Annotated in this window: 49 protein-coding genes and 2 tRNA genes (1 of these 51 running past the window's edge); 22 read left to right on the plus strand and 29 right to left on the minus strand. The window is 62.1% G+C overall.

The genetic code is table 11. The annotated features are described in order from the left end of the window. Nucleotides 1-785: 785 nt before the first annotated feature. The 4 genes from B5F19_RS08340 (at nucleotide 786) to B5F19_RS08355 (ending at nucleotide 6023) form a co-directional block, all read left to right on the plus strand. The gene (locus B5F19_RS08340) at nucleotides 786-1169 is read left to right on the plus strand and encodes a BlaI/MecI/CopY family transcriptional regulator (RefSeq protein ID WP_087289646.1); all 384 of its coding nucleotides are present in this window, start codon (nucleotides 786-788) and stop codon (nucleotides 1167-1169) included. Continuing rightward, nucleotides 1170-4058, plus strand: coding sequence for a M56 family metallopeptidase (locus B5F19_RS08345; protein WP_087289647.1), 2889 nt, complete (start codon nucleotides 1170-1172; stop codon nucleotides 4056-4058). A 124-nt stretch (nucleotides 4059-4182) separates the two neighbouring features. Next, nucleotides 4183-4470, plus strand: coding sequence for a DUF1294 domain-containing protein (locus B5F19_RS08350; protein ID WP_087289648.1), 288 nt, complete (start codon nucleotides 4183-4185; stop codon nucleotides 4468-4470). Between the two features lie 113 nt (nucleotides 4471-4583). Next, a complete protein-coding gene (locus B5F19_RS08355; RefSeq protein ID WP_087289649.1) occupies nucleotides 4584-6023 on the plus strand; it encodes a 4-alpha-glucanotransferase in 1440 nt (479 codons plus the stop codon). 1052 nt (nucleotides 6024-7075) lie between these two features. On the opposite strand, the gene ftsH is transcribed toward B5F19_RS08355, so the two are convergent. The 3 genes from ftsH to B5F19_RS08370 all read right to left on the minus strand — a co-directional run bounded on the left by ftsH (nucleotide 7076) and on the right by B5F19_RS08370 (nucleotide 10962). Then, nucleotides 7076-9373, minus strand: coding sequence for an ATP-dependent zinc metalloprotease FtsH (ftsH, locus tag B5F19_RS08360; protein ID WP_087289650.1), 2298 nt, complete (start codon nucleotides 9371-9373; stop codon nucleotides 7076-7078). Nucleotides 9374-9649: 276 nt separating this feature from the next. Next, the gene (locus B5F19_RS08365) at nucleotides 9650-10561 is read right to left on the minus strand and encodes a DNA/RNA non-specific endonuclease (protein ID WP_087289651.1); all 912 of its coding nucleotides are present in this window, start codon (nucleotides 10559-10561) and stop codon (nucleotides 9650-9652) included. Further along, on the minus strand, nucleotides 10558-10962 hold the full coding sequence (locus B5F19_RS08370) for a ribonuclease Z (RefSeq protein WP_140394190.1): 405 nt from the start codon (nucleotides 10960-10962) through the stop codon (nucleotides 10558-10560). Before B5F19_RS08370 ends, B5F19_RS08365 begins: the two co-directional genes overlap by 4 nt. A 206-nt stretch (nucleotides 10963-11168) precedes the next feature. On the opposite strand from B5F19_RS08370, the gene B5F19_RS08375 reads away from it, so the two are divergent. Together B5F19_RS08375 and B5F19_RS08380 are read left to right on the plus strand one after the other, a co-directional pair. Continuing rightward, on the plus strand, nucleotides 11169-11729 hold the full coding sequence (locus B5F19_RS08375) for a sigma-70 family RNA polymerase sigma factor (protein ID WP_087289653.1): 561 nt from the start codon (nucleotides 11169-11171) through the stop codon (nucleotides 11727-11729). Then, nucleotides 11710-13233: a copper amine oxidase N-terminal domain-containing protein gene (locus B5F19_RS08380; protein ID WP_087289654.1), complete on the plus strand. Its 1524-nt coding sequence runs from the start codon at nucleotides 11710-11712 to the stop codon at nucleotides 13231-13233. Before B5F19_RS08375 ends, B5F19_RS08380 begins: the two co-directional genes overlap by 20 nt. Before the next feature lie 44 nt (nucleotides 13234-13277). Here B5F19_RS08380 and B5F19_RS08385 read toward each other — a convergent pair whose 3' ends face one another. Continuing rightward, the gene (locus tag B5F19_RS08385; RefSeq protein WP_087289655.1) at nucleotides 13278-14624 is read right to left on the minus strand and encodes an MATE family efflux transporter; all 1347 of its coding nucleotides are present in this window, start codon (nucleotides 14622-14624) and stop codon (nucleotides 13278-13280) included. A gap of 7 nt (nucleotides 14625-14631) precedes the next feature. Then, the gene (locus B5F19_RS08390) at nucleotides 14632-15090 is read right to left on the minus strand and encodes a MarR family transcriptional regulator (RefSeq protein ID WP_087289656.1); all 459 of its coding nucleotides are present in this window, start codon (nucleotides 15088-15090) and stop codon (nucleotides 14632-14634) included. Nucleotides 15091-15251: 161 nt separating this feature from the next. Between B5F19_RS08390 and B5F19_RS08395 the strand changes: the two genes are divergently transcribed. Genes B5F19_RS08395 through B5F19_RS08410 form a run of 4 tightly spaced genes read left to right on the plus strand, consistent with a single transcriptional unit; the run spans nucleotide 15252 to nucleotide 17792 of the window. Beyond that, complete coding sequence (locus tag B5F19_RS08395) at nucleotides 15252-16166, plus strand: ketopantoate reductase family protein (RefSeq protein ID WP_087289657.1); 915 nt, start codon at nucleotides 15252-15254, stop codon at nucleotides 16164-16166. A 2-nt stretch (nucleotides 16167-16168) separates the two neighbouring features. Continuing rightward, nucleotides 16169-16654, plus strand: a complete 486-nt coding sequence (locus B5F19_RS08400; RefSeq protein WP_087289658.1) for an 8-oxo-dGTP diphosphatase — start codon at nucleotides 16169-16171, stop codon at nucleotides 16652-16654. Continuing rightward, a complete protein-coding gene (locus B5F19_RS08405; protein ID WP_087289659.1) occupies nucleotides 16651-17553 on the plus strand; it encodes an aldose 1-epimerase family protein in 903 nt (300 codons plus the stop codon). The genes B5F19_RS08400 and B5F19_RS08405 overlap by 4 nt, the downstream gene beginning before the upstream one ends. Next, nucleotides 17550-17792 carry a hypothetical protein gene (locus B5F19_RS08410; RefSeq protein ID WP_087289660.1) on the plus strand — a complete coding sequence of 81 codons (243 nt, stop codon included), beginning with the start codon at nucleotides 17550-17552 and terminating at the stop codon, nucleotides 17790-17792. Before B5F19_RS08405 ends, B5F19_RS08410 begins: the two co-directional genes overlap by 4 nt. A 498-nt stretch (nucleotides 17793-18290) precedes the next feature. Here B5F19_RS08410 and B5F19_RS08415 read toward each other — a convergent pair whose 3' ends face one another. Next, entirely contained in the window at nucleotides 18291-19583 is a 1293-nt protein-coding gene (locus B5F19_RS08415; protein ID WP_087289661.1) for an AAA family ATPase, read from the minus strand. Nucleotides 19584-19814: 231 nt separating this feature from the next. Here B5F19_RS08415 and B5F19_RS18310 point away from each other — a divergent pair, with 231 nt between their 5' ends. Continuing rightward, nucleotides 19815-20255, plus strand: coding sequence for a hypothetical protein (locus tag B5F19_RS18310; RefSeq protein ID WP_087289662.1), 441 nt, complete (start codon nucleotides 19815-19817; stop codon nucleotides 20253-20255). Nucleotides 20256-20286: 31 nt separating this feature from the next. Here the strand turns inward: B5F19_RS18310 and B5F19_RS08425 are convergent. Next, nucleotides 20287-20375: transfer RNA gene (locus B5F19_RS08425), tRNA-Ser, on the minus strand. A gap of 317 nt (nucleotides 20376-20692) precedes the next feature. Then, nucleotides 20693-22141: a nicotinate phosphoribosyltransferase gene (locus B5F19_RS08430; protein ID WP_087289663.1), complete on the minus strand. Its 1449-nt coding sequence runs from the start codon at nucleotides 22139-22141 to the stop codon at nucleotides 20693-20695. Nucleotides 22142-22324: 183 nt separating this feature from the next. Between B5F19_RS08430 and rbr the strand changes: the two genes are divergently transcribed. Further along, nucleotides 22325-22942, plus strand: a complete 618-nt coding sequence (gene rbr, locus B5F19_RS08435; protein WP_087289664.1) for a rubrerythrin — start codon at nucleotides 22325-22327, stop codon at nucleotides 22940-22942. Nucleotides 22943-23016: 74 nt separating this feature from the next. Here rbr and B5F19_RS08440 read toward each other — a convergent pair whose 3' ends face one another. After that, complete coding sequence (locus B5F19_RS08440) at nucleotides 23017-23943, minus strand: alpha/beta hydrolase (RefSeq protein ID WP_087289665.1); 927 nt, start codon at nucleotides 23941-23943, stop codon at nucleotides 23017-23019. A gap of 82 nt (nucleotides 23944-24025) precedes the next feature. Further along, complete coding sequence (locus B5F19_RS08445) at nucleotides 24026-24196, minus strand: 4Fe-4S binding protein (RefSeq protein ID WP_087289666.1); 171 nt, start codon at nucleotides 24194-24196, stop codon at nucleotides 24026-24028. A gap of 192 nt (nucleotides 24197-24388) precedes the next feature. On the opposite strand from B5F19_RS08445, the gene B5F19_RS08450 reads away from it, so the two are divergent. Together B5F19_RS08450 and B5F19_RS08455 are read left to right on the plus strand one after the other, a co-directional pair. Then, on the plus strand, nucleotides 24389-26836 hold the full coding sequence (locus B5F19_RS08450; RefSeq protein ID WP_087289667.1) for an ATP-dependent Clp protease ATP-binding subunit: 2448 nt from the start codon (nucleotides 24389-24391) through the stop codon (nucleotides 26834-26836). Nucleotides 26837-26987: 151 nt separating this feature from the next. Then, nucleotides 26988-27710: a hemolysin III family protein gene (locus B5F19_RS08455; RefSeq protein ID WP_087289668.1), complete on the plus strand. Its 723-nt coding sequence runs from the start codon at nucleotides 26988-26990 to the stop codon at nucleotides 27708-27710. A gap of 51 nt (nucleotides 27711-27761) precedes the next feature. On the opposite strand, the gene B5F19_RS08460 is transcribed toward B5F19_RS08455, so the two are convergent. The 8 genes from B5F19_RS08460 to hemW all read right to left on the minus strand — a co-directional run bounded on the left by B5F19_RS08460 (nucleotide 27762) and on the right by hemW (nucleotide 36090). After that, nucleotides 27762-29147 (minus strand): MATE family efflux transporter, encoded by a 1386-nt coding sequence (locus tag B5F19_RS08460; RefSeq protein ID WP_087289669.1) that lies wholly within the window; start codon nucleotides 29145-29147, stop codon nucleotides 27762-27764. 272 nt (nucleotides 29148-29419) lie between these two features. After that, nucleotides 29420-29506: transfer RNA gene (locus B5F19_RS08465), tRNA-Leu, on the minus strand. An 80-nt stretch (nucleotides 29507-29586) separates the two neighbouring features. Continuing rightward, entirely contained in the window at nucleotides 29587-29967 is a 381-nt protein-coding gene (locus B5F19_RS08470; protein WP_087289670.1) for a DUF3783 domain-containing protein, read from the minus strand. A 462-nt stretch (nucleotides 29968-30429) separates the two neighbouring features. Next, nucleotides 30430-31713 (minus strand): O-acetylhomoserine aminocarboxypropyltransferase/cysteine synthase family protein, encoded by a 1284-nt coding sequence (locus B5F19_RS08475; RefSeq protein WP_087289671.1) that lies wholly within the window; start codon nucleotides 31711-31713, stop codon nucleotides 30430-30432. A 145-nt stretch (nucleotides 31714-31858) separates the two neighbouring features. Further along, nucleotides 31859-32341 (minus strand): 23S rRNA (pseudouridine(1915)-N(3))-methyltransferase RlmH, encoded by a 483-nt coding sequence (gene rlmH / locus B5F19_RS08480; RefSeq protein ID WP_087289672.1) that lies wholly within the window; start codon nucleotides 32339-32341, stop codon nucleotides 31859-31861. Beyond that, nucleotides 32335-33177: an MBL fold metallo-hydrolase gene (locus tag B5F19_RS08485; protein ID WP_087289673.1), complete on the minus strand. Its 843-nt coding sequence runs from the start codon at nucleotides 33175-33177 to the stop codon at nucleotides 32335-32337. The genes rlmH and B5F19_RS08485 overlap by 7 nt, the downstream gene beginning before the upstream one ends. Nucleotides 33178-33308: 131 nt before the next feature. Then, the gene (locus tag B5F19_RS08490) at nucleotides 33309-34601 is read right to left on the minus strand and encodes a UDP-N-acetylglucosamine 1-carboxyvinyltransferase (RefSeq protein ID WP_087289674.1); all 1293 of its coding nucleotides are present in this window, start codon (nucleotides 34599-34601) and stop codon (nucleotides 33309-33311) included. 301 nt (nucleotides 34602-34902) lie between these two features. Next, on the minus strand, nucleotides 34903-36090 hold the full coding sequence (hemW, locus tag B5F19_RS08495) for a radical SAM family heme chaperone HemW (protein ID WP_087289675.1): 1188 nt from the start codon (nucleotides 36088-36090) through the stop codon (nucleotides 34903-34905). Nucleotides 36091-36273: 183 nt separating this feature from the next. Here hemW and B5F19_RS08500 point away from each other — a divergent pair, with 183 nt between their 5' ends. Then, nucleotides 36274-37212 (plus strand): AEC family transporter, encoded by a 939-nt coding sequence (locus B5F19_RS08500; RefSeq protein ID WP_162612548.1) that lies wholly within the window; start codon nucleotides 36274-36276, stop codon nucleotides 37210-37212. Between the two features lie 179 nt (nucleotides 37213-37391). Next, nucleotides 37392-38000 carry a helix-turn-helix domain-containing protein gene (locus B5F19_RS08505; protein ID WP_087289677.1) on the plus strand — a complete coding sequence of 203 codons (609 nt, stop codon included), beginning with the start codon at nucleotides 37392-37394 and terminating at the stop codon, nucleotides 37998-38000. A 701-nt stretch (nucleotides 38001-38701) separates the two neighbouring features. Here B5F19_RS08505 and B5F19_RS08510 read toward each other — a convergent pair. Then, entirely contained in the window at nucleotides 38702-39427 is a 726-nt protein-coding gene (locus B5F19_RS08510) for a TIGR01906 family membrane protein (RefSeq protein WP_087289678.1), read from the minus strand. A gap of 11 nt (nucleotides 39428-39438) precedes the next feature. Continuing rightward, a complete protein-coding gene (locus B5F19_RS08515) occupies nucleotides 39439-40098 on the minus strand; it encodes a lysoplasmalogenase family protein (protein WP_162612549.1) in 660 nt (219 codons plus the stop codon). A 333-nt stretch (nucleotides 40099-40431) separates the two neighbouring features. Between B5F19_RS08515 and B5F19_RS08520 the strand changes: the two genes are divergently transcribed. After that, nucleotides 40432-41721 (plus strand): O-acetylhomoserine aminocarboxypropyltransferase/cysteine synthase family protein, encoded by a 1290-nt coding sequence (locus B5F19_RS08520; RefSeq protein ID WP_242972746.1) that lies wholly within the window; start codon nucleotides 40432-40434, stop codon nucleotides 41719-41721. A gap of 205 nt (nucleotides 41722-41926) precedes the next feature. Here B5F19_RS08520 and B5F19_RS08525 read toward each other — a convergent pair whose 3' ends face one another. The 9 genes from B5F19_RS08525 to B5F19_RS08565 all read right to left on the minus strand — a co-directional run bounded on the left by B5F19_RS08525 (nucleotide 41927) and on the right by B5F19_RS08565 (nucleotide 52102). Then, the gene (locus B5F19_RS08525; RefSeq protein WP_087289681.1) at nucleotides 41927-43513 is read right to left on the minus strand and encodes an amidohydrolase; all 1587 of its coding nucleotides are present in this window, start codon (nucleotides 43511-43513) and stop codon (nucleotides 41927-41929) included. A 112-nt stretch (nucleotides 43514-43625) separates the two neighbouring features. Continuing rightward, complete coding sequence (locus tag B5F19_RS08530) at nucleotides 43626-44411, minus strand: amino acid ABC transporter ATP-binding protein (RefSeq protein ID WP_087289682.1); 786 nt, start codon at nucleotides 44409-44411, stop codon at nucleotides 43626-43628. A 13-nt stretch (nucleotides 44412-44424) separates the two neighbouring features. Then, complete coding sequence (locus B5F19_RS08535) at nucleotides 44425-45207, minus strand: amino acid ABC transporter permease (RefSeq protein ID WP_087289683.1); 783 nt, start codon at nucleotides 45205-45207, stop codon at nucleotides 44425-44427. A gap of 101 nt (nucleotides 45208-45308) precedes the next feature. Beyond that, a complete protein-coding gene (locus B5F19_RS08540; RefSeq protein ID WP_087289684.1) occupies nucleotides 45309-46193 on the minus strand; it encodes a transporter substrate-binding domain-containing protein in 885 nt (294 codons plus the stop codon). Between the two features lie 357 nt (nucleotides 46194-46550). Further along, nucleotides 46551-46757, minus strand: a complete 207-nt coding sequence (locus B5F19_RS08545) for an alpha/beta-type small acid-soluble spore protein (protein ID WP_087289685.1) — start codon at nucleotides 46755-46757, stop codon at nucleotides 46551-46553. Between the two features lie 755 nt (nucleotides 46758-47512). After that, the gene (groL, locus tag B5F19_RS08550; RefSeq protein WP_087289686.1) at nucleotides 47513-49141 is read right to left on the minus strand and encodes a chaperonin GroEL; all 1629 of its coding nucleotides are present in this window, start codon (nucleotides 49139-49141) and stop codon (nucleotides 47513-47515) included. 390 nt (nucleotides 49142-49531) lie between these two features. Next, the gene (locus tag B5F19_RS08555) at nucleotides 49532-49816 is read right to left on the minus strand and encodes a co-chaperone GroES (RefSeq protein ID WP_087289687.1); all 285 of its coding nucleotides are present in this window, start codon (nucleotides 49814-49816) and stop codon (nucleotides 49532-49534) included. Nucleotides 49817-50004: 188 nt separating this feature from the next. After that, nucleotides 50005-51057: a diacylglycerol kinase family protein gene (locus B5F19_RS08560; RefSeq protein WP_242972747.1), complete on the minus strand. Its 1053-nt coding sequence runs from the start codon at nucleotides 51055-51057 to the stop codon at nucleotides 50005-50007. Beyond that, nucleotides 50984-52102 (minus strand): class I SAM-dependent RNA methyltransferase, encoded by a 1119-nt coding sequence (locus B5F19_RS08565; RefSeq protein WP_087289688.1) that lies wholly within the window; start codon nucleotides 52100-52102, stop codon nucleotides 50984-50986. The genes B5F19_RS08560 and B5F19_RS08565 overlap by 74 nt, the downstream gene beginning before the upstream one ends. Nucleotides 52103-52476: 374 nt before the next feature. On the opposite strand from B5F19_RS08565, the gene B5F19_RS08570 reads away from it, so the two are divergent. From B5F19_RS08570 to B5F19_RS08590, 5 genes are all read left to right on the plus strand, one after another. Then, on the plus strand, nucleotides 52477-52905 hold the full coding sequence (locus B5F19_RS08570) for an NfeD family protein (protein ID WP_087289689.1): 429 nt from the start codon (nucleotides 52477-52479) through the stop codon (nucleotides 52903-52905). A gap of 76 nt (nucleotides 52906-52981) precedes the next feature. Next, complete coding sequence (locus B5F19_RS08575) at nucleotides 52982-53959, plus strand: SPFH domain-containing protein (protein WP_087289690.1); 978 nt, start codon at nucleotides 52982-52984, stop codon at nucleotides 53957-53959. A 70-nt stretch (nucleotides 53960-54029) separates the two neighbouring features. After that, complete coding sequence (locus B5F19_RS08580) at nucleotides 54030-55115, plus strand: hypothetical protein (RefSeq protein ID WP_087289691.1); 1086 nt, start codon at nucleotides 54030-54032, stop codon at nucleotides 55113-55115. Nucleotides 55116-55276: 161 nt separating this feature from the next. After that, nucleotides 55277-56698: a TraB/GumN family protein gene (locus B5F19_RS08585; protein WP_242972748.1), complete on the plus strand. Its 1422-nt coding sequence runs from the start codon at nucleotides 55277-55279 to the stop codon at nucleotides 56696-56698. Between the two features lie 146 nt (nucleotides 56699-56844). Next, nucleotides 56845-57671, plus strand: partial view of a helix-turn-helix transcriptional regulator gene (locus B5F19_RS08590; RefSeq protein ID WP_087289692.1) — the 5' portion only. Its footprint extends 235 nt past the window's final position; the window shows 827 of its 1062 coding nt (coding positions 1-827); the start codon lies at nucleotides 56845-56847; the stop codon falls past the right edge of the window.

Below are 57671 nucleotides of genomic sequence, written 5' to 3' on the forward strand. Positions count from 1 at the left end.
CTTTGTGACGACGAAGGGGCGGCGCCGGAAGGCGCGTACAAGCGTTTTCGCCGCAGGCGAAAACCTTGGCGCAGGGCGAATTCACTTCGCCCGAGCATTTTAAATAACCAGGCCCCCATTGTGTGCCATCGCACACAATGGGAGGCTGGGCGACGTGGCCGAGTATCCCGGCATGAACGCTTTCTTCAACCTGAAGTAAGTTCTCCAATTTTGCAGCACAGCCGCCCGTTGGGCGGCTGTGTTTTTTCCTGCCCCTTCACACCGTGCCGGAGGAGAAATCGGTGACGGGCGGCCCGGTGTGCCGCCCCTACGGCATACCAGGAACCCTCGTGTATTCCGTAGGGGCCGACGGCTCGGCGGCCCGCCTGTTCACGGAAGATTTCCCATTACCGGCGGGAGGGGCAAGCCCCTCCCCTACCGTATCTTCAAAAGGTTCCACATATTTTGTAGGGACCAAGCACAGCGCCGGAGGAGAAATCGGTGACGGGCGGCCCGGTGTGCCGCCCCTACGGCATACCAGAAACCCTCATGCATTTCGTAGGGGCCGACGGCTCGGCGGCCCGCCTGTTCACGGAAGATTTCCTATTACCGGCGGGAGGGGCAAGCCCCTCCCCTACCGTATCTTCAAAAGGTTCCAGATATTTCGCAGGGGTCAGGCACAGCCGCCCAACGGGCGGCTGTGTTTTTCTCCGCCGGAAAAGCATGTTTCCTCTTGACAACAAATTTCTGCAAATGTAGAATATTCTTAGGAGTTCTGCAAATGCAAAAGTTTGGAGGCGACTGCTATGAAGGACTACCCCCGTCTGCCCGAATCGGAGCTGGACATCATGCTGGTCATCTGGGACCTGGGGGACCAGGCCGCCGCTCCGGCTATTCTGGAGCGGCTGGAGCGCCCCCTCACCGCCAGCGCGCTGCACAGCTATCTGAAACGGCTGGAGGACAAGGGCTACCTCGCCTGCACCAAGGAGGGCAAGACCAACCGGTACACCCCTCTGGTGAGCCGGGAGGCGTACCAGCGCCAGGAGGGAAAGACCATCCTGGGCAAGCTGTACGAGGGCTCCCTGAAACGATTTGCCGCCGCCCTCCACGACGGGGGCGCGCTGGACAAGTCGGATGTGGAGGAGCTGCGGGCCTATCTGGAGGAGCTGGAGGGAAAGGAGGGACAGTAAATGGAGGCGCTGTTTCTGCGGGTGGGCTGGATCTCTCTGACCTGCTCGGCGGTGCTGATCCCCCTGCTGGTGGGAAAGGGCTGGCTGCGGCAGCATGTGCGGGCCAGGGCATTGTACGTGGTCTGGCTCATTCTGGCCCTGCGTCTGGTGATCCCGGTGGACCTCTCTCTGCCCGAACCGGCGGTGACGGTGGAGGCCCCCAGCTATCAGGTGTCTCTCCCAGCTCGCGCGCCATCCGCCAATCTGCCCACTGCGCTCCCAACGGAGGAATCTGCGGCTGAGGCCGGCCAGACGGCCCCTGCGGCGGTTTCGGCGGTCCGAACCATCCCCGTCACCGCTTTGCTGTCCGCCCTGTGGCTCTTTGGCGCGCTGGCGGCGGCCCTGGTGCAGGGAGGCGGGTATCTGCTGGCCCGCCGGAGGCTGCTGCGAGACGCCCGGCCCGACTTGGAGGCGGAGGAGCAGGCAGGGCAGACGGCGGCCGGTCTGGGCTTGAAGCGTGCGGTCCCGGTCCGCCGGAGCGGGCAGGTCCGCACCCCCATGGTGCTGGGCCTCATTCGCCCGGTGCTCCTGCTGCCGGAGGGCCAGGCGGTGGACGAGGTGGTGCTGTGCCACGAGCTCACCCACCTGAAACGGCTGGATCTGGCCTACAAGGCCCTGCTGGTGGCCGCCTGCTGGCTCCACTGGTTCAACCCCCTGGTGTGGTGGATGAGCCGGGCGGCCAGCGAAAACCTGGAGCTGTGCTGTGACGACGACGTGGCGGCGGGCCGGGACGCGGCCTTCCGCCGGAAATACGGGGAGCTCCTCCTGTCCACGGCGGAGGAGAAGCCCGGCCCCACCCTGTCCAGCCGTTTCGGCGGGAGCAAACAGGCCATGCGGGACCGGCTGGCAAATCTGTTTGTGAAAAAGAAGCGGGGCCGCCTGCTGGCCTGCGCCGCTTTGGCGGTGCTGGCCCTGGTGGGCGGGCTGGTGGCCTGTGAGGGGCGGCCGGCCATGACTGACCAGGAGGCGGTGGAGGCTCTGAATGAAAGTGTGGATTTCTCCCTGAACGCCGAGGGTATGAACCTCTCCTTCACACTGCCGGAGGGAGAGCGGGATTGGGACATCCGGCTGAGTCAGAATGTTTCTTCAGAAGACCCAGATGTGATCCAGTCCTTTAATGAGACCCAGTGGACTCCCGGGGAGAGTTACTCCTTTTTCCTGCCCCGTGACATTCTGTTGGAGTACCCGCTGTCCTTGGACGTATCTCTCAATGAGGGGGCGGAGGGTTTTTCCATGGGACTTTCCTTCGGCACAGTGACTCTCATTGATCCGCAGACAGCTCTGGAACAGCTGCGCTCCAGCATCATCTACGACGGGGAGCGGGTGAGCTTTACCATCCCCGAGGGGGACCGGGAGTGGAACATCCATATCGCCGGACGGGCGGAGGTGGAGTGGCTGGGGGGAATGAGCCTCCACTTTCTGGACGGCACTGACTGGACGCCTGGGGAGACCTACTCCTTTGAATTGTCCTCGCTGGCCGCCCAGGACGTGACGGAACTGACCATGCATATCTTCCAGGGGACCCAGGAGTGGGAAATCGACCTGCTTCCCTATCTTCCCTATGTGAATTCAGAGTACGGATTCACTCTGACCCTGCCCCAAAGCTGGCGGGGTCAGGTGGAAATTCGGGAGGACGATCCCAACATGCAAAACGTGACCTGTGCGGCCAGTTTTTACATGCGGGACGCAGGGGACCAGGACTACGCCGGCTGGCTGGCGGGCGTTTACCGGTGTACCTCCCAGGAGTGGGAGGAGACCGAGGCGGCAGGGAACCCCTATGGTCTGCCGGTCTTGGCGGAAACTGGAGGATATGTGTTCTATGCCGCTGGTCCTACTGATTTGCCGGTGGATGAGAGCATCCCAGGAGCACTGGAGCGCTATGAGGAATTTTACGCTCAGGTGCCCGACCTGCTGGACAGTTTTTCCCTAATCAACGCCGAAGCCTATGCCGCCGCCCAGTCCTGGCTGGAGGAACAGGTGGCGGATGGAATGCCGGGCATCGCAGATTACCCCTGTCTGGAGGGCCGGGTGGAATCGCTGTACTATGAGGGAGCCTATGGGGACTATGAGGTCTACTCCTTTGTATACAGCCTGCGGACAGACCGCCCGGACCTGGTGGAGGAGGATGTGCTGACCGATGTGGACTCTCAAGGCTGGGTATCCCGCCCGTATTATGCCGCAACAGGGGGCTATCCCTACCTGCTGATGGAAAACGGCGACATCGCGGCAGTGTATTACAGCAACTCGGTTCCCTCCATCCCGGGGTTCTGGTATACATGCAGCGCCATCCCCCAGGAGGAACAGTATCGACTTGCGGCCATAGCGGCCTTTGCTCAGGCGGATGCTCTGGAACAGCTCTACTTGGGAAACCCCGACTGGGACCAGGAGCGCACCTTTACCCGGGAGGAGCTGGAGGCAGCTGGATACCAGGCGGAGACCGTGCCCCAGACCCCTTGGCGTCGGGTGGTGATCGACCCCTGGATCACCCAGGAGGAGTATCTCCGGAACACATTCCAGTCCCGCTTCTCTGCCAGCCTGACCCAGAGGCGGCTGGACACCATGTTTTCCGGACCGGACGCCCCCTATCTCTTTTATGAAGAGGACCTGTACTTCCGGGATGATGTCCCCTGCGGACCGGAGATTGAGTCCTACTCGGTGGACTGGGACAGCTTCTCCGTCACCCGCACCATCGACCAGCCGGACCTCCAGGGATTTGAATTTACCCTCTCTGGAACACGCGCACAAGGTGGCGGGCTGGAGAACGACACATGGACCTTCCTGCTGCAGGTGGATGAGCCAACCGTTCCGCAGTATTTTATGAGTTTTCAGACCTGGTTTGACGAGACGTGAAGGACTCCCTTGCCCTCTCCCCTAAAAACTGGTACAATAACACACAGCGGAACCCCGCTCCGGCGGCCGGCCGGAGCGGGGTCTTTTTCTGTCTTGGGGCAAATGTCCCGGAGGAGGTACTGCCATGTCCAAAGAAGCGCTCCAGCTGCTGCTGGGCTATCTGCTGCTGGTGAATCTCGCCGCCTTTGTCCTCATGGGCCTGGACAAGCGCCGGGCCAGGCGGGACAAATGGCGTATCTCGGAAAAAACGCTGTTTCTCCCGGCGGTGCTGGGCGGGAGCCTTGGGGCCATTCTGGGGATGCGCCTGTTTCACCACAAGACGAAGCACTGGTACTTCCGGTACGGCCTGCCCGCCCTTTTGGCGGTCCAGATCCTCCTGGGGGTTTTTCTGGGAAGGCAGCTTCCATTTTAATAAAAGCACAAATTGATGGCCAGTTTCTCTTGCTTTTTTGGTGATTTCTGCTATACTATAACATATCGCCCGGCGAAGCCGGGTGTGTAACCCCTGAAAGGAGACTGTTTCCCATGTATGATGCCCGTTTCAGCGGCGTGCTGCTGGCCGTCTCCTCCCTGCCGGGGCCCTATGGCATCGGCTCTCTGGGAGCGCCCGCCCGCCGCTTTGTGGATTTTCTGGCCGAGGCCGGCCAGACCTACTGGCAGATCCTGCCCCTGGTCCCCCCGGGGCACGGCAACTCCCCCTACATGTCCCCCTCCGCCTTTGCGGGAAATCCCTTCCTCATCGACCTGGACGAGCTGGCGGCGGAGGGCCTGCTCACCCAGCAGGAGCTGGACTCCGCCCGCCGGGACGCCCCCGACCGGGTGGACTACGCCTTTCTCCATGAGACCCGGATGGACCTGCTGGAGCTGGCCTTCCGGCGCTCCCTCACCCTCATGGAGACCGCCCCAGAGGAGCACCACCTGCCCTGGATCGGGGAGTACGCCCAGTTCGCCGCCCTCCACGACCGGTATGAGGGCAGCCCGGACCAGTGGCCGGAGGACGCCAAGCCCGACCCGGACCGGGTGGCCTTCCACACCTTCCTCCAGGACACCTTCTACCGCCAGTGGTTCCACTTGAAGGAGTACGCCAACCAGAAGCACATCCGCATTATGGGGGACGTCCCCTTCTATCTGTCCGCCGACAGCGCCGAGGTGTACTACCACCCGGAGCTGTTTCAGCTGGATGAGGACGGCCGCCTGGCTGCGGTGGCCGGGGTCCCCCCCGACGCCTTCACCGCCGACGGCCAGTTCTGGGGCAATCCTCTCTACGACTGGGAGGGCAACCGGCCGGCGGTCTTTGCCTTCTGGAAGGAGCGCATCCAGTGGTGCGCCCGTATGTACGACGCCATCCGCATCGACCACTTCCGGGCCTTCCACACCTACTGGTCGGTGCCCGCCGGGGCGGAGAGCGCCAAGGAGGGCCACTGGGAGCCGGGTCCGGGGATGGCCCTGCTCAACCTGCTCCAGGCCGCCGCCCCCAAGCTGGAGCTCATCGCCGAGGACCTGGGCAACCTGGACCTGGACGCCCTGGAGTTTGTCCGCAGCTGCGGCATCCCCGGTATGAAGGTGATGGTTTTTGCCTTCGACCCCAACGGGGAGAGCGCCTATCTGCCCCACAACTGCCAGCCCTTCTCGGTGGTCTACACCGGCACCCACGACACCCAGACCTTTGTCCAGTTCCTCAACGAGGCCTGGCCGGAGGAGTCCGGCTTCGCCCGCCGCTACCTGCGCCTGCGGGAGGACGAGGGGCTGGGCTGGGGGGTCATCTCCGGGGCCTGGGCCTCCGGGAGCTACCTGGCCATCGCCCCCCTCCAGGACGTGCTGGGCCTGGGCGGAGACGCCCGGATGAACACCCCCGGCACTGTGGGGGATCACAACTGGTCCTGGCGGGTGCGCGCCGATGCCCTGAACCCCTATGTGTCCGGCAAGCTGCGGGAAATCACCCGCACCTACCGCCGCTGCCTGTAACCTACTTTCTTTGAAAAAGAAAGTAGGCAAAGAAATTTTCTGCGAAACTTCGTTTCGCCTCTTGCAGTTCTAAAAGTCTCGCCGTTCGCCGGAGGTTTTCGCCGTCTGCACTTCTAAAGCCTTCCCCTTGAGGGCCGACTCCCCTTGTCAAGGGGGAGATAGAGGGGATAGGGCCAGGTACCCCTGAAGGGGGCAGATGAGGGGACAGTCTGAGGAGCTGGCATCGTTAGAAGAATACTGTATGGCGGGGGCTTGCCCCCGCCGCCCCCAGAGATTTTTGCCTCTTCCGTAGGGCGCGGTCTCCCAGACGCGCCACTCCTGGAGGTTCTCGCAGGGGATTTCGCCGCCCCGGCAGAGAGTTGCTGTTTTGGCGGGGAGATTTCGCCGCCTGCGGGCGGCGAGTTTCTTTCCCAGCGATGGGAAAGAAACCAAAGGATCGCCGGGGGACGGCTCAGGATGGACACTCCGTGTCCATATTCGCCCTCCCTATCCCCTCTGGCCTTCGGCCATCTCCCCTTGACAAGGGGAGTCGGCCCCCGGTCCCCCATTACGGGGGAGGCGTACCTGCAAGGTTGTGTAAAATTTCCGGCGCGCAAAATTTGAGTGGCGATTTGCGTTTCCTCCCGGGCCACTGGGCCCTGGCTTCCCCAAAATTTCAGTCTGTGCGGTTTCTGTTCCGCGCCTGGCTTTACCGAGCAAACGCTCCCAGTGCGCATACCGCCGTAGGGGCGACCCTTGCGGTCGCCCTCAGCCTTCCCCTTTAGGGGAAGGTGCCGAGCGAAGCGAGGCGGATGAGGTCCGTAGGGGCGGCACACCTGGGCCGCCCGCGGGCCGGCCGGTGTCCGCCCCCTACGAAAAAGAAGGAACCGCTTTCAGTTTCGCCGTAGGGGCGGGTGTCCTCACCCGCCCGCCCAGGGCTCAAATTCACCCCCGAAAAACTGTATGGGCGGCCCCATGTGGCCGCCCGCTGTACTTGTCCCCGCCGCGTTTGATCCGCAAAAAAACCACGCCGTGGAACTCAGAAGAGCTCCACGGCGCGGTTTTTAATTCGCTTATTCTTTACTCTCGTCCTCGTCGGAGGGCTGACTGTCCTCCGGTCTGGGGGCGTCCTCCGCTGTCGGGGGGGCGTTCTCCTCCGCAGCGTCCGGCTCCGGCTGTCCCTCGTCCGGCTGCTCCTCAGCGGCGGGCTGTCCGCCCTCCGGCTGAGAGCCGTCGGGAGCATGCTCCTCCCCCTCTCCCAGGGGAACGGGGGGCTTGATCTCCTCGCTGACGATGTGGATGTTCTTGGCGGGGGGCTCGATATCCCCGGGCAGCGGCTTCTTTTTCTCCGACTGCCGGGTGGAGGCGTAGGCGTCCTCCACCAGGGCGGGGTCCCGGCCCTCGATGATGGCCACCATCTCGCCGCCGGTGATGGTCTCCTTCTCCAGGAGGTAGGCCACCACCTTGTGCATGTCCTCCAGGTTGTCCTGGATGAGGGCCACAGCGTCCTTGTAGCACTGGTCCAGGATGACCTTGACCTCCTTGTCCATGATGGCCGCCGTCTCCTGGGCGCAGTCCAGGCCGTAGCCGCCGTCCAGATACTGGTTGCGGATGGAGCCCAGGGCCATCATGCCGAACTCGTCGCTCATGCCGAACATGGCAACCATGTTCCGGGCGATGTTGGTGGCCTCCTGGATATCCTGGGAGGCGCCGTTGGTCATGGTGTGCATGACCACCTCCTCGGCGGCCCGGCCGCCCATGGAGACGGTGATCTTGGCCATGAGCTCTTCCTTGGTGCGCAGGTTGGTCTTGTCCTCCTCGGGCATGAGCAGGGTGTAGCCCAGAGAGCCCTCGGTGTGGGGGACAATGGTGATCTTTTGCACCGGCTCGGCGTTTTTCTGCTTGTAGGCCACCATGGCGTGGCCCACCTCGTGATAGGCCACCAGCTTCTTCTCGAACTCGGTGAGCACGGAATTTTTCTTCTCGCTGCCGGCGATGACGAACTCGAAGGAGGCCAGCAGGTCCTCCTGGGTCACCAGCCTCCGGCCGTGGCGCACCGCCCGGAGGGCGGCCTCGTTCACCAGGTTGGCCAGGTCGGCGCCCACGCACCCGGCGGTGGCCAGGGCGATCTTCTTCAGGTCCACGTCCTCGGACAGCTTGATCTTCCGGGTGTGCACCTGGAGGGTGGCCAGGCGGCCGGCCAGGTTGGGCCGGTCGATGGTGATGCGCCGGTCGAAGCGGCCGGGCCGCAGCAGGGCCTTGTCCAGCACCTCGGGCCGGTTGGTGGCGCCCAGGACGATGATGCCCTTGCCGGGGTCAAAGCCGTCCAGCTCGGCCAGCAGCTGGTTCAGGGTCTGCTCCCGCTCGTCGTTGCCGCCCATGCGGTTGTCGCGGGACTTGCCGATGGTATCGATCTCGTCGATGAAGATGATGCAGGGGGCCATCTTGGCGGCCTCTTTGAACAGATCCCGGACCCGGGCCGCGCCCATGCCCACGAACATCTCCACGAAATCGGAGCCGCTGATGGAGAAGAAGGGCACTCCCGCCTCTCCGGCCACCGCCTTGGCCAGCAGGGTCTTGCCGGTGCCCGGCGGGCCCACCAGCAGAGCGCCCTTGGGCAGCTTGGCGCCGATCTCGGTGTACTTCTGGGGGTTGTGCAGGATGTCGATGATCTCCTGGAGGGACTCCTTGGCCTCGTCCTGACCGGCCACGTCCAGGAAGGTGACGCCGGTCTTTTTCTCCACGTAGACCTTGGCGTTGGACTTGCCCAGGTTGCCCATGCCGCCGATGCCGCCCTTGCCGCCCACGCCCCGGAACAGGAACCAGAACAGGCCCACCATAATGAGAACGGGCAGCACATAGGCCAGGAACAGGTTCAGCAGGTACAGCGAGCTGTCCACCGGCTGAGAATAGTAGGACTCGCCGTCCTGATAGTTCAGGTGCTCGTCCAGCAGGTCATTCAGACTATCGTCCGTGAGGCTGTCCGGGCGAATGGTCACATACTGGACGGGCTCACTGGGGTCCTGCTGGCGGGTGGGGATGAGAGACTGCATCAGCTCCTGAGTCTGGCTGCTGGTGTCGGACTGTTCACTCTGGGGCAGCTCCACCTCCACGCCCTCCTTCAGGGTAAAGGTGATCTGACTGCTTTCAATCAGTACAGTTTGAATCTTGTCCTCCACCAGCCACTCCCGAAAGGCGTTGTAAGGGACCGTGATGGTGTTGGCGTTCTCATAGGAGGACATGCAGCCCCGGAACAGCAGCGTCAGGAACAGGGCCCACAGGACAATGCTCACCAGTCCGAACGCGTTGCGCCGGTTGTTGCTGCCGCCTCCTCTGTTGGGATTGTTGTTGTTTCTTTTGTCTGGCTTCAAGGGAGAATACCTCCGTCAAATCTGCAAAACAGAAATTCCATGGACCCGGGCACGGGAAAATCCCTGTGCCGCCGCGTCTTTGCGGGCGGGTCCAAGTCTTTTATACTATAACACACTATCCCTTTAAAAACAAGAAATCGGGCTGTAAACTTTCTGTGAAAGTGAAGGGGTAAACGATTGGGCGTACCTTTGTGCAGGGACAGTGGGGCCCGGAGAGGGGCAAAACAGCTCCTCTCCGGGCCCGGTTGGCACTGATTTTGATGGGTGCTCCCCCGCTCAGGGCTTGCACGTCCCGCAGGGGGAGTACCCCTGGTCCAGGAGGGACTGGCGGGAGCCGGTGTAGTCCTGGCGGTTGGCGGGGTTCATGTTCTCCACCCCGGAGCAGTCGGGCAGGTGGAATTTTTTCGAGTTGGTATTGAGCACGTAGTGCTGCTCCGTCTCCCCGCCGGCCTGCCCGCCGGAGGAGGCGGTACCGGAGCTCTGGGGCTCCTCCCCGTCCAGCCAGCTCTCCCCGGTGGCGTAGTCGATGGCAATACCCGGCTGGTTGTTGTAGCAGTAGACATGGAAGCACACGCCCTCGCCGCCGTCCTCCACCGAGAGGGCCTCCAGTTCCACCCCACGGGCCACCAGCTCCGTGCCGGAGAACACCGGGGTCACCCGGTAGAGCACGTGGTTCCCCGTCTCCTTCACGTAGTCGGCCACCAGATTTTCAAAGGGGAGCATCCCCTCCACATTCAGGTACCGGGTGCCGGTAATCAGGTTCTCCTCGTTGGCGTTCTCCCCGGTGAGCTGGAACCCGATGAGGTGGCAGCGGTTGTAGAGGTAGCCCCCGTCCACCAGCTCGGTGTCGTACTTGGCGGTCTGCCAGCCGGAGGGTTTTACGCTGCTGATGGACTCCCGGTCCTCAGTGGGCATGGTGTCCAGCCCCACGCTGGCCCAGGCCGTGCCGCACCGGCCCAGGGCGTCCAGGGGGCTGTACTCCTCAAAGCCCTGGGCGGCCTGGTCCAGCTCCTCCTGGGTAAAGTCGGGCTGGTTGTCGCTGAGTACCACATAGGGCTCGCCGGAGAAGGCCGGCAGGTCCTCCAGAGAGAAGGAGGTCTGGGTCCCCCCGGGCGCAGCCCCGCAGGCGGACAGGAGCAGGCACAGGAGCAGAAACAGGGACAGGGAAACTTGCTGGATACGCTTCATCGCTGGTAAATCTCCTTTGTAATCACGTCGTGGGAAGATCCGGGAAATTCCGTCCGGCCGGTCAGGGTCCAGCCCTCCGGGGGCAGAGCGATCCTCCGGTCGGAGGGGTAGTGCCGGTTCCACCGGTAGAGGATGAGCCTCTCCGCCCGCTCCAGGGCGGGGCTTGGGCCGGTGAGCTCCAGAAAGCACAGGTCCTCCGGACCCGCCTGGGTCCAGGGCTCCTCCGCCGTGCGGATGTGTCCGGCCTCCTGGGGGAACAGGGGGCGGGAGTAGGGCTCCACCCAGAGGGTGCATTCCCTGGCCTGCGTCAGCAGGTCGGCGGACACCGCCCGGTCCCGGCTCTGCCGGCGGCGGTTGAAGGACAGGCCGCCCCGGTCGTCCACACAGAATGCGAGGGTCACGGTCATCCCTCCTGGTACAAATGTTTGAGTGGTATCAGTATACCATCCCCGGGGCGGATTGGCAAGGTTTTCTTGGGGCGGTCTCGTCCGCCTCCCCTTGACGGGAGGGTCCGGGACCGGTATGCTCAAAAAAACGGAATCTGTTTGCAGCACCGCCCTCCCCCGGTGCGTATATAGGGGCAGAGAGACACAAAGGAGGGATCGAGATGGACGACCAGGCGTTGATCCGGGCGCTTCAGGCCGGAGAGCGCGCCGCCCTGCGCCGGACCATGGAGGTCTACGCCGGCTACACGTCGGCGGTGCTGGGCAACACCCTGCGGGGGCAGGCCAGCCGGGAGGACCTGGAGGAGCTGCTGTCCGACGTGTTCCTGTCCCTGTGGCGGAGCCGGGAGGGGCTGGACCCGGAGAAGTCCCTGAAATCCTGGCTGGCGGCGGTGGCCCGGAACCGGGCGGTGGACTTTCTCCGCCGGAAAAGGGAGACCCACCCGGTGCCCGACGGCCTCCCCGACCCCGCCCCCGGCCCGGAGGAGCAGGCGGAGCGGCGGGAGGCGGAGGAGCGGCTGCGGGCCCTGGTGGAGGACATGGAGGAGCCCGACCGCACATTGTTTCTCCGGTACTACTATGAGGAGGAGCCGCTGGACCAGGTGTGCCGGGACCTGAAGATGCGCCCGTCCACCGCCCGGTCCCGGCTGTGCCGGGGGCGCAGGAAGCTGAAGGAGCGTCTGACCCAGGAAGGAGGGATGCTGGATGCGCAGTCACATCCATGAGCTGTGGGAGGACCTGGAGCTGTCCCCCCAGTACCCGGAGCCCGGCCTGGACCGGGTCATGGACCGGGTGATGGACCAGATTAAGGCGGAGGAGCCGGAACTCCCGGCCAGCCAGACCAGAAGGAGGAGACCCATGCACAAGAAGAAACTATTGCTGTCCCTGGCGGCCGCCCTGGTGGTGCTCACCGGGTCGGCGGTGGCGGTGGGGAACCATCTGGGTCTTCTGGATGTGTTTTTTAAAGGGGACACCAGCGGACTGGAGCCCTATGTCCAGACGGAACTGGGCAGTGCGGAAAACGAGGACTTCCGCTTTACCGTGGACAGCGCCTACTACGACGGTATGAACGTGTACGCCACCGTCACCATTGAAGGCCTGAATGAGGAAGCGGTGGACGATTTGATGCACAGCCGCTCCGACGGGGAGTTCCACCGGGAGATGTGGGGGGACGAGATGGCGGAGCACCTGATGGAGACAGGCGGCACCGGGCCGGACACCATTATGTGCAACCAGCGGGAAGTTGTCGAGACCGCCGGTGTATACAACGGCGGCAGCATGGGCGCCAATCAAATCTCCAGCACGCAGACTGCCCGCTGCTTGAAGGTGGATGTGGGCTTCCGGGAGTGGATGGGAGCCATGGATACTCCCCTGGAGCTGTGGGTGGGCTTCATGGGCCGGGAGTATTCCGTGGAAATCCCCCTGGATACCGTGGTGGGCTCCGCACATCTGGAACCAAACCAGGAATTTTTGTTCAATCCCCTTACGGATCAACGGGCCATTTTGACCGAGGTCACCCTCACCCCCACCCAGCTGTACTATGAAATCCAGACCGTGGGGGAGATGAAAACGGATACGGGCTGGGACGTGATGGATGGCCGCTTTGTGCTGAAAATGAAGGACGGCTCCCTGATTACCTCATCCCAGCTGCACGGTCTTCCTAGCGGAGGAAAAAATGGCTGGGATGACGGAGAATTTGCCTACGGAGTGGAGTTCCACAAGGTGCGGTTCTCCGACGTGAGCGAGGTGGAGGCCATCATTTTCGGGGACACAGAATTTCCCCTGGATGGCTCCGAGCCCACCCTTGCGGATGAGAGCCAACGCTTCTACCCCTTCTATGTCCCCCGGTACGACGAGAACGGGCCGTGGTGCACCGATGTGGAGGCCTTGTGCCGGGGCCTGGGGGCGGAGTATATCTGGGATGAGGACACCCAGACTGCCACCGCCACCTACCGGGACGTGACTATTCAGATGACTGTGGGCAGCAGCCAAGTCCTGGTGAACGGGAAACCCGTTGAGCTGACCGGCAGCATATGGGACGAGGAACTCCAGGATTGGATCGATGATGTTCCCCTGCCCATCGCGCGGGAGGACGGGATGCTCCTTGCCCCCACCTACTTGTTCTACAACTGGAGCGCTATCGGAGATACATGGGACGTCAGTATCAGCTATCTCCATGTGGACGGTCAAGTCAACCAAGACCCCGACCGGTTAGTGGTCCTCCCCTAACTGTATACAGACGAAGCCCCCGGGCCGCTGGCCCGGGGGCAGTTTTATGTGGCGGAGGCGGTTTTCCAGTGCTTCTTCCAGAAGCGCAGGAGCAGGAGCCCGGCCAGAATCCCCGCCAGCAGAGAGCTCCCCGCGAAGTTCAGCCAGATGCCGGTGAGCCCGAAGGGGGACAGGGCGGCCAGCAGCAGAACCGGGAAGATCAGGGCGGTGGAGATGGAGATGAGGGAGGCCTCCCCCGCCCGCTCCAGGGCGGTCATAAAGCTCTGACAGGCGAAGGAGAACCACCGGGTCACATAGGTGAAGGCAAACAGCTGGATGGCCAGCCGGGCGGTGGCCAGGAAGCCCTCGTCCATCCCGGACAGGAACAGGGCGGTGATCTGATCGGGGAACAGGAACATGACCACCGCGGACAGCAGAGAGATGACGGCGGCGGCGGAGAAGCAGTACTTCTCAATGGCCAGGATGCGGCCCTTGCTGCCCGCCCCCCAGTTGTAGCTGACGGCGGGCTGGAGGGAGTCGCAGCAGCCGTACATGAGGGGCTGAATGAGGCCGTCCACATACATGAGGATGCCGTAAATGGACACGGCGTTCTGTCCCCCCACCCGCAGCAGCACCGCGTTCATGATGATGGAGGTGACACGGCCGGAGATATTGTTCAGGAAGTTGGGGCTGCCGCAGGCCACGATCTGCTTCACCATGGGCACGGAGAATCTGGGCCGGCAGAACTTCAGCTGCAGCTTCCCCCGGGCAAAGGGGTACAGGGCGATGGCCACGCAGGCGATCATGCCCAGGGAGGAGGCCAGGGCCGCCGCCCAGATGCCCCATTTCAGCACCGCCAGCAGGAAAAACTCCAGCACGGCGGTGAGAATGGACATGAGGATGTTCAGCCACATGCTCATGCGGATCTTGCCGCAGATGCGCAGATAGTTGTCCGAGGCAAAGATAATGGTGGTAAGGGGGGAGAGCAGGGCGTACACCCGCAGGTACTGCACCGCCAGCGCGGCCAGCTCCGGCTCCGCCCCCAGCAGCTGAAAGAGGAGGGGTGCGGCGAAGAACAGCACCGCCCCGATGAGGGCCCCCGTCCCCACGATCATCAGACAGGCGCAGGTAAAAATATTGTTGGCCGCCTTCTCCTCCTTCTGACCCAGCCGCACCGAGATGGGCACGGCGGAGCCCACGCCGATGAGGTCGGCCAGGGCAAAGTTGATGATGACAAAGGGCATGGCCAGGTTGATGGCGGCGAAGGCGGTGTCCCCCAGCACCTGGCCCACCAGAATGCCGTCAATGAGCTGATAGAGGGCGGAGGCCAGCATGCCGATGGCCCCCGGCAGGGCCGCGAGCACAAAGAGTTTGCCGGGCGGGGTTTTGGCAAATAGCGTGTTGTGGTCCATATTGCGTCTATTTCAACTCCGTTCGATCAAAAATTTCCCGTTGAAATTCCTGGGTCATGTTCCGGGTCAGCACCTCAACGGCCTTTACAAATTCCGAGGAGTACTCCCCCAGGGTGCGGGATATGGCCCGCTCCTCCGCCTGATAGATGGGCCGGAGCACCTTTTGGGCATAGGCCCGCCCGGCGGCGGTGAGGGTGATGTTTTTCTCCCGGGAGTGCCCGCTGGGGACCAGAGAGAGGTAGCCCGCGTCTGTGTACTCCTTGACAATGGTGTTGATGGTGGTCTTTGGGATCAGAAGCTCCTCAGCCAGCTGCTTCTGGGAACAGGGCGGGCCGTTGTCCAGGGTGTACAGCAGCGAGAGGGCGTTCTCCTTCACCCCCAGGCGGCGGGCCGCCAGATAGTACAGGCCGTCTATCTTGTTGCAGCAGACGTAAAAGCGGTCCAAAAACGACCGGCTGGATTCCATCGCCATCCCTCCTCAGACAGATAATTCGGATTCGTACCAGTACAGGATTATAGTACGGATTCGGATTAAAGTCAAGAGGGATTTTCAAACCGGTTGCGCCCTCCCCGCCTCCCGTGCTATACTGGGAGGCAGAAACTGACATTGGCAAGGAGCGCGTATCCATGAAGTATTTGATCTATGGGGCCGGGGGCATCGGGGGCTGTCTGGCCGCCTTCCTGGCCCAGGGTGGAAAGGACGTGTCCCTCATCGCCCGGGGCGCCCACCTGGAGGCCATTCAGAAAAACGGACTGGTGCTGGAGACCGGCCACGGCGCCTTCGCCGTCCCGGTGCGGGCCTGTGAGCAGGAGCAGGTGACCGACAAGCCGGACGTGATCTTTGTGTGCGTGAAGGGCTACTCCCTGGAGGGGACCCTCCCCACCCTGAAGCGGCTCTCGGACGGGCACACCATCGTCATTCCCCTGCTGAACATCTACGGCACCGGCGCCCGGCTCCAGCCGGAGCTCTCCCCCGCCCTGGTCACCGACGGGTGCATCTACATCGCCGCCGAGATCAAGGCCCCCGGCACCGTCCACATGAGCGGAGACATCTTCCGGGTGGTGTTCGGCCCCCGCACGCCGGAGGAGTACCGCCCGGAGCTGGAGGAGGCCGCCCGGGACCTGAACGACTGCGGAATCGAGGGCATTTTGTCCCAAAACATCCAGCGGGACGCGCTGATGAAGTTCTCGGTGGTGTCCCCCATGGCGGCCTGCGGCATCTACCACAACATCCAGGTGGGGGGCATGCAGGCGCCGGGGCAGCCCCGGGAGGACTTTAAGGCGCTGGTGGCGGAGGTCGGGGCCCTGGCCCAGGCCATGGGCTTCCCCTTCCCCGAGGACCCGGTGGCCCGGAATCTGGCCATCCAGGACGCCCTGGACCCGGACGCCTCCACCTCCCTGAAGCGGGACCTGGACGCGGGAAAACCCTCCGAGGTGGACGGGCTCATCTTTGAGGTGGTCCGCCTGGGCCGGAAGTACCACGTCCCCACCCCCATGTACGACAGGGTGGCCGCCAAGCTGGGCTTCAACTTGGAGGAGTAACCATGCTCAATACAACGCTCTGTTATATCCGTCGGGGTGATGACTACCTGATGCTCCACCGGATCAAGAAGAAAAACGACCTGAATCAGGACAAGTGGATCGGCATCGGCGGCAAGTTCGAGGACAAGGAGAGCCCGGAGGACTGCCTCCTCCGGGAGGCCCGCGAGGAGACCGGCCTCACCCTCACCGACTACCGCTACCGGGGGATCGTCACCTTTGTCTCCGACCGCTGGCCCACCGAGTATATGCACCTGTTCACCGCCGACGGCTTCACCGGGGAGCTGAAGGAGTGCGCCGAGGGGGTGCTGGAGTGGATTCCCCGGGACCGCCTGCTGGAGATCCCCCACTGGGAGGGGGACGCCATCTTCCTGGACCTGATCGCCCGGGAGGACCAGCCCTTCTTCTCCCTGAAGCTGTGCTATGAGGGGGACGCCCTGGTGGAGGCGGTGCTGGACGGCAGACATATAAAAGGAGGTTCCGCGCCATGATCTATACCATTCAGAATGAATTTCTCACCGTCCGGGTGGAGGACCTGGGGGCCCAGCTCTCCTCCATCCAGGCCCCCGACGGCACCGAGTACCTGTGGCAGGGCGACCCGGACATCTGGGCCCGCCGGGCCCCCATCCTGTTCCCCTTCATCGCCCGGCTGCGGGAGAACACCTACTGTCTGGACGGACAGCCCTACGCCATCTCCACCCACGGCTTTGCCCGGGACATGGTGTTCTCCCTGGTAGAGCAGGGGGAGGACCACATCTCCCTCCAGCTCGCCGACACCCCGGAGACCCGGAAGGTCTACCCCTTCTCCTTCTCCCTGACGGTGACCTACACCCTGGAGGGGAACCGCCTGAAAAAGTGCCACCGGGTGGAGAACCGCTCGGACAAGGACATGTACTACGAGCTGGGGGCCCACGACGGCTTCCGGGCCCCGGTGGAGCCCGGCGTCCCCATGTCCAGCTGGTCCATCCGCCTGCCCGGCGTGGAGCGCGTCCAATTTTACGGCATGGATGAGAGCTGCACCCTCACCCCCAAGGGGGAGGCCATCCCCCTTGAGAACGGGAAGCTCCCCCTCACCCCCTCCACTTACGGGCTGGACACCATGGTGCTGGACCGCCCGCCTCGGGCCACGGCCCAGCTGGTGGACGGCTGGGGCCACCCCCGGGTGACGGTGGAGTTCCCCGACTTCGACTATCTGGGGCTTTGGACGGCGGATAAACCCTTCGACACGGGGTATGTGTGCATCGAGCCCTGGTCCTCCCTCCCCGACGCAACTTTCGTGGGGCGGGAGCTGTCCCAAAAGGCTGGGGTGCGCCGCTTGGCCCCCGGTGAGAACGAGGAGCTGTCCTATCTCACCACCATCAACCATCGAGACAAGGAGGAAGATGGATGAAACCGGAATATGTGAATACCTTTGCTCTGCGCAAAGTGGTCAATAAGGACGGTGAGGCGCTGGAGATCACCCTGGACGCCTCCCACAAGTATATGGAAAACAATGTCACTGTCACCTCCAACGGTCTGGAGAACGTAGCCACCCCCGCCTCCGACCAAGTGGCCTCACTGGTAATGAACCGGCAAACCGCCATCTCCCTGCGAAATCTGCTGGTCCAGACTTTGGATGGAGAGACCTGAAAAAAATTCACCACTCTCGGGTGAATGCCGGCGAGGCAGTGTCAAACGCGAATTAAACTGAACGGCTGACGAATTGGTACGGTTAAAAGAACCGGCGTGCTATTTCATTGCGAAATAACACGCCGGTTTTCCACGCACCTGTGCCAGCTTTGGATGGGACGACTAAAATCAGTCTTTGTTATTGATAGAATCGTTGCAGGAGAACTGCCCGACCGGCCTTCTGGCCGGCGGCGCTTTTGCGCCGTACGAGTGTTTTGCCGCAGGCAAAACCTCGGCGCAGGCGGAATCCACTTCCGCCGAGCATTTGAATCACCGAAGGGTGGAGGCCGCCTATAAACGCCGATATTCATACGTTTTAACCTCCGTATCTGTTTGATTGTTTCTGCTGTGTCCCGCCCAAACCGACTGAGGGACTTCACTAAAATTAGGTTACCAGGGGCTTTTTTGTGCTGTCCGTATAATCTGGGGCTGTTCAACAATGTCGTGCGGGGCTTTGCATCAAAGCAGCTCCTTCGTTTTTCTGGCGAGGTAAAGCGGTATATTCGTGATCTCGCCGTCCTTGCGATACCCCCGCTTTGAAAAGCGAATAGCGTGTTCAGGATGACGGTTAGCAATAAACCGCTTGAAAGACGGCGAGGACTTGTCTTCGCCGCCCTTCGCCTCAATTGGAATGATTTCTGTGCCGTTTTGCAATAAAAAGTCAATTTCTCCTGCTTTGTCTGAGTAATAGCGAGGCTCCACCGCAAACTGCCCGCGAAGCTGCTGCAAGACATAGTTTTCGGTCAGAGGCCCTTTGAACTGATAATCAGCTTTCAACAGAATCGCGCTGTTGTCGATACCCGCCATGTGTTTGAGAAGCCCTGTGTCAAATAGGAACAGCTTGAATTGATCGAGCTTATCAAAGGCGGAAAGAGGATGCTCCATCTTGGAGACATTGTAGATACGGTTGAGCATACCGGCTGAGACAAGCCATTCAATCGCTTCCTCAAAGTCCCGTGCTCTGCCACCCTGCCGGACAGCGCCATAGACAAACTTCTCGTTGGATTTGGCAAGCTGAGAGACAATGCTGCGGAACACCATCAGAATGCGCCCACTGTTCACCTTCCCGTTGTGCTTGGAAAAATCGTTCTCGTAGATTTCCACGAGTTCTCGCTGGATTTGGGAAACTGCCGCAGGGTCTTTGTGGTTGACCCAAGAGACAACGCATTCCGGCATCCCACCGATGATCAGATAGTTGTTGTAGGCTTCCAGCAGACGGTTATGGAAGATTTTCTCAATGTGCTGGTCCTTCTGGATGCTTTCATAGTAAGTAAAGAGAGCAGGATCAATCGCTTCCAAAAATTCATCAAAGTAAAGCGGATACAGGTCGATTAGATTGACCATGCCAACCGGGTAGGACTTCGACCGGGCATGTAGTGTACCGAGTAGACTTCCAGCAGCGATGATATGATATTCGTTCGCTTTTTCTTTGAAATATTTGAGAGTATTCAGTGCCTCCGGGCATTCCTGCACTTCGTCGAAGATTACAAGAGTCTCCCCGGGCAAGATTTTTCTCCCTGCAATCATAGACAGCAACTCAATAATCCGTTGCGGATTCTTGTTCATCCCAAAAATAGATTTCAGCTCATCTTCCTCATCGAAATTGAAGTAGACAAAGCTGTCATAGTAACTTTGCCCGAACTCCTTCATGAGCCAAGTCTTGCCCACCTGCCGAGCGCCGCGAATGATCAGTGGCTTCCGTTCTGGGGCTTCCTTCCATTTTATGAGCTGTGAGAATGCGCTTCGTTTCATGCGAATCACCACCTTTATTTCATCCGAAAACAGTTTAACACATTTTTCCGGGTTTTACAACGAATATTACGCACATTTTTCCGACATTTTTCGATTGGAGAAACACATTTTTCTGAAATCGAGGTTTTATATGATATTGTCATCTATGTGGGGCCGTATCTGTCATCGAACAGGATACGACCCCTCTTTTTTGTTTTCAAAGCAGAAAATCAACAGGAGGAGGTGCTCCGTGTGATTCCGAGGAATCTGAATAGTTATGTCGGGGTGGTCAACCAACCACCTCTGCAGTGGGGTGGTGCGGGGAAACGGCTACTTCACACTAACTTTGCCCCGGGCTATGCTCCAGAGCCGGAACAAAAGCCAGTGTGCCGGCAGTTCTCCCGCTGCGAGGATTGCCCTTACCCTTCTCACGGCTTTCTCTGCTGGAGCAGCGAGGATGACTGTATGCGAACCAGAATGAAAAAACTGAACAGAAAGGGGGCAAGGCATCTGCTTAACAGCGGAGAAAATATCACAATGAAACAGATCCAAATATGGCTGGGACATAGTACCTATTCTACTACAGCAGACATCTACGCTCACCTGGATCACAATGCGCAGCAAGCTCCTGCAAATACAATGAATGGTATGTTCACTCGCAGTGCCAAAGACCGTGCAGAGCAAGAAATATAAAAAGCTGGCAGTGTAACGTCACTGCCAGCTCTGGCGGAGACGGTGGGATTCGAACCCACGTGCGGTTGCCCGCAAACTGATTTCGAGTCAGCCCCGTTATGACCACTTCGATACGTCTCCATGCTGTATTTCCAATGCTTTCCGGTTCCACGGAACGGCGAGAGCCGTGCGTAGAAAACGTTAGAAAGTGTTAGAAAAACCGTAGATATTGAGTTGTGAAAAAGCGTAGATAAACCGGAATCCCAGTAAAATCAATGGGTTGCGGGGTCAGGCGGAGAAATGACCTACACGTTTTCGAGTCAGCCCCGTTATAACCACTTCGATACCGCTGCAGATATGAGTACGCGCATGTGCGATGTGCGCCTGATAAGGATACCAGATTTTCAGCCAAAAATCAAGCGGCAGCCGGAGATTTCCTCCGGCCGCCGCCATTTTTCTTATTTCATTTCGTGGCTGAGCAGCAGGGACTGCTTGATGTCCCACAGCTTTTGAGACAGGTCCACATAGTAGTTGTGGGGGTTCTCGAACCGCTTCACCTCGTCCCACAGGGAGTCCACCTGCCGCTGGCAGTAGGCCCGGCTGGCCTGGAGGTTGGGGACCTGATAGACCAGCTTGCCCTGCTGGAAGATGGGCACCATGAGCTCCTTGGCTTCGATGTTGGTATACACCTTCCGCTTCCAGGTGGCGTCCGGATCAAAGAGCTCCAGGGGCTGCTCAAAGTCGATCTCCTCGTCGTGGAGGCAAATCAAATCGGCCTCCGCCTTGCCCGTGGCCTTGGAGAAAATGCGGTAGATCTTCTTGAAGTGGGGGGTGGTAATCTTGGCGGCGTTCTCGCTGATTTTGATTTTGGGGATGATGTTCCCGTTGTCGTCCTCGATGGCCACCAGCTTGTACACCCCGCCGAACACCGGCTCGCTGCGGGAAGTGATCAGCCGCTCGCCCACGCCGAAGGAGTCGATGCGGGCCCCCTGGCGCACCAGGTCCCGGATAATATACTCGTCCAGGGCGTTGGAGGCGATGATCTTACAGCCGGTCAGCCCCGCCTCGTCCAGCATCTCCCGGGCCTTCCGGGACAGGTAGGCCAGGTCGCCGGAGTCCAGGCGGATGCCGCACTTGGTGATGCCCTTGGGCTCCAGCACCTCCTTGAACACCCGGATGGCGTTGGGGACGCCGGATTTTAAGACGTTGTAGGTGTCCACCAGCAGGGTGGCGTTGTTGGGGTAGAGCTCGCAGTAGGTCTTGAAGGCGGTGTACTCGTCGGGGAACATCTGGACCCAGGAGTGGGCCATGGTGCCGGTGGCGGGAGAGCCGTAGTGCTGGTCGGCCATGGTGCAGGCGGTGGCCGAACAGCCGGCGATATAGCTGGCCCGGGCGCCCAGCAGAGCGCCGTCGGGGCCGTGGGCCCGGCGGGAGCCAAATTCCGCCACCGGGCGGCCCTCGGCGGCCCGGACGATGCGGTTGGACTTGGTGGCGATCAGGCACTGGTGGTTCAGGCACAGGAGCACGAAGGTCTCAATAAACTGGGCCTGGATGGCGGGGGCCCGGACGGTGAGGATGGGCTCCCCCGGGAAGATGGGCGTTCCCTCCGGAACCGCCCAGATGTCGCCGGTGAAGGAGAAATTTTTCAGATAGTCCAGAAACTCCTCCGAAAAGCAGTCCTTGGACCGCAGATAGGCGATATCCTCCTCGTCAAAGTGCAGGTTCTCAATATACTCCACCACCTGGGCCAGGCCCGCCGCAATGGCAAAGCCGCCCTGGTCGGGGACTGAGCGGTAGAACACATCAAAATAGCAGATGCGGTCGGTCAAACCGGTTTGGAAATATCCGTTGCCCATGGTCAGCTCATAAAAATCACAGAGCATGGTCATATTTGTTTTTGCTTTCATTCCGGGGCTGCCTCCTCATTTGAAGGGTGACATGACACCCTAGGTTGGCTTTATTATACTCGTTTCCCAAGGAAAAGGCAAGGAAAAGCGGCTGCTTTTGTAAATTCCCCGTTAAGAAGGATACCCGGAACAAATTGGGGCATACTGGAAGCGGACCCAAATAATCTGAGGAGGGACTGTTCCATGCCAGAGAAAACCGAAGCCTTTGCCCACAGTCAGACCCGGGAAAACCTGATGCGGGCCTTTGCGGGGGAGAGCCAGGCCCGCAACCGCTACACTATTGCCGCCGGAATCGCCCATAAGAGCGGCCTGGAGGTCATTCAGGGGCTGTTTCTGTTCACCGCCGGCCAGGAGAAGGCCCACGCCAAACAGTTCTACCGGCAGCTCCACGACCTGGGCGGACAGACCATCCGGGTGGACGGCACCTATCCGGTGGACCTGTACGCCGACCTGCTGGACTATCTGCGGGCGGCCCAACACAACGAATACGGGGAGTGGGAGCACGACTACGCCAGCTTCGCCCGCACCGCCATGGAGGAGGGATTTCCCCTGGTGGGCAAACTCTTTGAGAATATCGCCAACGTGGAGAAGATCCACGGGGACCGGTTCGGCCGGTATGCGGACATGCTGGAGCAGGGCCAGCTGTTTGCCAGCGACACAAAGGTGGAGTGGATGTGCCTGAACTGCGGCTATGTGGTGGATGCCACCGCCGCTCCGGCCCACTGCCCGGTGTGCCGCCACCCCCAGGGCTACTTCGTCCGGGTGGAGCTGGCGCCCTACCACAGCGGGCCGGTGAAATAGACAAAACAACGGGCTGTATGTGTACAAAAACACATACAGCCCGTATCTTTATTTTAGAAAAAAACAAAAAGTTATCACTTCTCGACCGCACGGTCGAAAAAGTCCAGCATCCGCCGGTTGGTCTCCCGGCTCTCCGGCCAGTCCCACCAGCCCACCTCAAACACGTGGGTGAGCTGCTCCCCCTGCTCCCGCTTCCAGAGAATCACCTCGTGCTCCCAGGGGGAGCGGTCCAGGTAGTCTATCAGCCGCCGGCTCTGCCGGTAGTAGCGGTCGGGCTCGCTGGCAATGACCAGAATGGGGGGCAGGTCCAGACCAGGGGCGGTGTCCTCAAAGCTGGCGTGGCCGTAGAGGGGAGACAGCTTCCACCGGGGACCGAACAGCAGCTTCTGGTACTCCCGGCTCACCGCCTGGTCAAAGGGCGGACGGAGGAAGGCGAAGCGGTACACGTCGCACACCCCGTGGGCGATGGCCAGGGCGGTGAAGCCGCGCTTCAGGGGCTGAACCCCATAGAGGGCCTGGAGGGCGGGGCTCTTTTGAATGCAGGCGGCGAGGCCGGCCAGATGCCCTCCGGCGGAATCTCCCGTGAGCAGAACCCGGGACAGGTCAAAGCCGTGCTCCGCCCCGTGCTCCTCCAGCCAGCGGAGGCTGGCAAACACGTCCTGTACCTGTCCCCGGAGGTCCACCTGGGGCAGCAGGCGGTAGCTCATCCCCATCACGGCGTACCCCTGGGCGGCCAGGGCCATGCAGTAGTTCCGGTTCAGCTCCCGGTCCCCGTACATCCAGCCGCCCCCGTGGATATCCACCACCGTGGGCAGAGGGCCCTGGGCCCCCTCCGGGCGGTACAGGTTCAGGGTGTGCATGGGGTCCCCGTCCGGCAGATAGGCCAGTCCGGCCTCCGCCGCCACCCCCTCCGGGCGGGGCTGGCGGGCCAGGCGGAGGGCGTCCTTCCGGCCGTTCTCCCGCCACTTCTTCTCAATCAGCATCCGGGTCAAATATCCCATTCAAAACTCCTTCTTTCGGCCCTCCCCAAGAGGAAAAAACAGCCCCGGCTTTCGGCCGGAGCTGTTTTTCTTCCTGTGGAACTTAGCCCTCAGAGATAGCGCCCATGGGGCAGGTACCAGCGCAGGAACCGCAGTCCAGGCAGGCACCGGCGTCGATCACATAATGAGCGTCGCCCTGAGAAATGGCGCCCACGGGGCAGGCATCCGCGCAGGAACCACAGCTGATGCAAGCATCGCTAATAACATAAGCCATTGGAATACACCTCCCTTAAATGTACACCTTATTCTATCACATCTTTTTAAAATTGCAATGCTAATTTTTGCAAAAAGCGGGCATAGTTAAAAAAGAATTCCCGGTCAGGCGTCCAACATTCCGCCGGTCAGGTGTTGGGATGGTCTCTTTGGCGCCATGGCCGAATCCATGCAGACTGCGAGGCGATCCACAATGGCGGACAACCGCTTTACATCCACCGCCCTGGGGGCCATCCGGCTGGCCCAGGAAAACGCCGCCCGGCTGGGGCACAGCTATGTGGGCAGCGAACACCTCCTGCTGGGTCTGGCCAGTCAGGAGTACAGCTTGGCCGCCCGTCTCCTCCGGGAGGCGGGAGCGGACAGCCAGACCCTCCGGGCGGCCATCGCCCAGCTGGTGGGCACCGGGGTCCCCAACCGCACCCTGCACCAGGGGCTGACCCCCCAGTGCTGCCAGGTCATCCAGCGGGCGGCGGCGGAATGCCGCCGCCTCCAACAGCCCTCCGTCAGCGCAGAGCATCTGCTGCTGGGGCTGCTGCGGGAGCCAAACTGCTCGGCGGTGCGGCTGCTGGCCGACTGCCAGGTGGACAGCCAGGGCCTCTACCGGGCGGTGTGCGCCTCCCTGGGCGGGGAGGAGAACCCCCTCCGGTCCATCCGCCGGGAGCCGGAACGGGTCTCCGGGGACACCCGGCAGCTGGACCAGTGCGCCCGGGACTTGACGCGGATGGCCGCCGACGGCCGCCTGGACCCGGTGATCGGCCGGGAGGAGGAGCTCCAGCGGGTCATTCAGATCCTGTCCCGCCGCACCAAGAACAACCCCGCCCTCATCGGGGAGCCCGGCGTGGGCAAGACGGCGGTGGCGGAGGGGCTGGCTCTGGCCATCGCCGACGGCACCGCCCCCGCCCACCTGCTGGGCAGGCGGGTGTGCGCCCTGGACCTGTCCGCCATGGTGGCGGGCACCAAGTACCGGGGGGAGTTTGAGGAGAAGCTCAAGCACGTCCTTCAGGAGGTGCGCCGGGCGGGCAACATCATCCTGTTTATCGACGAGCTCCACACCATTGTGGGGGCGGGCTCCGCCGAGGGGGCCATCGACGCGGCCAACATTCTGAAACCCGCCCTCTCCCGGGGGGAGATCCAGGTCATTGGGGCCACCACCCTGGACGAGTACCGGAAGTATATCGAGAAGGACTCCGCCCTGGAGCGGCGGTTTCAGCCCATCACCGTCCGGGAGCCCACCCGGGAGCAGACCCTGGCCATTTTGAAGGGCCTCCGGGGGCGGTACGAGTCTCACCACCACCTGACCATCACCGACCGCGCCCTGGAGGCGGCGGTGGACCTGTCCATCCGCTACCTGCCCCAGCGGTTTCTGCCCGACAAGGCCATCGACCTGGTGGACGAGGCGGCCGCCCAGGCCCGGCTGTCCGCCCGGACCCTCCCGCCCGAGCTGCGGCAGCTGGAGGAGCGGGCGGTCCAGGCGGGACGGCAGCTGGCCCAGGCCATCCGCAAGCAGGACTTTGAGGAGGCGGCCATGCTCCGGGACGCGGAGGGGGACTTCCGGCGGGAGCTGGAGGCGGGCCGCCGCCGCTGGCAGAAGCAGCAGGCCCCCCGGTCCGTGGGGGAGGCGCACATCCGGGCGGTGCTGTCTCAGTGGACCGGGGTCCCGGTGTGCGACCCGGACGAGGCCGACCGGAAGGCCCTGGCCGGGCTGGAGACCGCCCTGTGCCGGGACCTGCTGGGCCAGGACCAGGCGGCCCAGACGGTGGCGAGGGCCATCCGCCGGGGGCGGCTGGGGCTGAAGGACCCCCGGCGGCCGGTGGGCTGCTTCCTCCTGCTGGGCCCCACCGGGGTGGGCAAGACCCAGCTGTGCCGCTCCCTGGCCCGCACCCTGTTCGGCAGCGAGGAGGCCCTCCTCCGCTTCGACATGTCCGAGTATATGGAGTCCCACAGCGTCTCCCGCCTCATCGGCTCCCCGCCGGGCTATGTGGGCCACGAGGAGGGGGGACAGCTCACCGAGCGGGTGCGCCGGAAGCCCTGGTCGGTGGTGCTGCTGGACGAGCTGGAGAAGGCCCACCGGGATGTGTGGTCCATCCTCCTCCAGGTGATGGAGGAGGGGGTGCTCACCGACGCCCAGGGGCGGAAAACCGACTTCCGAAATACTGTGCTGGTGATGACCTCCAACCTGGGGGCCCGTCATTTTCACCAAAAGGCCCGGCTGGGCTTCTCCCAGGGGCCGGAGGCCGACCGCTCCGCCCTGGAGCAGGCGGTGCTCCGGGAGGCCCGAAACACCTTTGCCCCGGAGTTTTTCAACCGCCTGGACGCCGCCCTGGTGTTCCACCCCCTGGACAGCCAGACCCTGGCCGCCATTACCCAGCAGATGCTCTCCCAGACGGGGGAACGGCTCTCCGCCCTGGGGATCGGCCTCCAGGTGGAGCCGGAGGCGGTGCGACTCCTGGCCCAGACCGGGGCCGGCCAGGACTACGGCGCCCGGCCCCTCCGCCGGGCCATTGCCGCCCAGGTGGAGGACCCCGCCGCCGACCTGATGCTGGAGGGGTGTCTGAAAAAGGGGGACAGCCTCCAGGTATGGGCGGAGGAGGGGCAAATCAGGGTTGGGCCAACCGGATTTCCCAATTTGCGCCAGTCTTAATATAATATTAAAAATTAGATTTGGTAGTTTTTTATATTGATATTCCCATAGGGCTGGGGTATACTGTATTTGACAAAGGAAATTTCAACCGGAACTCCCCCGCATTCCGCGGGCCTGTTCCGGCTGTCCAGAAAAGAGAGGAGTGTTCTTGATGCGTGAACCTGCTGTGGCCCTCGGCGCTGCGGTCCCCCGCGTTAAACCCCGCCGCCGGAAAGAGGTGCGGGACCCCTATGACGGCCTGCGGCCCTGGTCGGCCATCACCCACGGCATCGGCGCGGGGCTGGCGGTGATCGGCACTCTGCTGCTGGTGGGACGCTCCCTGTGGGAGGGGAACTGGTTCCACGCCGTGGTGTTTCTGATCTACGGCCTGTCCATGATCTGCCTGTACACCGCCAGCACCCTGTACCACTGCGTCAACACCTCGGTGGCCAAGCGGATCGCCCTGCGGAAGTACGACCACTGCTCCATCTATCTGCTCATCGCCGGGAGCTACACTCCCATCTGCACCACCGTCCTCCGGGAGGACGGCGGAATCCCCCTCCTGTCGGTGATCTGGGCCCTGGCTTTCGCCGGGATCATCCTCACCATCGCCAAGCTGGACATCCCCCGCTGGCTCACCAGCGTCATCTATCTGGTGATGGGCTGGCTGTCCCTGGCGGCCATCGTCCCTCTGGTGCGGCTGCTGCCCACGGCGGGGATGGTGTGGCTGGTGCTGGGCGGCGTGCTGTACACCGTGGGCGGCGTGCTGTACGCGGTGAAGTGGCCGGGCCGGAACAACCCCCGCTTCGGCTGCCACGAGATCTTCCACGTGTTCATCCTCCTGGGTTCTCTGTGCCATTTCTTCCTGATGTACCAGGTAATCGCCCACCTATGAGCCAAATAAAAACCGTCTGAGCTCCACAGGATCTCAGACGGTTTTTTGCACTTATTTTTTAGGCAGGCTCAGGGGCTTGATCTCATGCAGGTACACCCGGCGCAGGAAGATGGTGCACAGGGTCAGGGAGAACAGCTCCGCGATGGGGAAGGCCCACCACACCAGCTCCAGGTTCCCGGTGAGGGAGAGCAGGAAGCCCACCGGCAGGAGGACCACCAGCTGCCGCACCACGGACACCGTGAGGCTCAGCACCCCGTGGCCCAGGGCCTGGAACACGGAGGAGCACACGATGGCGTAACCGGCAAACAGGAAGCTCAGGGAGATGATCCGCAGGGCGGGCACGCCGATGGTGAGCATGTCGCCGCTGTCCCCCTCCGCCCGGAACAGATTCAGCATGACGCCGGGGGCAAACTGGAAGATCAGCAGGCCCACCAGCATGATGCACACCGCGTAGGTGATACTGAGCTTGATAGTCTTCATAATCCGGTCCGGGCGGCGGGCGCCGTAGTTATAGGCCACGATGGGCACCATGCCGTTGTTCAGGCCGAACACGGGCATAAAGATGAAGGACTGGAGCTTGAAGTACACTCCGAAAACCGCCGTGGCGGTGGTGGTGAAGGAGATGAGAATTTTATTCATGCCGAACACCATCACCGATCCGATGGACTGCATGATGATGGAGGGGATGCCCACGCTGTAAATGCGGGCGATGATCCGCCCGTCCGGACGGAAGCCCCGGAACTGGAACTGAATGTCGTGGTTCCGGGTCAGGTTGAAGAAAATGGACAGGCAGGCGGCCAGGATCTGGCCCAGGACGGTGGCCAGGGCGGCTCCCGCCACCTCCATCCGGGGGAAGCCGAACAGGCCAAAGATCAGGATGGGGTCCATGATGATGTTGATAATGGCGCCCACCGCCTGGGTGATCATGGTGTAGAAGGTGCGCCCGGTGGCCTGAAGCACCCGGTCAAAGGTGATCTGTACGAACAGGCCCACCGACAATCCGCAGACGATGGTCATGTACTCCGTGCCGTAATCCACAATGGCCTGCTGGCCGGTCTGCACCTGGAAAAAGAACCGGGAGCATGTCAGGCCGATGGCCATGAACACCAGGCAGCTGAGGATAGCCAGAAACAGGCCGTTCATGGCGGCGGCGTTGGCCCGGCGCTGGCGGCGCTCGCCCAGGCTCTTGGACAGCAGGGCGTTGATGCCCACGCCGGTACCCACGGCCACGGCGATCATCAGATTCTGTACCGGGAAGGCCAGGGAGACGGCATTCAGCGCGTCCTCGCTGATCTGGGCCACAAAGTAGCTGTCCACCACGTTGTAGAGGGCCTGCACCAGCATGGAGATCATCATAGGGATGGCCATGGACAACAGGAGCCGGTTCACCGGCATGGTGCCCATCTTATTTTCCGCAGGGGGCTGACGTTCGCTCATCACACACAACTCCTTTTTCTTTTCATCTCTTTTCTTGGGGGAAAGATGGAGAAAGCCAATATTTTGAGGGGCCAAGCATGTACCTGGAGACTATCCAACCGGCCTTCTGGCCGGCGGCGCTTTTGCGCCGTACAAGCGTTTTCGCCGCAGGCGAAAACCTTGGCCCAGGGCGAATTCATTTCGCCCGAGCATTTTAAATCAACGGGTGGAGCCGCCCTCCGGGCGGCAAAACCCAAAAAGAAAGACATCTGCAAAGCAGATGTCTTTCTTTTTGGTGCGGCTGACGGGAGTCGAACCCGTACGCCCGTCCGGACACAAGCACCTCAAGCTTGCCAGTCTACCAATTCCAGCACAGCCGCAGACAAGCGGTTTTCAAAAACCGCTTTATTATTATACTGTCACAGGACCGGTTTGTCAATGGTTTTTCCAGCCGAATCCCTCACTTTTTCTGCTGCCGCTGGGCCTGCATGGCCTCGTGCTCCCGGCGCAGCTCAGTCCACAGCTGTTGAGAGGTCCAGGTGCGGTTGGTGGGAGTGAGCATGGCCTTCAGGGCGATGCGGGGCAGGCCAGCCCGGCCCATGGCGGTGAGCAGGTGGTCCAGTTTCTCATGGGGGAGATTACAGAACACCAGCATGGGGTCGGAGAATTCCTCCTCCACCGGCGCCTTCTCCTCACTGCGGCCCAGCAGGTCCTCCAGCGTCAGACCGTACTGGTCCGCCTCCACCGGGCGGATGCGCACCCGGAGCATGAGGAAAATCTGGCGCAGCTTGGCCCACTGCTCGCCGCTGCAGTTGTACATCAGGACGGTTTCTACTGCCATAATGGATCTTCTCCTTTTGAGATGGGCTCGGGGGTATTTCGCCGCCCGCGGGCGAGTCTCTGTTTCTGCTTCGCAGAGGAGTTCCGCCGTCTGCGGACGGCGGGTTACTTTGCCCGCGGCGGCAAAGTAACCAAAACGCCGCCGGGGACGCGGCCGATGGACTACGGCTCCGCTCTGCTCCGCCTAGGTCCATAGGTCCGCTTTCCCCGGACCCCATTTACGGGGGTTATCCCTTGAGCCGGGCAGAATATTTCCGGCGCGCAAAATTTGAGTGGTTGGTCTGAATTCCTGCCGGGCCGCTGGGCCCTGGGTTTGCAAAAATTGATACCGGTGCGATTCCACCGCCGCGCCTGGATTTGCCGAACCATCGCTCCCGGTGCGTTTTCGCCGTAGGGGCGGTCCTGCGGTCGTCCGCGAAGGCCGCCTCTACACTCTTCACTCTTAACTCTCCACTCTAAAAGCTCAGACGTTGGCCAGTGCCTGCTCCAGGTCGGCGATAATATCTTTGGCGTCTTCAATGCCCACGGAGAAGCGCACCAGGTCGGGGGACACCCCGGCGGCGGCAAGCTCCTCGTCGTTCATCTGCCGGTGGGTGGAGGAGGCGGGGTGGAGCACACAGGTCTTTGCGTCGGCCACATGGGTGGCGATGGAGGCCAGCTTCAGCCCGGCCATGAACTTCTCCGCCGCAGCCCGGCCGCCCTTCACGCCGAAGACCACCACGCCGCAGGTGCCGTTGGGCAGGTACTTTTTGGCGCGCTCGTAGTATTTGTCCCCGGGCAGGCCGGCATACTCCACCCAGGCGATCTTCTCGTGGCCCTGGAGGTACTCGGCCACCGCCTGGGCGTTCTCACAGTGCTTCTTCATCCGCAGGGGCAGAGTCTCCAGGCCCACATTCAGCAGGAAGCAGTTGTGGGGGGAGGGGATGGACCCCAGGTCCCGCATGAGCTGGACGGTGGCCTTGGTGATGTAGGCCCCGCCCAGGCCGAAGCGCTCGGTATAGGTCACCCCGTGGTAGCTCTCGTCGGGGGTGGTGAGGCCGGGGAACTTGTCCTTGTGGGCGTTCCAGTCAAAGTTGCCGCTGTCCACAATGGCGCCGCCCACAGTGAGGGCGTGGCCGTCCATATACTTGGTGGTGGAGTGGGTGACGATGTCGCAGCCCCACTGGAAGGGACGGCAGTTCACCGGGGTAGCGAAGGTGTTGTCCATGATGAGGGGCACCCCGTGGGCGTGGGCCGCCTTGGCGAACTTCTCAATATCCAGGATGGTGAGGGCGGGGTTGGCAATGGTCTCGCCGAACACCGCCTTGGTGTTGGGCCGGAAGGCGGCGTTCAGCTCCTCCTCGGAGCACTCCGGGTCCACGAAGGTGAACTCGATGCCCATGCGCTTCATGGTGACGGCGAACAGGTTGAAGGTGCCGCCGTAGATGGAGGTGGAGGAGATCACATGGTCCCCGCAGCCGGCAATGTTGAAGATGGCGTAGAAGTTGGCCGCCTGTCCGGAGGACAGGAGCATGGCTGCGGTGCCCCCCTCCAGGGCGCAGATCTTGGCCGCCACCATGTCGTTGGTGGGGTTCTGCAGGCGGGTGTAGAAGTAGCCGCTGGCCTCCAAGTCGAACAGCTTGCCCATCTCCTCGCTGGTCTCATAGCGGAAGGTGGTGGACTGGATGATGGGGATGTTCCGGGGCTCCCCGTTTCCGGGGCGGTAGCCCGCGTGGAGGCAGTCGGTGGAGATCTGATAATCGGACATGGGAATTCCTTCTTTCTGAATGATCCGGCGGAGAAAAAACCGCTCCGGGAATTTTTGATAAAAAAATGGTAGCGTGCTTTTCCCCGTTTGTCAAGCGGTTCCGGAAAAAACCAGTGCGGAGAGGCCGCCCTCTCCGCACGAAGCTCTATTTATGGTAACTGGACCCCTCGTTGATCTTAAAGGCCCGATAGAGCTGCTCCAGGAGCATCACCCTTGCCAGGTGGTGGGGAAATGTCATGGGGGACATGGACAGCTTCAGCCAGGCCTCCCCCTTGATGGCGGGGTCCAGGCCGTAGGAGCCGCCGATGACAAAGACCAGATGCTTGGCCGGGCTGTGCTCCCAGGTGGAGAGCAGCTTGGCAAAGTCCTCGCTGGAGCGCTCCTTGCCCTCCACGCACATGGCGATCACGCTGGCGCTGGGGGGCAGCTTGGCCCGGATGGCCTGTGCCTCTTTGGAAAGGGCCTGGTCGATCTGCCCCTGGGTGGGATTCTGGGGCAGCTTCTCCTCGGGCAGCTCCACCAGAGTCAGCTTACAGTAGGCGGACAGGCGCTTCTGGTACTCCGCCGCCGCCTCCAGATAAAATTTCTCCTTCAGCTTGCCCACGCAGATGAGATGGACGCTCAGCATAGGGCCGCCCCCTCCCGCAGCGGAAAGGAGACCATGTCCCGGCCCCGCTCCAGACGGAACACCGGGCCGCACTCCTTCCGGGGAGCCACGGTGAGGGAGATATCCCGCTCCGGGTCGATCCCCCCGGCGGACAGGCGGCGGGACACCACATCCCGGGCCCGGGCGGGGGTGTTGTTCTCCGAGGACAGATGGGCCAGAACCACCGTGCGGGCCCCGGACTCCACCGCCAAGGCGGCCAACTCCGCCCCCATTTCGTTGGACAGATGGCCCTGATCCCCCAGAATGCGCTGCTTTAAATAGTAGGGGTAGGGGCCGGACTTCACCCAGTCCTCGTCGTGGTTGGCCTCGCACACCAGCAGGTCGCAGCCCTGGACCGCCTGGAGCACCGCCGTGGTAAGGCACCCCAGGTCGGTGGCCACCGCCGCCTTGCAGCCCTCTCCGGTGAGGGTATAGCCCACGCTGCAAGCCGCGTCGTGGGAGGTGGGGAAGGAACCCACCCACAGCTCGCCCACCGGAAACCCGTCCCCCGGGTCAAACTCCCGGCACAGCCCATCCAGAAAGGGGATGCGGTAGCACAGCTGCCGCAGGGTGGGGGCGGTGGCGTACACGGGCAGCTTCAGCTGCTTAGTGAGGGTGGTCAGACCGGAGATGTGGTCGCTGTGCTCGTGGGTGACCAACACGCCGCTGAGGGAGGCGGGGTCCACCCCCAGGCTCTTCAGCGCGGTGGTGATCCGCCGGGCGGAGATGCCCGCGTCCACCAGCAGGCGGGTGGCGCCGCAGCTCACCAGCGCGCAGTTCCCGCTGGAACCGCTGGCCAAAGTTATGTATGTAAGCACAAAATCCCCCCACAATATCATTCAGATAAGAATTAGGAGATAGGAGATAGGAGTTTTACGGAAGACGACCGCACCGCGTCAACTCCTATCTCCTATCTTCTATCTCCTAACTCCTATCTCGTATCTCAGTATCAGCCCGCCTGGGACTTCGCGTCCTCGTCGGGAACGGTGATGGTACGGATGTCGGCCCCCACGCCGGCCAGCTTGCCCACCAGATTCTCATAGCCCCGCTCGATGTGGTAGATGCCGTCCACCTCGGTGACGCCCTGGGCGGCCAAGCCGGCGATAACCATAGCCGCTCCGGCCCGCAGGTCGCAGGCGTGGACCGGGGCCCCGGTGAGGGCGGGCACGCCCTCGATGACGGCCACCTTGCCGTCTACCTGGATGTGGGCCCCCATGCGGCGGAATTCATCTACATAGCGGTAGCGGCTGTCCCACACCCCCTCGGTGAGGACGCTGGTGCCGTTGGCCAGACACAGAACGGCGGCGATCTGGGGCTGCATATCAGTGGGGAAACCCGGATAGGGCATGGTCTTTACATTGGTGCGGCTGATCGGGCCGCTGCGGCGGACCCGGACGGCGTCGTCCAGCTCCTCCACCTCCACCCCCATCTCCACCAGCTTGGCAGTGATGCAGTCCAGATGCTTGGGGATGACGTTCTGGATGAGCACGTCCCCGCCGGCGGCGGCCACGGCGGCCATATAGGTACCGGCTTCGATCTGGTCGGGGATGATGGAGTAGGCTCCGCCCCGGAGCTGCTTCACGCCCCGGATCTTGATGACGTCGGTGCCCGCCCCCATGATGTTGGCCCCCATGGAGTTGAGGAAGTTGGCCAGGTCCACGATGTGAGGCTCCTTGGCGGCGTTCTCAATGATGGTCATGCCGTCGGCCAGCACGGCGGCCAGCATGATGTTCATGGTAGCCCCCACGGACACCATGTCCAGATATACCTGTCCGCCGGCCAGACGGCCGCCGGGCACTTTGGCGCAGATGAGGCCGCTGCGCACATCCACGTCGGCCCCCATGGACACAAAGCCCTTCACATGCTGGTCAATGGGCCGTCCGCCCAGGTCGCAGCCCCCGGGCAGGGGGACCTCCGCCCAGCCGAAGCGTCCCAGCAGAGCGCCCACCAGGTAGTAGCTGGCGCGGATCTTCCGGGCCAGCTCGTAGGGGACCTGCCGGTTGCGGATGTGGGAACAGTCGATGTCCACGGTGGTGCGGTTGACGGTGCGGATGTCCGCCCCCAGCTCCTGGAGGATCTGGAGAATCAAAGTCACGTCGCTGATCTGGGGAATATTTTCAATGCGGCATACCCCGTCCACCAAAAGGGCGGCGGGGATGATGGCGACAGCGGCGTTTTTGGCGCCGCTGATGGTGATGCTTCCACGAAGAGGCTTTCCGCCCTGAATGTGATATTTTGTCAAATCTGGCACCCTCTCGATCCATATTCATTAGATTGGGGTCTATATAAGATCATACGGCCAAAGCCATAACATATCGAAATCAAGCATGCGCGCAACACAGGCGGCGCATGGAAACAAGTATATTATAGCATCAGTATGTCCAAAAGGCAATGAAATTTACAGAGTAGACATAAAATTGTGAAAAAAGTAAGAACAAATGAGGTTTTTTGAGGTGCCTTGGGCAAGATGCAAAGTTTTCTTCTCCTGCCATTCTCCGGCTCTCCGGCTGGAAGGGCCGCCCGCCCGGACCCGGCCTGTTTTTTCAGGGCTGGTCCTGTCTGGGGCGGATCAGATCCTCCCAGCTGGCCTGCTCCTGCCGGTCCAGCAGGTCGCCGATGAGCTGGTTGGACACCAGGAAGCCCCTGGGGGTGAGCCGCCATCGCCCGTCCGCCTCCTCCGCCCAGCCCTGGGCGGCAAACTCCCTCAGGCGGGCCTCCAGGGGGGCGAAGTCCATGAAATAGGTGTGGCGGTACTCCCGGCCGTCCACACCCCGAACGGTGCGCAGGCGGAGCATCAGGTACTCCCCGCACCGCTCCCGCTGGGGGATGAGCTCGGAGGAGTCGATGATGTCGCCCCCCTCCAGCACGCCCCGGATATAGGCGTCCAGGTCCCGGACAAAGGAGTAGCGCCGCCCCCCAAAGTCCGAGTGGGCCCCGGGCCCGAAGCCGATATAGGGCCGGGTGAGCCAGTAGCGCAGGTTGTGCCGGGACTCGTACCCCGGCTTGGCGAAGTTGGAGATCTCATACTGGGGGAGCCCGGCCCGCTCCAGCCGGCCCACCGTCCACAGGTACAGGTCGGCCTGCTGGTCGTCGTCGGGCAGCACCTCCCCCTCCGCCACCCGGCGGGCCAGGGGGGTGCCCTCCTCCACCTTCAGTCCGTAGCAGGACAGATGCTGGGGGATGAGGGACAGGGCGTGCTCCACCGTGGCCTTCCAGCTCTCCATGGTCTGCCCGGGCAGGCCATAGATCAGGTCCAGAGACAGGTTGGTGAACTTGGCCTTCCGGGCCGCCTCCACCGCCTGATTGGTCTGCTGGGGGGTGTGGATGCGGTGGATGGCCCGCAGCTCCCCCTCCTGGGCGGACTGCATCCCTATGGACAGGCGGTTCACCCCCGCCTTGCGCAGAATGCGCAGGGACTTCAGATCCACACTGTCCGGGTTGCACTCCACGGTGATCTCCGCGTCCTTTTCCACCTGAAACAGCTTGGACAGGTGGGCGAGCAGCTCCTTGATGCGCTTGGCCCCGTAGTAGCTGGGGGTGCCGCCGCCAAAGTAGATGGAGTCCACCGGGTAGCCCTGGGCCAGGGGAGCGGTCTCCTTCAGATGGGCCAGCAGGGCCTTCTGGTACCGGTCCATCTGGTCCTCCCGCCCCGCCAGGGAGTAGAAGTCACAGTAGTCGCATTTACTGCGGCAGAAGGGAATATGGATGTAAATACCCAGCTTGTCCGCCATGGAGACACACCTCGACAAAAAAGTTTCACCGTATTATATCCCATCCGGAGCGGGAGCGCAAGCGGAGAAACGCCGGCCGTCCCGTTTTCCCGGATGACAACCGGCTCTTTTTTTGCTACAATGCTCCTTGTAAGCCGGCCCTGCTGCGGCCGGGAACCATCTGAGGAAGAGGGGCGCAACGCCATGCTGGACATTCGGGATGTGTTTTCCAATCTGTTTGGGCTGTTTCTGCTCATTGGGGTGGGCTATGGGACTGTCCGGCTCCGCGTACTGCCCGCCTCCGCCTCCAAGATGCTCAGCAGCCTGCTGATGAATGTCACCATGCCCGCCACCATCTTCACCTCCCTGGTGCGGCCCTACGATCCCGCCTTTCTCCGCACCGGGCTGCTGGAGGTGGTCCTGGGCCTGGCCCTCTACATCCTGTACGGAGTCATCAGCGCCCTGCTGGCCCGGCCGTTCCGCGTCACCAGGGAGCGGCGGGGACTGTGGACCTTCGCCTGCGCCTTTAACAACAACGGCTTTATGGGCTTTCCCATCGCCCTGGCCCTCTTTGGGGAGGAGGGGCTGGCCCTGGCCGTCTTTTTGGGCATCCCCTTCAACCTGCTGGCCTACACCACCGGGGCCACCCTCATCTGCATGGACCGCAGCGCCTCCGGGGATGCGCCCCCGGTCTCCTGGCGGTCCATCCTGCTCACGGTGGTCAACGGGGCCACCCTGCTGGGGCTCATCCTCTATGCCGCCCAGATTCCCATTCCCGAGGTGATCGACACCCCGCTCACCTATCTGGCCGACGTGACCACTCCGCTGTCCATGCTGATCATCGGCATGAACCTCACCGGCGGAAGCGTCTCCGCCCTGCTCCGGAACCGGGACGTCCTCTCCTCCGCCTTTCTGCGCCTGCTGTTCCTGCCGCTGCTCACCTGGTTGATTCTGATGCTTCTCCCGGTGGAGGACCCTCTGGTCATCGGCGTCACCCTGATCATCATGGCCACGCCCTCCCCCGCCGTCACCTCCATTCTGGCGGAGACCTACGGGGGCGACACCCAGTTTGCCTCTGAGGCGGTATTTCTGTCCAGCCTGCTGTGTCTGGTCACCATCCCGCTGATCTCCCTGCTGCTGTGAGGCCGCCCCTAGTTTAGACCGTCCCCGCAGGGTTTCATCCCACCCCAATTCCATACTGTTCCGCCCAATTCAACCGCTGGTTGAGCGGCCGGCGCCCGCGGACAGACGGAGCTCAACCGATGGTATGTGGTGATTCGGTTCTGGAAATCGTATGCTCAGGTCAGAAAGGAGGGGCGCCCATGGATCAGGAAAAAATCGGCGCGTTCATCGCCGCATGCCGGAAAGAGGCCGGCTACACCCAGGCCGCCCTGGGGGAGAAGCTGGGGATCACAGACCGGGCGGTCTCCAAATGGGAGACTGGAAAAAATATGCCGGACCCATCCCTGATGCTGGAGCTGTGCGGGCTTCTCCATATCAATGTCAATGAGCTCCTGACCGGGGCGCGGATGGACATGGAGCGGTATCAGGAACAAGCGGAAAAGCACCTGCTGGAGCTGCAGCGCCAGGAGGCGGAGCAGAACAAAAAGCTCCTCTCTCTGGAGACGGTGATCGCCGCCTCGGCCACGGTCAACTATCTGGTTATGATATTTGCCGCTGTCTTCGCGGTGGAGATGCTGGCATGGCGGCTGGCGCTGGTGCTCACCGGGCTGGCGATCCTGGTAGCGGCCATCGCCTATGCCCTGCGCATCGAGCACGACGCGGGCTACTATGAGTGTCCCCACTGCGGCGCCCGGTATATCCCCACCATGCGGGCGGTGGTGCTGGCCCCGCACATCGGACGGAGCCGGAGCATGAAATGTCCCCGCTGCGGACAGCGGGGATATCACAAAAAGGTATTGACCAAATGATGCTTTCCCGGGGCTGCCGCAAAGGGGCGGCCCCGGGTTTTTCCGGAGCCGGCGCACTTCCGCCGCATCCCAAGAGGCAAAAGAAATAACCCCTGATCGTCTTCCGTGGTTCTGACAATCAGGGGTTATTTCTGGTGCTTCTTGTTATCTAACATCATATGGTTACCTCTCTTTCTGCAGATTCTCCAATTCCACACGTTCCGCCTGCAAGTTTCCATCCTGCGTTCAACTCGTTCTTCTGCGCTCCTCTGAGCTGCACCCCTCACACATGAGGTCCTGTTCTGTTGCGCGATTTCGTCCTTCTTGCGGCATTCTGTGGAGTTTTGGAGTGGGGTCCAGATGTTCTTCTCCGGCCGGCGCGCGTTGCTTGGAACTGAATGGGACAGTTACTTCTTGGTGCCTGGGAACCTTGAATTTCCTTTGGTCTGCTTCCGTGTTTTCTGCGTTCCAGGGGTCTTTCAGGATTCTTGGGTTACACTTAGGAAATCACTGCTTGGGTTCCGAAAATTTTCTTTCCTTTCCGCGCCTTTCTCAATCGAACTTCTTTATTTCAATCTCAGCCGCCGAATCCGGTGACATCTGGGGTCCAGGTTTCTTACCACATTGGTATCACCCTTTCTGGCTATAATATAGCACTCGACCCCGGATTTGTCAACTGGTTTTAGAGGAAATTACAAATCTTTTTGCAGGATTTTTGAAAATCACTTGCAGGCGTCTCCCTGGCCCGCTCCGCCGGAACAGCCTGGGCAGGCGGGTGGAACCGCCTGTCTCTTCCTCCGGCGGCCCGCCAGCAGGTCCGCCGCGATCAGAACCGCACACCAGAATACCAGCAGGACCAGAATCAGAATGGCACAGTTGCGGAAAAAGTCCTCCGGAAGCAGGAGGATAATGGGGTCGGTGCGCCAATCGAAGATCCAGTTGGTCTTACCCGGGAAGAAAATGGAGTGGAAGATCACGAAGGCCCGGTCAAAATCCGTGGCGGCCAGGGCGCCCACCGCCAGAAAGACGGCGGCCAATCCCGCCGCGGCCCAGAATCCCGGCCCGCGGCCCAGCAGGCGGGCGGGAGTGAGCCGGCGCTTCCGGGCAAAGAGAAACAGGAGCACAAGGGCCGCCGCCGACAGAACCAGCAGCACCAGGTCCAGCTGGAACAGCACACGCACGTCGGCAAAGTGGTCCCGGCCCGACTCCGACCAGGGGAGCACCCCCACGGAGAAGTCCTGCCGCAGGCCCAGGCAGAAGTCCAGCATCTCATCAAAGGCCTGCTTGATCTGGTCCACCGTCAGTCCGGTGTACTCGGGCATGGACATGGCCTCAATGTGGGCGTAGTAGAAGGGCCGGCACAGGATGGGCACGGCGATGGACCCGGACAGCACCAGCACGGCGGTGGCCAGGGCGGTCAGCAGAGAGAGCGGTTTGCTGGATTTCAAGATCAGTCACCTCAGGTCAAAGATTCCGGCAGCCCGGACAGGGCGATAAGCACCTGTCCCGGCAGATAAAACAGCCACATCCCCACCCGGGCAGCCTGGAAAACCGCGTCCGGAAGGGAACCTGGAAATTGATAGGCGGCCACGCACAGGTCACAGCACAGGAACAGGCACAGGCCGGCGGAGAAGATCCGCGCCCGCCGCCCCGGGCAGCCCAGGCTGAGCAGGGCGTTGCACAAGAAGTTGGAGAAGTAAAAGAGGGCCAGGACGTTCAGAGCAGTGAGCAGCCCCAGGAATCGCAGCGCCGCCAGAGACAGCAGGAACAGCCCCAGCCGGGCCCCCCACAGACTCCGCCGCTTCTTGGGATACAGCCGGAGAAAGTAGCACAGCTGCACCCCGCAGAACAGCAGCACGCCCGCGGCGTAGTGGGCGTCCAGCTCCAGCAGAAAAGTGTCCGCCGCCCCGGTGAGGACCAGGGCCAGGGCCGTCAGCCGGTCCCCGCCCCCAAACAAGGCCCACAGCAGGGAGAACAGGGCGCACGACAGAATGGCCGCATATTTGACCGGTGTGGAGCCGGGGCCGCCGGGGGACAGATCCCGCCACAGAAACGTCCCGTAGAGGACTGCCTCCGCCAGGAGAAAGGGCAGCACGCCGGGACGGCGCAGATCGTTCATACCAGAACCTCTTTCCGCCTGGCACATCCCAGGCATACGGTCATGATAGCACAGGTTTCGGGGAAAAACAAGGCGAGGCGGCGTGGAAAGGCGGTCTTGGCGGAAAAGCCAGGGAGCTTCTCCACCCCCAGAGCCCCACTGCATGGAATGCGTGCCTGAGAGACAATCGAGGAGGACTTCCGGGCGCCGCTTGAGATGATTACAAAAATGCCGTAGGGCAGCACAATCTTTCTCTTTATTACCTATTGACCGAATTGGTTTTTGGTGGTATACTGCCGGAAACACACCGCCGCGGCGTTCCGCTATCTTCCGAACACAGAAAGGATGCTTCCCATGGCTCACAACTTCTCCTATCGCTTCGAAACCCTCCAGCTCCACGCCGGACAGGAGAACCCCGACCCGGCCACCGGCGCCCGGGCGGTCCCCATCTATCAGACCGCCGCCTACGTCTTCCCGGACGCCGCCCACGCCGCCGCCCGCTTTGCCCTGGAGGAGCCGGGCAACATCTACGGCCGCCTCACCAATCCCACCCAGGAGGTGCTGGAGCGGCGGATGGCCGCCCTGGAGGGGGGAAGCGCCGCCCTGGCGGTGGCCTCCGGCGCCGCCGCCATCACCTATACCATCCAGGCTCTGGCCCAGGCGGGGGACCACATCGTGGCCCAGAAGACCATCTACGGCGGCACCTATAACCTGCTGGCCAACACCCTGCCCCCCTTCGGGATCACTGCCTCCTTTGTGGACGCCCACAACCTGGCGGAGGTGGAAGGGGCCATCCGGCCCAACACCAAGGCGGTCTACCTGGAGACCCTGGGCAACCCCAACAGCGACCTCCCCGACCTGGACGCCATCGCCGCCATCGCCCACCGCCGCGGCGTCCCCCTGGTGGTGGACAACACCTTCGGCACCCCCTACTTCATCCGGCCCATCGAACACGGGGCCGACGTGGTGGTTCACTCCGCCACCAAATTTTTAGGGGGCCACGGCACCACCCTGGGTGGAATCATTGTGGACGGGGGAATCTTTGACTGGAAGGCCTCCGGCCGCTTTTCCCCCATCGGTTCCCCCAACCCCAGCTACCACGGGGTCTGCTTCGCGGACGCCGCCGGTCCCGCCGCCCTGACCGCCTACATCCGGGCCATCCTGCTGCGGGACACCGGGGCGGCCATCTCCCCCTTCAACGCCTTTCTCCTCCTCCAGGGGATCGAGACCCTGTCCCTCCGCCTGGACCGCCACGCCGGGAACACCCGGAAGGTGGTGGAGTATCTCTCCCACCACCCCAAGGTGGAGCGAGTCAACCACCCCTCCCTCCCGGACCACCCGGACCACGGCCTGTACCGGCGGTACTTCCCCCGGGGCGGCGGCTCCATCTTCACTGTGGACCTGAAGGGGGGACAGGAGGGGGCCTTCCGCTTCATTGACCACCTGAAGCTGTTCTCCCTGCTGGCCAACGTGGCCGACTCCAAGAGCCTGGTCATCCACCCGGCCACCACCACCCACGCCCAGCTGCCCCCGGAGGAGCAGGCGGAGCAGGGGATTCTCCCCGGCACCGTCCGGCTGTCCATCGGCACCGAGCACGGGGACGACCTGCTGGCCGACCTGGCGCAGGCCCTGGAATCCGTGTAAATACATGCGGCGCCGCACTGCGGCGCAAAAGTCCTCGCTTCGCTTGCCGGAAGCCTTGCACAGCAAGGCTTCCGGGGCATTTGATCCCATCCGAGGCGGGCGGCTGCCCCCTCGAGCTCCCCCGCCCTGTCTCAGGCGGGTTTTATTCCGCGCAGGTTTTCCGACAAATTGCGGCGCGGCCCATCCGGGCCGCGCCGATCTTGTTTTATGCACGAAAAACCGTTTTTCCGTTGAGCACCGTCTCCACGACCTTCACCTTTGGGAAGTCCGCCGGGTCCATGTGGAACAGGTCCCCGTCCAGCACCACCAGGTCGGCCAGCCTGCCCACCTCCAGGGTGCCCCGGACCTCCTCGTCCCGGCAGGCCCAGGCGGCGTCCGAGGTGAACAGCCGCAGCCCCTCCTCCACGGTAAGGGCCTGCTCAGGCAGATAGGTCTTGGTCCCCGCCCGGTTCTGCCGGGTCACCGCCGCGCGCAGGTTGTCCAGGATGTCAAAGGGCTCCACGGGGCAGTCGGAGCCGCCGCTGGCGTGCAGCCCCAGCTCCAGCATGGACTTCCAGTTGTAGCACTCCCGGGCGTGGGCCTCGCCCACCCGCTGGGCAATGACCTCCATGTCCGCCTCAATGAAGATGGGCTGGATGTAGGCTTGAAGGTTTAATTTCTGCATCCGCTCCAGCAGGGCGGGGGAGGTGGTCTGGGCGTGGACCACCCCGTGGCGGGCCTGGGGCCAGGGGTCCTCCCGCTGGACCCGCTCCACCGCGTCGCACACCTTTTGCAGGGCCAGGTCCCCGATGGCGTGGACGGCCACGTCCATCCGCTGCCGGTGTGCCGCCCGGATCAGCTGATACAGCTCCTCTTCCGTGTGGATGGGGATACCGTGGTTGTCCGGCTCGTCCACATAGCCGGCAATCATCTCCGCCGATTTGGCCCCCAGGGAGCCGTCCTGGAGCAGTTTTCTGGGCCCGGTGCGGAACAGGCTGGTCCGGTCCTCCGGGGAGCTGCGCAGGACCTGGAAGGCCTCAAAGTCCTCCGGCTCCACCAGGCACTGCTCGTACACCCGGACGGTGAGCTCCCCGTCCCGCTCCAGCGCCCGGAACAGCTCCACCAGGTGGGCGGGGCTGGTCCCGGAGAGCACCTGCAGGTCGTCGGAGTGGACGCAGGTAATCCCGGCGGCGTTCAGGTCGGCCGCCCCTCTCCGGATCATGTCCCGGATCTCCTGGTCGCTCTCCGGGGGGATGATCTCCATGTAGAGGCGCATGGCCTCCTCCCGGAGGAGGCCGTGCGCCACGTCCACCTTCTCCCACACCGCCGGGGGCACCTGGTCCCGGATCTCCGTCAGCCGCTCCACCATGGCGGTGTTGCAGGCGGCGATGTGGGCGCACACCCGCAGCAGGCAGATGGGGATTTCGGTGGAGATGCGGTCCAGATCCCGCCGCTCGGGCATGCGGCCCTCCGCCAGGTGCTCCTGGTTCCAGCCCATGCCCAGCAGGCAGGGGGGATGGTTTTGGGCGATCCGCTCCCGGCCCATGCGGACGATGGACTCGATGGAGTCCACCCCGAACAGGGCCAGATTTTTCTGAAACAGCACATAGTGGAGCAGGTGCATGTGGGTGTCCGAGAAGCCGGGGAGCACCTGCCTCCCCTCCAGGTCAATGATCTCATCCCAGTTCTGGGTCAGGGCCTCCTGGTCGGTCCCCAGAAATACAATCGTCTCGTTCTCCACCCCAACGGCCTCACAGCGGCGCGTGGGGCGGGCCATAGAGTCCACCTTGCCGTGGCACCAAAGTCTGCGCATGTCGCTCTCCTCCTGCATCTTGGTAGTTCCCATTATACAGGATTCTTGAAAAAAGGCCAGAGAAATTCAAAAACGCGGACCGCATAAAAACGGTCCGCGTTTTGTCTGGCCGTCAATTTTCGGAGTACCGGGACAGGAACTGACGGGTGCGCTCCTGCTGGGGGTTCTCGATCACCTGCCGGGCGTCGCCCTGCTCCACGATGACCCCGCCGTCCATGAAGATTACCTGGTCGGCCACGTCCCGGGCGAAGGCCATCTCGTGGGTGACGATGATCATGGTGGTCTTCTGCTCCGCCAGACCCCGGATGACCTTCAGCACCTCGCCGGTGAGCTCCGGGTCCAGGGCGGAGGTGGGCTCGTCAAAGCAGAGGATATCCGGATGGAGGGCCAGAGCCCGGGCGATGGCCACCCGCTGCTGCTGCCCGCCGGAGAGCTGGTGGGGGTAGTGCCCCGCCCGGTCGGCCAGCCCCATTTTGGCCAATAATTCCCGGCCCTCCGCCTCGATCTCCGCCAGAATTTCTTTCTTCCGGCTCTTATAGTCGGGCTGCTCCTGGGCCAGCAGTTCCTTGGCCAGGGTGACGTTTTTCAGGGCGGTGTACTGGGGGAACAGGTTGAAGGACTGGAACACCAGGCCGAAGTGGAGGCGCTTCTTTCGCACCTCACTCTCCTTCTGGGTGGCCGGGTCCTCTGCATCGAAGATAACCTCACCATTTACCGCGATGCGGCCCTGGTTTGGAGTCTCCAAAAAGTTCAGGCACCGGAGCAGGGTGGTCTTGCCGCTGCCGGAGGAGCCGATAATCGCCAGGGCCTGGCCCTGCTCCAAATCAAAGCTAATGTCCTCCAGAACCCGGGTATCACCAAAGTGTTTTTCAATGTTATGTACTTCCAAAATCGGCATATCCGTGTCCCCCTTATACCCGGAAATAGTCCAGCTTCTTTTCCAGCCGTCCCAGCACCATGGTCACAATGGCGCTGAACGCCAGATAGTACACAGCTGTAAACATCAGCGGCCACCATAGGCCGGAGATGCCCTGATTGCCTTTCATAAAGGATTCAGCTGCCCAAATAACCTCCTGCAAGGCAATGGCCCGTGCCAGGGAGGTGTCCTTCACCAGCGTAATAATCTCATTAGACATGGGGGGGACGATCCGCTTGATCATCTGAAGCAGGGTGACCTTGAAGAATATTTGCCTTTTTGTCATTCCCAGGACCAAACCTGCCTCGTTTTGCCCCGCAGGCACGCCTTGGATACCGCCCCGGTAGATTTCAGAGAAATAGAAGGCATAATTCACAACGAAGGCCGCACACACAGCTGTCATCCGCCCGATCTCGCCCCGGGGCCAGGGGCTCCCGCCTTCCAGAACCAAGCCGGGAACATAGTATATGGCAATGATCTGAAGAATCAAAGGCGTGCCCCGGACAATCCAGACCAGCACTCTGGTAACCATACTAATAGGCCGAAATGAAATAAGTGCAAGGGCCACTTTGCCAGGCTCCCGCCCATGACGGAACAACACCCAACGGGTGGGGCGCGCCAGCGGTGCCCAGCGATTCATGGAACCGAAGGCAATGACCAACCCTAAAGGCAATGCCCCAATCAGAGTAACAAAAAACAGCTCCAAAGTAACTACAAAACCTTGGTTCAGCGCCGCCAGTACAGTCTGGGTCACCGATGATTGAAAAAACTCGACCATTGGGAGTCGTCCTCTCTGTCTTTAATAGTGGGACCAATACCGCTCAAAAGCAGAGAGCGAATACGCTCTCTGCTTTCTGAGGGTTCAGTTGCATCAGTAGCTTACTCCAGGATAACGGCATCCTGAAGGCCGTAGGTGGTGGCCACCTCCAGCACAGTGCCGTCGGCTACAGCCTGGGTCCAGAAATTGTTAAACGCGTCCACCAAATCAGAGCCCTTGCGGAAACCCACACCATAGTTTTCGGATTCCAGACCCTGCGCCTCGTTAAGGTTCATGCTGTAAACCAGGTCGGCGTAACTGGTGCCCTCGCCAGTCATCTCGGCAGCCATAAGTACATCAATAACAGCGGCATCAGAGTTGCCAGACTGTACCTCCATGAGGGTGTTGGCCTGGGACTGAACCGGAACAGTGGTAGCACCCAGGGCCTCTGCAGCATCCTCGCCGGCAGAGCCGGACTCTACGGCCACATACAGCCCCTCCAGAGAAGTCAAATTCTCAAACTCAGCAGCTCTGTCCGCAGGATAGACCAACACTTGATAGTTGGTGCAGTAGGGATTGGAGACACTCATCGCAGCAGTGACCTCATCGTTGATGGTCATGCCATTCCAAACGCAGTCAATGGTCTTGGATTCCAACTCCTGAACCTTATAGTCCCAGGTGATCTCCTGGAATTCCACATTTACGCCCAAGCTCTCAGCAAAGGCCTTGGCCATATCAGCATCAAAACCAATCCACTCATCGCTTCCTTCTTCCTTATAGTCCATTGGCGCAAAGTTGGTAATACCAACGTACAGGGTTCCCTGCTCCTGAACATAAGCCAGGTCGCTCTCGGTGTTGGCGGAACTGCTGGAAGTGCTGCTGTTCGCCTGGCTGGAGCTGCCGGAGGCGTCTGCGGGAGCAGAGGAAGAAGAACCGCCGCTGTTGCCGCAGGCGGCGAGGGAGAGTGCCATTGTCAAAGCAAGTGCAAGAGACAGAGTCTTTTTCATCGTTCAAACCTCCAAATCATGTGGTAAGGTCGGGGAATACCCCCTTCTTGCTTTCACATTTTAGCACGCTAATGTAATATTGTAAAGAATTATTTCCGGCCCCCAAAAGTCTTTTCTGTTTCCACCAAAAATTTCGTGTGGTTTTTGTGAGAATTAGACGTTTTCATTCATCCGCTTCAAAGCAGAACAAACACTGCTATCCTAGCAGAAAAAGCCGGGCATGTCCATCCCGGACAGAGGAAACCTGTCATGAGAGTTGATCGTCCAGCTCCAAATGACAGCTCTCCCCCTCTTGGGGATGGCATACCCGGCTGCGCTCACCTAGTCATAGGCGGGCTTATGCCCAGCTTGAAGCGCTTACTTCAGGCCGTTCTCGTAGGACTCGATCATCTTCTTGACCATCTGGCCGCCCACAGAGCCGGCCTGCTTGCTGGTCAGATCGCCGTTGTAGCCCTGCTTCAGGGTGACGCCCACCTCATTGGCGGCCTCCATCTTGAACTTGTTCATGGCCTCGCGTGCACTGGGGACAACCAGCTTGTTGCTGCTGTTACCGTTGCTAGACATAATTTTTGTCTCTCCTTTTCTTTTTGTCTTGGTGTTGGATATTGCCTTGGATGGAACATCCGCGTCTATCTTGTCCCCCGCAAACGCTTCTATGCGCCATCCGGATTTCCTGTTTTCGTCATTTTTCCATGCATTAGGGAGCAGCGGCCGTACCACGGCGCGGAATTGGCAGGTTTCAGGTCCTGTCTTTCCGATTTGCTTCACAGCGCGCCTAGTCCCTGTATAAAACATGTCGGCCTGCCTAAGCAGCGAGGTCTGTTCCGCCACCCTGCGTTGATATTCCCCGCAGTCCGCCAAGGCTTGCCGCGTCGAATCACCTTGTCCGGCAAAAAATTCCTCGCAGTTCGACACATCTCCAATTTTCAAACAGGACGCAGAAGTTCCGATCATAGACAAATGTTAAGGAGAAGCACTGAGCGTGCCTGACTGGCATAAACAAAAAGGCCGACACCCGCATAAACCGTGAGCGCCGTCCTGCTCTCACCCTATCATACGCTTCGTCTGTGGCGTAAGTTCGGCAGAGCCATCTTTCCTTACGCTGAGACCTTATCATTCCAAGGGTTTGTGGCATTGATCAATACATGCCGCCCATATCGGGGTTGGCGGAAGCGGCGGGAGCGGGGGGCCGCGTCGTCGCGGATTTCATATCCCTCTCATCGATCCGGCGGGCAAAGCTCACTCACGGCTTCGCCCACAAGCCCCAGCCTGCAAAAAGCCCCACGGCACAGGGCCGTGGGGCTTTGAAAGCGTATTGCTTAGTACATGCCGCCCATATCGGGGTTGGCGGGAGCGGCGGGAGCGGGGGGCTGGGGCTTGTCGGCGACCAGGGCCTCGGTGGTCAGCAGGGTGCTGGCGATGGAGGCGGCGTTCTCCAGAGCGGAACGGGTCACCTTGGTGGGGTCCACGATGCCGGAGGGGATCATGTCGCAGTAGACCTCGTTGTAGGCGTCGAAGCCGTAGCCGGTCTTGCCGGACTCCTTGATCTTCTCCAGAACCACGGAGCCGTCGATGCCGGCGTTGGCGGCGATCTGCTTTACGGGAGCGGTGAGCGCCCGGGCGATGATCTGCATGCCGGTCTTCTCGTCGCCCTCGGCCTCGGCCATCAGCTTCTCCACGGCGGGGATGGCGTTCAGGTAGGCGGTGCCGCCGCCGGCCACAATGCCCTCTTCCACAGCGGCGCGGGTGGCGTTCAAAGCGTCCTCGATGCGCAGCTTCTTCTCCTTCATCTCCACCTCGGTGGCAGCGCCAACCTTGATGACAGCCACGCCGCCGGCCAGCTTGGCCAGGCGCTCCTGGAGCTTCTCACGGTCGTAGTCGGAAGTGGTGACCTCGATCTGGCTCTTGATCTGAGCCACACGGGCCTTGATGTCCTCGGAGCTGCCGGCGCCGTTGACGATGGTGGTGTTCTCCTTGGTGACCTTCACCTGACGGGCCTGGCCCAGCTGAGCCAGAGTGGCCTCCTTCAGCTCCAGGCCCACGTCGGCGGAGATGACCTGGCCGCCGGTGAGGATGGCGATATCCTGAAGCATCTCCTTGCGGCGGTCGCCGAAGCCGGGGGCCTTGACGCACACCACGTTCAGGGTGCCGCGCAGACGGTTGACGATCAGGGTGGACAGGGCGTCGCCCTCCACGTCCTCGGCAATGATCAGCAGCTTCTTGCCGGCCTGAACCACCTGCTCCAGCAGAGGCAGCAGCTCCTGGATGTTGGAGATCTTCTTATCGGTGATGAGGATGAGGGCGTCGTCCAGGTTGGCCTCCATCTTCTCGGTGTCGGTGACCATATAGGGGGTGATGTAGCCCCGGTCGAACTGCATGCCCTCGACCACCTCGGAGTAGGTCTCGGCGGTCTTGGACTCCTCGATGGTGATGACGCCGTCGTGGCCCACCTTCTCCATGGCCTCGGAGATCAGCTGGCCGATGGTCTCGTCGCCGGAGGAGACAGCGCCTACCCGGGCGATGTCGGCGGAACCGTTCACCTTCTGGCTGTTGGCCTTCATGGCCTCAATGGCGGCGGCGGTGGCCTTGGCGATGCCCTTCTTCATGATCATGGGGTTGGCGCCGGCGGCCAGGTTCTTCAGGCCCTCCTTCACAATGGCCTGAGCCAGCAGGGTGGCGGAAGTGGTGCCGTCGCCGGCCACGTCGTTGGTCTTGGTGGAGACCTCCTTCACCAGCTGGGCGCCCATGTTCTCAAAGGGGTCCTCCAGCTCGATCTCCTTGGCGATGGTCACGCCGTCGTTGGTGATGAGGGGAGCGCCGAACTTCTTGTCCAGCACCACGTTGCGGCCCTTGGGACCCAGAGTGATCTTCACGGTGTCGGCCAGCTGGTCCACGCCCTTCTCCAGAGCCTTGCGGGCCTCCTCGCCGTAGCAAATGATTTTAGCCATAACGCATTACCTCCAAATTGAGAGAAATTCAAATACGATCAGGAATGTTCAGATAGGAATGATGAGATAGGAGATAGGAGTTTTGGTGTCCGGCAAAGCCGGACGAGATTCAAATTGGTGCGCCTTTGGCGCACACCACAACTCCTATCTTCTCACTTCTATCTCCTATCTGCTATTGTCGAGTTTACTCGACAATGGCGAGAATATCGTTCTGACGGACGATAGTCACCTCTTCGCCGTCCTTCCCACGAAACAAGGTTTCGTGGGGGCCCCTTGGAATTTGACCTGCGGCCGTCGGAAGTGAATTCCGCCGGCCTCCGGCGCTTACCGCGCCGCCCCATCTGCGATGGGGCCCCAAGGTGGACGGCTTACAGATTCATCTCCGCGGCCTTACTCGACAATGGCCAGAATGTCGTTCTGACGGACGATGGTGACTTCTTCGCCGTCCACCTTGACCTGGGTGCCGGCGTACTTGCTGGTGATGACCTTGTCGCCCACCTTCACGGTCATGGTGACCTCCTTGCCGTCCACCATGCCGCCGGGGCCGACGGCCAGGACCTCGGCCACTTCGGGCTTCTCCTTGGCGGCGCCGGTGAGGATAATGCCGCCCTTGGTGGTCTCCTCGGCCTCTACCAGCTTGACAACAACGCGGTCTGCGAGGGGTTTGAGTTTCATAACAGGTTCCTCCTTATATGATGATTGGAATAAACAAAGTTCATTAGCTTTAGCACTCTTTCGTTCTAAGTGCTAACCACAGTTCTCATAATACCCTTGTCAAAGAAAAAAATCAACCCCCAATTTCAAAAAATTTGAGATCAGCGGGGGAGAATTTACTCTTTGTTCACAAACAAACGTGGCCAGTGCTAATTCCGACGTTTTTCCGGCTGGTAGGACAGGCCGGCCGGGTAGAAAAAGTTCACCCGCTTTTCGGACAGGCGGACGGTAAAGCGGGTGTCCTCCATGACCTCCCCGTCCACCACCACGGTGATGGGCGCTTGGGCGGAGAAGGACACCTCCCGGCCGTGATACGAGTCGATCCACTGGGGGTATTTCCAATAAAGTCCCTTGGCATACTTCCCAACCAGGCGCAGAAAGGTGGGCAGGCCCACATCCCCCGCCCGCAGCGCGTCCAGAATCCCGTCATCCGGCATGGCGTCCCCCACCGGCATGAATCCGCCCCCGTAGTGCCGGCCATTGCAGATGCACAGCACGGCGGTGGGGGCCTCCTCCCAGCGCCGCGCTCCCATCTCCACCGTCATGGGGCGGGTGATCCCCCGGAGGAACACCTGCTCCGCCAGAGAGAGCAGGTAGGCCCACCGGCCGGAGACGCCCCTCAGCCGCTTGTACCGGTGCACACCGGCGGCGATGCGGGCGTCCACCCCGGCGCACACCACGTCCAGCCCCAGCTTCCCGTTGCAGTCCATCAGGTCAAAGGCCGTCTGAGGACCGGCGGCCAGGGCCTCCAGATCGGAGAAGCGCTCCCGGTACCGGGGGCCGAACAGCTTGAGGAAGTCGTTGCCCGTCCCCTTGGGCACGTTGGTCACCGCCAGGAAATCGTGGCCCGCCGCCCCGTTCACCACCTCGTTGAGGGTGCCGTCCCCGCCGCAGGCGTAGAGCCGGGCGGCTACACCCGCCGCGGCGGCCCGCTCCGCGATTTTTCTGGCCTCCCCCGCCTCCCGGGTATAGAAGACCTCGTGGGGAACGCTCAGCCGGGAGAGCTGTTCCTCCAGCCGCCGGGTGGTCTCCCGCTTCCCGGCGGCGGGGTTGATGATAAAAATATGGCGGATGACAGACGCCCCCTTTCCCCGCGTCCGGCCGCCTGCGGCGGCTAGGCGCGCATCGTTACAAATACATAAACAGATCGCACTTGAGCATGCCGTTATAGAGTTTGCGCTTTTTGTCCGCTTTCTTGCCAAAGGTGCGCTCAAACTCGGTGTGGGAGGAGAGCAGGTACAGCTTCCAGCCCTCGGGGAATTTACTCCAGGCCCTGCCGAAGGCCCGGTAGAGCTCCTCGGCCTCCCTCCGCTCCATGATCCGCTCGCCGTAGGGGGGATTGGTGACCACCCGGCCGTACAGCCCGCCCCAGTGGAAGGTGCGGGCGTCGTCCACGTCGAAGCGGACCACGTCGTCCACCTCGGCCAGGGCGGCGTTGTGCCGGGCCAGCTCCACCGCCGCCGGGTCCAGGTCCCCGCCCCAGATCTCATAGTCCCCATGGAACTCCTTATCCATGGCCTCGTCCGCCGCCTGGAGCCACAGCTTCTTGTCCACGAAGGCCCACTTCTGGGCGGAGAAGGTTCGGTTCAGGCCGGGGGCCCGGTTTTTGGCGATGAGGGCGGCCTCGATGGGGATGGTCCCCGACCCGCAGAAGGGGTCGCAGAGGGGGTCCCGCCCCCGGTACCGGGACAGGATCACCATGGCCGCCGCCAGGGTCTCCCGCAGGGGGGCGGCCACCCCCTGGGCCCGGTAGCCCCGCTTGTGGAGCCCCGCCCCGGAGGTGTCCAGCATCAGGACGGCCTCGTCCCCCATGATGGAGAACTGCACCTGATAGAGGGCCCCGGTCTCCGGCAGGGTGTTCAGGCCGTACTTGGCCCCCAGCCGGGCGGCGATGGCCTTCTTGACAATGGACTGGCAGGCGGGCACCGAGTGGAGGGCGGAGTTGAGGCTGTGGCCCTTCACCGGGAACTGGCCCTCCCGGGGAATGAAGCGCTCCCAGGGCAGGGCCCGGGTGCCCTCAAACAGGGCGTCGAAGTCGGCGGCCGGGAAGGAGCCCAGCACCAGCAGCACCCGCTCCCCGGTGCGCAGGTTCAAATTCAGACGGGCGAGGTCCAGGGCGGCGCCCTGGCAGAACACCCGCCCGTTCTCCGCCCGGACCTGGTCCAGGCCCAGGCGGCGCAGTTCATCGGCGGTCAGGCCCTCCACCCCGAACAGGGTGGGGACGGAAAAAGTCAGCTCTTGAGACATGGGGGAAACCTCCTGAAACGCCGGACGAGGGCGTCCTGCCGGCGTATGTTTCTGATTCCCCCTCAGTATACTGGAAAACAGGCCCGTTCGCAATTCCCCCGGGAAACTTTGTCCGGGCTCGAAAACGAAAGCGCGGCCCCGCGCGGATGCGAGCGGATGAGCCGGGGGCCCCGCGGAGGTGCAAAACGGCCAAAATCTTAAAAAAACCTTACAAAACCGCTGTGGAAAAAACACGAATCTTGTGGTATTATAATGGTGCAGCCAGCAAAATAGGACGTGTGGCCGAGACTGGAGCTCCGAAGCGGACCTGGACGGCTGGAGGCAGAGCAAAACAAGTTCCTTCCAATGCAAAATTTTGAAGAAAGGAGCCGCATATGCAACCTATATTTTGGCTGGCCGCCCTGATCCTGTTCGGCGTCGGGGAAGCTGTGACGGTGGGCCTCACCTCCATCTGGTTTGCCCTGGGCTCTCTGGGCGCCCTGATCGTCAGCAGCCTGGGCTTTGGATTCTGGCCGCAGTTCATCACCTTTGTGGTCCTGTCCGCCATCTCCATGGCCCTCCTCCGGCCCATCGCCCAGAAGCTGCTCAAGCCCAACTACTCCGCCACCAACGCGGACCGGGTGCTGGGGACCACCGGACTGGTCACCGAGGAGATCAACAACATCGCCGGCAAGGGCCTGGTCAATCTCTCCGGGCAGGTTTGGAGCGCCCGCAGCAGCCAGGCCGACGGCGTGATCCCTGCCGGTCAAGAGGTCCGGGTCCTGAAAATCCAAGGCGTCAAAGTCATTGTCGAACCTGTGTGAGGCAAAGACTGAATTTCCAAATGTATCACAATCCACAGCATTTTTAAATCATTATTTAAAGTAAGGAGCGGAGATCATGTTAGACAATATTGTTGCCTTTATCGTCCCCGTCGTTGTGATTGTCCTTGTGCTGGCCGTGCTGGCCGCCAACATCCGCGTGGTCCAGCAGTCCCGGGCCTTCGTCATTGAACGGCTGGGCGCGTTCCAGACCGTGTGGGGCGTGGGCCTCCACTTCAAGATCCCCTTCATTGAGCGGGTGGCCAAGAACGTGTCCCTGAAGGAGCAGGTGGTGGATTTCCCGCCCCAGCCCGTCATTACCAAGGATAACGTGACCATGCAGATCGACACCGTCATCTACTTCCAGATCACCGACCCCCGCCTGTATACCTACGGCGTGGAGAACCCCATGGGGGCCATTGAGAACCTCACCGCCACCACCCTGCGGAACATCATCGGCGACCTGGAGCTGGACCAGTCCCTCACCAGCCGTGACCACATCAACACCCAGATGCGGGCCATCCTGGATGAGGCCACCGACAGCTGGGGCATCAAGGTCAACCGGGTGGAGCTGAAGAACATCATGCCTCCCCGGGACATTCAGGAGTCCATGGAGAAGCAGATGCGGGCCGAGCGGGAGCGCCGCGAGGCTATCCTCCAGGCCGAGGGCCAGAAGCAGTCCCAGATCCTGGTGGCCGAGGGCGAGAAGCAGTCCGCCATCCTGCGGGCCGACGCCGAGAAGCAGGCCGCCATTCTCCAGGCCGAGGGCGCCAAGCAGGCCAAAATCCTGGAGGCCGAGGCTCAGGCTGAGGCCATCATGAAGGTGCAGCAGGCCACCGCCGACGCCATCAAGCTCATCAACGAGGCCAACCCCGGCGACGGCGTCCTGAAAATCAAGGCTCTGGAGGCCTTTACCGCCGCCGCCAACGGCAAGGCCACCAAGATCATTGTCCCCAGCGAGATTCAGGGGCTGGCCGGTCTGGCCGCCGCGGCCAAGACGGTGTTTGACACCGAGGACCCCAAGGCCACCATCACCAAGACCGTCCCCAAGCAGTAACTTCCTGACAGAAGCAAGGGCCGCCCCAGCAGAGGCGGCCCTTTTTCAAACCCTGATAGGAGTGAACCACATGAAGAAATGGTGCTTTCTGCTGGCCGCGCTCCTTCTGCTTCCCCTGAGCGCCTGCGGCGGCAGTGAGGATGAGTCCTGCCTCCGGGGCCGGGTGGCGGAGGTCCAGCGGGGGGCGGACGGTCTCCCCTCTGCTCTGATTCTGGACATCGGGGATGGGGAGCAGGAGGGTGTGCTTTGGGACGAGGCAACCCAGTGGGCGCTCCCTCCGGCGGCAGCGGAACTTTCCCCAGCTGAGGTCTGGGAAGACCCCCTGGGCATGGAGGTGACCGTCTACCTCAGTCCGGAGGCGGGGCCGGGTTCCCTTACTGCCCGGAACGGCACGGAGTTTTCCGACGCCGGCACGGCGGATTTTTTGACGGTGGATGAGATCCGTCTTCCGGAGTTCCTCACCCTCTCCGACGGAACGGAGGCGGAAATCTGGGTGGACTTCTGGGGGGACCGGTCCTACCGCCTGTCCGGCGGGACGGAACTACTCCGGGAGCGCCCCCAGGATATGGATTTTCCCACTTACTATGTGGAGGGGGACACCCCGCTCACGGCGCTTCCCTCCGCCCTGCTGGAGGGGGTCGCCGCCTATTACCAGGAGCGGGGCTCCTTATACGACATCCAGGAGGTGGTGGAGCGGGCCTATCAGGCCTTCCGGCAGTCGGAGGACCCGGAACAGTTTTCCAACTTTCTGGTGGAACAGCGGGTGGGGTGGGCCGCCACCGCCCCCGGGGTGTACTACTTTCGCACCACCGTGATCCTTCCGGTCCGGGAGCAGGAGATCACGGAGCACCAGTTTACCGACGCCTTTGACAAGGAGACCGGGGAGCACATTCCCAACCAGGACCTGTTCTCGGTGGGACAGGCGGAGGCCATCGCAGCCATCGTGGCCGGGACTCAGGCCGTCGGGCAGAAGGCCCAGGCTATGGAGGAATATTTTCAGTGGTCCTATCTGTCCTTTGAACCGGATGAGCTGGTGGTGTGTTATCCGGCGGGAGCTCTGCCCGGACAGGAGCCCACCAGTATCTGGGGGGTGGACTACATCGGGCTGGAGGACGTGCTGTACCCCTGGGCCGTGCCTCAGATGCGGGAGCAATGACCAGACACACAACAAACCCGCCCCCTGGGACCGCCTGTCGGAATACCTACAAGGGTCCAGGAATTTTTAAGGAAATCTTTATTTGACTTTCCATGGTCCACTGCTACAATGAAAATATCTTTCCGGAACGATTCCGGAGACCCGGAGAAAGGAAGATGCACGTGAAAAAGAAACTTATCAGCCTGCTGCTGGCCCTGGGTATGCTGGGCGGCACCCAGACCGCCCTGGCGGCGGAGCCCGCCGCTCAGGAGGCGGCCCCCCTGCCCGCCTGGTCCTACGGCATGCTGGCCGACGGCTACTCCCTGGGGCTGTTTGGAGACGAGATCTACACCCAGCACAGCCAGACCGTGACCACAGAACAGCTGGATACCATGACTAAGGTGGTGGCCGGCAAGCTGGCCCTGCTGGAGGTGGAGACCCGCCCTGCCGCTGAGGAGGGCCTGGTCATCGACACCACCCGGGGCGGCGTGGTCAACGCCCTGTACCAGGAGGCGGCCGCCTACGCCTTCCCCGGCATCGAGGCGGGGGCGGAGGAGTTTATGACCTCGGTGGGCGCCCTGGCCGGCGACGGCTCCAGCCTGCGCCTGGAGGAGCCCTGCACCCTGCTGGAGGCCGCCGCCATGGCCGACAGCCTGATTCTCAACCTGTACGACCAGCAGAACGCCGGTTCCCTGGGCCTGCTGTGGAAGGCGGACAACGGGGAGGGCAACACCCTGTACCTGCTGGGAAGCATCCACACCGACGTGAACAACACCTACCCCTTCCACAAGCAGCTGCGGGACATCATCCTGAACGCGGACCAGGTGACCTTTGAGCTGGACTTCAACGACCAGGCCCAGATCGCCGAGTTTGCCGCCATGCAGGTGTACTCCGACGGCACCACTCTGGCCGACCACGTCTCCCCGGAGCTGTACCAGGCCACGGTGAAGGTGGCCGCCCAGCTGGGAATGGACGAGCAGGCCATCGCCCAGTACAAGGCCTGGGCTCTGGCCACCTCCTTCCAGTCCCTGGCCACGGTGGACGAGACCACCAGCTCCAACGCCATGGCGGTGGACCTGTACGTCAACGCCAAGGCGGCCAACGCCGGCATCCCCATCGACGCGGTGGAGACCTACGCCTTCCAGGGCGGCATCTTCGATAACCTGTCCCCCGCGTACCAGGAGACCTATTTAGCCAGCGGCCTGCTGATGGCCGTGGACGTGAACACCGTGGACCAGGAGACCCGGGACGCCCTGGTGGCCGTGCTGGGGGAGGAGGCCCTGGAGCCCGCCACCCAGGAGGCCATCCAGGCCCAGGTCGACCAGATCAGCGCCATGATGGAGACCTGGAAGAACCGGGACGTGGCCGGCTTTGAGAAGATCTATAACAAAGAGGCCATCCTGGAGAGCGACGACGAGCTCAACAGCAAGCTCTTCACCGACCGGGACCCGGGCATGATCCGGTACGCCGCCGACTACCTGAGCCAGGAGGGCTCTCACACCGGACTGATGGTGGTGGGCGCCGGGCACATGGTGGGCGGCACCGGCATCGTCCAGGGCCTCATCGACCAGGGCTATACCGTGGAGGTTGTCCCCAACCCCTGAACTTTCTCAATACATCCCAATCCCGGCCATCTGGCCGGGATTTTTTAACTGCTGGTTAACGTCCGGTCCGGCTTTCTTTCCCAACGCTCCGTTGTGCATTGGCGCAAACTCTGTTAGGATAGGGGCAGAGAGAAGGAGGGAGCGCCATGAAGCTCAACGAGGTGATCCGCACCCGGCGGCAGGCCCTGGGCCTGACCCAGGAGCAGCTGGCCCAGAAGCTGGGGGTGTCCGCCCCGGCGGTAAACGAGTGGGAGCGGAATCTGAACTACCCGGACGTCACCCTGCTGCCCGCCCTGGCCCGGACCCTGGGGGTGGACCTGAACACCCTGCTGTCCTTTCAGGAGGACCTGACCGACCAGGAGATCGGGCTGTTTTTGAACCAGCTGTACGAGGCCAGTCAGGAGGCGGGCTGCGGGGCCGCCTTCCAGATGGCCCGGGACAAGCTGCGGGAGTACCCTAACAGCGACAAGCTGGCCTACAACGTAGCGGGCATGCTGGCGGGCGTCCTGGCCCTCCAGCCGGAGGCCGGCGGCCCGGAGCGGCAGGCGCAGGAGGCGGAGGTCACCGCCCTCTATGAGCGGTGCGTCCGCAGCGCCGACCCCCAGGTGCGGGAGTGGTCCACTTACGCCCTGGCCTCCCGCTGTGTGAAGACCGGGGAGCTGGACCGGGCGGAGGAGCTGCTGGGTCAGCTGTCCGACGCCCACCGGGAGAAACGAGAGCTCAAGGCCCGCCTGCGCTGGGCCCAGGGGCGGCGGGAGGAGGCCTGGGTATTCCTGGAGCAGGAGCTGTTCGACCGGGCCCACAGCATTCAGACCACTTTGCTGTCCATGATCGACTGGGCCCTGGAGGAGGGGGACCGGGAGCGGGCCCACATTCTGGCCGGCGCCGCCGTCCGCTCCGGGGAGGTCTTTGATCTGTCCGACTACGCGGTGCTCTCCACCCCCTTCCAGATGGCGGCGGCGGAACAGGACGG

Source organism: Pseudoflavonifractor sp. An184 (genome assembly GCF_002160305.1).
Taxonomy (GTDB): Bacteria; Bacillota; Clostridia; order Oscillospirales; family Oscillospiraceae; genus Lawsonibacter; species Lawsonibacter pullicola.

Coding starts and splice junctions, on each gene's coding strand:
- B5F19_RS08340 (WP_087289646.1), top strand. CDS start 786: ATGAAGGACTACCCCCGTCTGCCCGAATCGGAGCTGGACATCATGCTG.
- B5F19_RS08345 (WP_087289647.1), top strand. CDS start 1,170: ATGGAGGCGCTGTTTCTGCGGGTGGGCTGGATCTCTCTGACCTGCTCG.
- B5F19_RS08350 (WP_087289648.1), top strand. CDS start 4,183: ATGTCCAAAGAAGCGCTCCAGCTGCTGCTGGGCTATCTGCTGCTGGTG.
- B5F19_RS08355 (WP_087289649.1), top strand. CDS start 4,584: ATGTATGATGCCCGTTTCAGCGGCGTGCTGCTGGCCGTCTCCTCCCTG.
- B5F19_RS08365 (WP_087289651.1), bottom strand. CDS start 10,561: ATGAAGCGTATCCAGCAAGTTTCCCTGTCCCTGTTTCTGCTCCTGTGC.
- B5F19_RS08375 (WP_087289653.1), top strand. CDS start 11,169: ATGGACGACCAGGCGTTGATCCGGGCGCTTCAGGCCGGAGAGCGCGCC.
- B5F19_RS08380 (WP_087289654.1), top strand. CDS start 11,710: ATGCGCAGTCACATCCATGAGCTGTGGGAGGACCTGGAGCTGTCCCCC.
- B5F19_RS08385 (WP_087289655.1), bottom strand. CDS start 14,624: ATGGACCACAACACGCTATTTGCCAAAACCCCGCCCGGCAAACTCTTT.
- B5F19_RS08390 (WP_087289656.1), bottom strand. CDS start 15,090: ATGGAATCCAGCCGGTCGTTTTTGGACCGCTTTTACGTCTGCTGCAAC.
- B5F19_RS08395 (WP_087289657.1), top strand. CDS start 15,252: ATGAAGTATTTGATCTATGGGGCCGGGGGCATCGGGGGCTGTCTGGCC.
- B5F19_RS08400 (WP_087289658.1), top strand. CDS start 16,169: ATGCTCAATACAACGCTCTGTTATATCCGTCGGGGTGATGACTACCTG.
- B5F19_RS08405 (WP_087289659.1), top strand. CDS start 16,651: ATGATCTATACCATTCAGAATGAATTTCTCACCGTCCGGGTGGAGGAC.
- B5F19_RS08410 (WP_087289660.1), top strand. CDS start 17,550: ATGAAACCGGAATATGTGAATACCTTTGCTCTGCGCAAAGTGGTCAAT.
- B5F19_RS08415 (WP_087289661.1), bottom strand. CDS start 19,583: ATGAAACGAAGCGCATTCTCACAGCTCATAAAATGGAAGGAAGCCCCA.
- B5F19_RS08430 (WP_087289663.1), bottom strand. CDS start 22,141: ATGAAAGCAAAAACAAATATGACCATGCTCTGTGATTTTTATGAGCTG.
- rbr (WP_087289664.1), top strand. CDS start 22,325: ATGCCAGAGAAAACCGAAGCCTTTGCCCACAGTCAGACCCGGGAAAAC.
- B5F19_RS08440 (WP_087289665.1), bottom strand. CDS start 23,943: ATGGGATATTTGACCCGGATGCTGATTGAGAAGAAGTGGCGGGAGAAC.
- B5F19_RS08445 (WP_087289666.1), bottom strand. CDS start 24,196: ATGGCTTATGTTATTAGCGATGCTTGCATCAGCTGTGGTTCCTGCGCG.
- B5F19_RS08450 (WP_087289667.1), top strand. CDS start 24,389: ATGGCGGACAACCGCTTTACATCCACCGCCCTGGGGGCCATCCGGCTG.
- B5F19_RS08455 (WP_087289668.1), top strand. CDS start 26,988: ATGCGTGAACCTGCTGTGGCCCTCGGCGCTGCGGTCCCCCGCGTTAAA.
- B5F19_RS08460 (WP_087289669.1), bottom strand. CDS start 29,147: ATGAGCGAACGTCAGCCCCCTGCGGAAAATAAGATGGGCACCATGCCG.
- B5F19_RS08470 (WP_087289670.1), bottom strand. CDS start 29,967: ATGGCAGTAGAAACCGTCCTGATGTACAACTGCAGCGGCGAGCAGTGG.
- B5F19_RS08475 (WP_087289671.1), bottom strand. CDS start 31,713: ATGTCCGATTATCAGATCTCCACCGACTGCCTCCACGCGGGCTACCGC.
- rlmH (WP_087289672.1), bottom strand. CDS start 32,341: ATGCTGAGCGTCCATCTCATCTGCGTGGGCAAGCTGAAGGAGAAATTT.
- hemW (WP_087289675.1), bottom strand. CDS start 36,090: ATGGCGGACAAGCTGGGTATTTACATCCATATTCCCTTCTGCCGCAGT.
- B5F19_RS08500 (WP_162612548.1), top strand. CDS start 36,274: ATGCTGGACATTCGGGATGTGTTTTCCAATCTGTTTGGGCTGTTTCTG.
- B5F19_RS08505 (WP_087289677.1), top strand. CDS start 37,392: ATGGATCAGGAAAAAATCGGCGCGTTCATCGCCGCATGCCGGAAAGAG.
- B5F19_RS08515 (WP_162612549.1), bottom strand. CDS start 40,098: ATGAACGATCTGCGCCGTCCCGGCGTGCTGCCCTTTCTCCTGGCGGAG.
- B5F19_RS08520 (WP_242972746.1), top strand. CDS start 40,432: ATGGCTCACAACTTCTCCTATCGCTTCGAAACCCTCCAGCTCCACGCC.
- B5F19_RS08525 (WP_087289681.1), bottom strand. CDS start 43,513: ATGCGCAGACTTTGGTGCCACGGCAAGGTGGACTCTATGGCCCGCCCC.
- B5F19_RS08530 (WP_087289682.1), bottom strand. CDS start 44,411: ATGCCGATTTTGGAAGTACATAACATTGAAAAACACTTTGGTGATACC.
- B5F19_RS08535 (WP_087289683.1), bottom strand. CDS start 45,207: ATGGTCGAGTTTTTTCAATCATCGGTGACCCAGACTGTACTGGCGGCG.
- B5F19_RS08540 (WP_087289684.1), bottom strand. CDS start 46,193: ATGAAAAAGACTCTGTCTCTTGCACTTGCTTTGACAATGGCACTCTCC.
- B5F19_RS08545 (WP_087289685.1), bottom strand. CDS start 46,757: ATGTCTAGCAACGGTAACAGCAGCAACAAGCTGGTTGTCCCCAGTGCA.
- groL (WP_087289686.1), bottom strand. CDS start 49,141: ATGGCTAAAATCATTTGCTACGGCGAGGAGGCCCGCAAGGCTCTGGAG.
- B5F19_RS08555 (WP_087289687.1), bottom strand. CDS start 49,816: ATGAAACTCAAACCCCTCGCAGACCGCGTTGTTGTCAAGCTGGTAGAG.
- B5F19_RS08565 (WP_087289688.1), bottom strand. CDS start 52,102: ATGTCTCAAGAGCTGACTTTTTCCGTCCCCACCCTGTTCGGGGTGGAG.
- B5F19_RS08570 (WP_087289689.1), top strand. CDS start 52,477: ATGCAACCTATATTTTGGCTGGCCGCCCTGATCCTGTTCGGCGTCGGG.
- B5F19_RS08575 (WP_087289690.1), top strand. CDS start 52,982: ATGTTAGACAATATTGTTGCCTTTATCGTCCCCGTCGTTGTGATTGTC.
- B5F19_RS08580 (WP_087289691.1), top strand. CDS start 54,030: ATGAAGAAATGGTGCTTTCTGCTGGCCGCGCTCCTTCTGCTTCCCCTG.